Here is a 56200-nt window from a genome sequence, read left to right on the forward strand (position 1 = left end):
GATCAGGATGTCGCCTTCGGTGGCGTGGTAGTAGCCCATGATGCATTTGACGAGCGTCGACTTGCCCGCGCCGTTCTCGCCGAGCAGCGCGTGGAAGGAGCCGGGACGCACCTTAAGCTCCACCTTGTCCAGCGCCAGGAAATCGCCGAAGCGCATAGTCATGGCGAGGGCATCGACGCCGAAGGCGCCGCTAGGCGGAGGTATTTCGCCGATGATCACGAGATCACCCCGATGAAGGCGTCAGATGTCGCGACCGCGCCGAACACGCCGCCCTGCATCTTGATCATCTTCAGCGCATGGTCATGGTTGCCCTTGTCGGTCGCGCCGCAGCAATCGTGCAGCAGCACGCATTCGAAACCGCGGTCGTTGGCCTCGCGCATGGTGGTGTGGACGCAGACGTCGGTGGTGATGCCCGTCAGCACGATGTTGTCGATGCCGCGCACGCGCAGGACCAGCTCGAGATCGGTGGCACAGAACGAGCCCTTGCCGGGCTTGTCGATGATGGGCTCACCCGCCATCGGCGCCAGCTCGGGGATAATCTCCCAGCCGGGCTCGCCACGCACGAGGATACGGCCGCATGGGCCGGGGTCGCCGATCCCGGCGCCGATCTGCCGCGAGCGCCAGCGCTTGTTGGCGGGCAGATCAGAGAGATCGGGCCGATGGCCTTCACGGGTATGTATGACGTGGAATCCCTGCTTGCGCATCACTGCGAGCAGCTTCTTGAGCGGCTCGATCGGCGCTCGCGTCAGCGACAGGTCGTAGCCCATCTTGTCGACATAGCCGCCGACGCCGCAGAAATCGGTCTGCATGTCGATGATGATCAGCGCCGTGTTCTCGGGGCGCAGATCGCCGTTATAGGGCCAGGCGTAGGGCTCGGACTTGATGTGACGCTCGGGCATGAGTTCGCTTCCTAGCGGGTAATCGATAGTTCAGCCGGCGCGCCCGTCAGCGTGCGCTTCGGCGAGCAGGTGATGATCATGATCGCCAGCGTCAGGATGTAGGGCGCGGCGTTGAAGAGGTGATAGCCGGAGGTGACGCCGACCGATTGCAGCGCGGGGCCGAGCGCCGCGGCGCCGCCGAAGGCGAGCGAGGCCCACAGGCACAGCATCGGATCCCAGCGCGCGAAGATCACGAGCGCAACCGCCGTGATGCCTTGGCCGGAGGAGAGGCCCTCGTTCCAGCTTCCGGGATAGAACAGCGACAGGAACGAGCCGCCGATGCCGGCGAGGAAGCCGCCGACCATGGTGGCGCGCAGCCGGATCAGGAGCACGGAATGGCCCATCGCGCGCGCCGCATCCGAGCTTTCGCCGGCGGTGCGGATGAGGAGGCCCCAGCGCGTGGTGCGGAAGGCCCAGTAGAGGATCGGCGCAAGCGCGACGCCGATCAGGAACATGACGTTGATGCGCAGTGCCGCGCGCACCTGAGGGATGTCGCTCCACCAGCCGAAGTCGATTGCGGGCAGCCGCGGCGCGGTCGGCTCGATCAGCGGCTTGCCGAGATAGAAGGCGAGGCCGGTACCGAACAGCATCAGCGCAATGCCGACCGCAATGTCGTTGACGCGCGGCAGCGAGCAGATGCCGGCATGCAGTGCGCCAAGCAATGCGCCGGTGACGCCGGCTGCAAGGACGCCGAGCCACGGCGAGCCGGAGAGATAGGAAATGCCATAGGCGCTCATCGCGCCCATGACCAGCGTGCCTTCGAGGCCGAGGTTGATGCGGCCGGAACGCTCGGTGATGCATTCGCCCAGGCTCACGAACAGGAAGGGAGTGGAGACGCGAATGGCGCCGCCGAACACGGCGAGCGGCACGGTCCAGAGTCCGATCGAGGCATCTGCCATCTCAGGACTTCTCCTTGAGAAAACCGATGCGGCCGTAAAGCGCATCGCTTGCCAGCACGAAAACGAAAATGATGCCTTGCAACACCAGCACGGACGCATCGGGCAGCCCCAGGCGGCGTTGCAACAACCCGCCGCTGGCGCTGATGCCGCCGAGCAGGATCGCCACTGGAATGATCGCAAGCGGATTTTGCCGCGCGAGGAAGGCGACCAGTATGCCGGTGAAGCCATAGCCCGCGGCGAGATTGGCGTTGGCGCGGCCCTGCACGGCCGCGACCTCGACCATGCCGGCGAGCCCCGCCGCGCCGCCGGCGAGGAAGCAGATTATGAGGATGAGCTTGTTGACGCCGAGTCCAACGATCTTTGCGGCCCGGATGTTGCCGCCGGCAACTCGCGCGGCGAAGCCGAACACGGTGTGGTAGATCAGGATGTAAGCGGCGATTGCGGCAGCCAGGCCGAAGACAAGGCCCCAATGCACGTCGGTGCCGGGGATGCTGCCGATCATGTTGACAGCGCCGATCTCACGCGTCGACGGCTTGTTGAGGCTTGCGGGATCCCGCATCACGCCTTCGACGAGATGGTTGAGGATGGCGAGTGCGATATAGACGAGCAACAGGCTCGAGATCGTCTCGTTGACGCCGCGATATTGCCGCAGCGCGCCGGACAGCATGATCCACAGTCCGCCGCCGATCACGCCGGCGCAGACCATCGCAATCTGGACCACGAGCGGCGGTAGGCCTTGCAACGCCAGTGCCGCGCTGGTTGCCGAGAGCGCGCCGATCAGCAGCGCCCCCTCGCCGCCGATGATGACCATGCCGAGCTGCGCGGGCAGCGCTGTGCAGAGCGCGGTGAGGATGAGCGGTGCTGCGCGTGTCAGCGTGTTCTGCCAGGAGAACCAGGTGCCGAACGCGCCCTGGTACATGTAGAAATAGAGGTCGAGCGGGTTCTTGCCGAACAGCGCGACGAAAATGCCGAACACCGCGAGCGCGCCGACCAGCGCCGCGCCTGGGATCAAGATGTACTCAATGCTCGCGCCGTGGCGCTGGAGGAAGCCCGCGTCAGCGACCGGGGCGACGGCCCCGACCGCACCGACGGGATCCGCCGCTTCCGTTGTCACGAAGTCGCTCCGATCACGCCTTCGACGAGGTAGTCCATCTTCTCGAGTTCGGGATCCTTCTGGCCGCGCTCGGTGCCGGCGGCAATTACTGTCTTGCCCTTGTTGTCGAGCAAGCCGCCCTTGAAGATGGCAAACCCGTCCGCAGACAGGAATTTGGCCTTGGCCTCCTCGGCCGCTTTGCGTGCCTCGGCCGACACCGCTTCGCCATAGGCAGATACCTTCACGATCTCTTCTTTCAGACCGCCGCGGTAGAAGTTCGGGATCTCTTCGCCGGCGGCGATCATCTTGACGAACTTCGGATAGAGCGCCTCCCAATTCCACTCGGCGCCGGTGAGATACGCCTTCGGCGCCAGCGCCGACTGGTTGCAGTGATAGCCGCAGACCATTGCGCCGCGGCGCGCGGCGTTCTCGACCATGGTCTTGGGACCGTCGACGTGACAGGTCAGGACGTCGACGCCCTGGTCGATCAGGCTGTTGGTGGCCTCGGCCTCCTTGACCGGCATCGACCAGTCGCCGGTGAAGATCACCTGCGTGGTGGCCTTCGCATTGACGGACCTGGCGCCAAGCGTGAAGGCGTTGATGTTGCGCAGCACCTGGGGGATTGGCTTGGCTGCGACGAAGCCGAGCTTGCTACTCTTCGAAGTCAAGCCAGCGACGATACCGGAAATGTATTGGGCTTCGTCGATATAACCAAAATAACTACCGGCGTTCTTCGGATCCTTGTCGGTCCAGAGGCCGCCGCAGTGCTCGAAGCGCAGCTTCGGGTACTTGGTCGCCATCTTGATCATGTGCGGGCTGTAGTAACCGAACGAGGTCGGGAAGAGCAGGGTAGCGCCATCGAGATTGATCATGGACTCGATGGTCTTCTCGACCGCATCGGTCTCCGGTACCTTCTCTTCCTCGACCACCTTCAGGCCCGGTATCTTCTTCAGCGCCGCCGCGCCCTGCGCGTGCGCCTGGTTGTAGCCATAGTCGTCGCGCGAGCCGACATAGATGAAGCCGATCGTCGTCTCGGCCGCGAAAGCCGGGCGGACACCGACTGCCGCTCCCAAGGAGAGCGCCGCGCCACCCTGCAACAAATGCCGTCGTGAAATCCTGCCAAGATCCATTGGATGCTCCCTTTGGCGGTGGTCCGCCCCTCTCTCGCGGCCACCGCCAGTCGGGGGCAGCCGGAATACGATGTCGCAAGCTTCGTGCCAGAGGTTATTGAGCAAGCAGGAGCGATTAACCCGTTATAAAATAAAGGCTTTGTTCCGGGGTCGAATCTTGGGCAGATGCCTTGGAGGCTAAATTATAGGCAGTATCACGACATTGTATGCAATGTAGTTAAGCAGTCTTAACTGACTTCCCTTCGACTATCCGTCTGCCGGATGGCGCTGTCGGCGCTGCATTCATGCTAACCAATCCGCGAGTCGGGCCATGCGCGCGAGGCGCGCTCCGGCACCGAACTTGTATCGATGGTCGTCGGGCCTCGCTTGAGAGGTTGCGGCCCGGAGGATGGAAAGTTTGAGCGAGATGGCTCCTGGTATCGCCGTTCAAAATGGCTCGCTCGGCGAAGGGATCGTGCGTCGCATCAACGAGCTCGGGGTCATCTCGGAGGACGCGGACAAGCTCACGCGGATCTATCTCACCAAGGAATTGCGCACCGCTACCGATCTCATCCTCGGCTGGATGCGCGAGGCTGGCATGCGCGCGCATCTCGATGCGATCGGCAATGTCTGCGGTCGCTACGAAGGCGAACGGCCGGGTTTGCCATGCCTGATGCTGGGCTCGCATTACGACACTGTGCGCGATGCCGGCAAATGGGACGGTCCCCTGGGTGTGATCACCGCGATTGCCTGCGTGGCGGAGCTGAACCGGCGCGGCAAACGCCTGCCGTTCGCGATCGAGGTCATCGGCTTTGCCGACGAGGAGGGCGTGCGGTTTGCGTCGACGCTGCTCGGCAGCCGCGCGGTCGCCGGCACGTTCGATGAGAGCGTGTTGAACACGCGCGACCGCGACGGCGTCTCGATGCGCGATGCGCTCGTGCAGTTCGGTCTCGATCCCGACCACATCGGCGCGGCCGCGCGGACGCGGCGGGAGCTGCTGGGCTATTTCGAGCTGCACATCGAGCAGGGACCGGTGCTGGAAGCACAAAATCTCCCAGTCGGCGTCGTCACCGCGATCGCCGGCGCGACGCGGCTCGCCGCGCGGCTGACCGGCATGGCCGGCCACGCCGGCACCGTGCCGATGGCGCTTCGCCGCGACGCGCTGACCGGGGCGGCCGAATGCATCGCCGCGATCGAGCAGTTCTGCCGCACCGATGAGGGCGGGCTCGTCGGCACCGTCGGCTACATCCACGCAAAACCCGGCGCGACCAACGTCATTCCCGGCGAAGTTTCGTTCACCATCGACATGCGCGCGCCGACCGACATGCACCGCAAGCGCGCGGTCGCCGACGTCGTCCGCCAGATCGAGGCGATCGCCAAGCGCCGGCAGCTTGCGCTCCAGCTCGACGTCACTCATGAGAACCGCACCGCGCCCTGCGCGCCCTGGCTGAAGGACCAGATCGCGCAGGCGATCGCAGCGGAAGGTTTTGGTGTGTTCGAGCTGCCGAGTGGAGCAGGACACGACGGTATGGCGATGATCGACATTGCCGACGTCGGCATGATCTTCGTCCGCTGCCGCGGCGGCGTCAGCCACCATCCGGACGAGCATGTCGAACTTGCCGATGCTGATGCCGGCGCGCGGGTGCTACTCAGGGTGATCGAGAATTTTCGGCCGCGGGAGGGGTAGGCCCGCTCCCGCAAGTCACCGGATGGAGACACGAATCAGACAGGGCTAGAATAATGGCCGCCCCCACCGGGATCACGAGACATCATTCGACAACGCATATGAATAGCGACATCTCTTTTCCATCCCATCGCGCAAACCGCTTTTATCAGGGACTGACCGCGACCGTTGTCGCCAACGCTCTTCAGGCGATGAATTTTCTCGGTGACCGCTTCCTGAGGAAGTCGCATCATTCGTTGTCGGCCATCGAGGATCTTTACCGGCACTCGATGGACAGTGCCTTTTCGGTGACGGAGTCCTTTCTTGTCACTGGCGCGCCGCACGCATCCGCTTACTACCCGCGTGACTTCGCCTGGTTCTATCCCGACGTCCTCGATCCCGAGACCATCATGGATGCGCAGGACGCGGTCCGGCGGGCACGGTTGCTCGAAAAGAGCGTCCGTCTCTTGCTGGAGGCGGTTCGCGCCGACGTCGTCACGACGACCATCGTTCCTGCGGGGCGTGCGCGGTATCTCGGCGTGAACTATTTCTCGCGGCCCTCGGACACGCTGCTCGGCATTCTTGCGGGTCTTCAGCAGATGCTCTCTGCCGAGGAGAGGGCGTCGTCTTATCTGGCAATGTCCCAATGCGCTCATGCCGGCCGTCTGTTGCTGGCCGAATATGGCGCCGACCTGAAACGGGCGATCTTGCACCTCGCAAGCGAGCTTGAGCCGTTCAACGATGACGGAGCCGGTCATTTGCTGTGCGACGTCGGCGCCCCTCGTTCCGCGGCAACGGACACGCGCGCCGAACGCAGGCGTTTCGTCACCAACGCCTGCGTCTATACGACCTTCGTGTGGGGCGTGCAGCTCGGCGTCGTCGACGAGAGCGAACTGAAGGCGCTGCTCGGACGTGAGCTCGCACAGTACAAGAAGGAGCTGCTCAGCCTGTTCGGCAAAGACGGTTATATCAGGCACTCCCTGGACGACCCGGCGGGCTCGCCGGCGTCCTCCGTCGCGCTGGATTTCGTCAGTGTGCATCGCGGATTCTGGGACCTGAGCGAGGCGAGCGAACGTGTGCTGTTTGCGGCCACGACGGATCTGGTTATTGCCGAACCTCGCTTTCGCATCCCGAGCACGTTCCACTTCCTGGTGTCTGCGGATAATCCGCGCAACAAGATGATCCACAAGATTGCGGCGCCCGCCTACCAGGGACGTTCCTCGTGGCCAACATTCAATGTCGAATTTGCCGATCGCATGCTGGACTACGATCAGCACGCGGGGAGCGATACTTATCGGTCCTACGCCCAGGGGATATTGAAGGACATTCGCACTGCGACCGAGCTCCATGGCGGTTATCAGGAATTGATCTCGGAATCAGGGCTGAAATACCGTACCTGGGCCTACAAGGGAGCCGTAGCGCACTCTTGGTTTCCCCGCTTCCTGTCCGTCTGGAGCAGGGCGTTCGGAACGCCCTTGCTGCATTGGGGCGACTGACCGGCGCTCGCGCGCCGATGGAACGTCGCGGGAAATCGCCGACAAGTCGTTGATCGCAATCCACAAGCCCCCCGCGCACGTCGCGCCGGTTGCGACAATTGGCCTCTGCACGTCGTCACAATCCCGTAACGGAAGTGATATGTCCGCGCAGCACGTCTGACAACTGCGCACCTTAGCCTGACATGTGTTGAAACAATTCTCTGCATTCAGGAAACGAACAGAGGGGCGTGCAATGCTTTCGAAAATGACACGACGACTACGCGATCGCACCGTGGTCACGGCTGGGATCCTGGCGCTGATGGGATGTGACGTCTATGCGATGGACAACAACGCTCTCGGTGGCAACAACAAGAATGGCGAGCGAACCGAGACGCCGATCAAGCATGTCATTGTAATCCTTGGCGAGAACCGCACTTTCGACCACGTGTTCGCCACCTATGAGCCGCGCCCGGGCGAGCGGGTCGACAATCTTCTTTCCAAGGGCATTATCACCAAGGACGGAATCCCCGGTCCGAACTACGCCAAGGCGTCGCAGTCCTCCGCCGTCGTCAACAACACCTTCTCCATCAACCCCGGCCAGAAGACGCCATACAACCACACGACCAACAAGGTGCAGGCGCCGGGAACCTCTTACGCGCCGCAATCCTGCTACACTTCAGTCGATCAAGCCGCGCTCAACGGTCCGGGCTGCCTCACCACGCTGCAACTCGCGGCCCAGGCCGACTATGGTTTGAGGAAACAGGACCTGCCGCTGCTGACCACCGGTGCGACGGGGCTCCCCGGCAGTTCGCCGGACTCGCGCATCGTGGATTTCGACAATCTGCCCAACGGCCCCTACCCATTGGTCACCCTCCCGCAAGGTGACGAAATTCCGGTAAGCCTCTACAAGACCTACGGCGGCAGCCCGGTGCACCGTTTCTACCAGATGTGGCAGCAGCTCGACTGCGATGTCAGCAAAGCCACTCACCACAATCCAAGTGGATGCCAGTCCGACCTGTTCACCTGGGTCGAAGAGACGGTCTCTTCGGGCAGCAACGGCAATCCCACGCCGAAGCCGCTCAAGGAAGGTGATATCGCGCTCGGCTTCTACAACGTCGCCCGGGGTGATGCGCCCTATTTGACGGAGCTTGCCCGCAAGTACACGCTCAGCGACAATTTCCATCAGGCCGTGATGGGCGGCACCTTCGCCAATCACATGGCGCTCGGCTATGCCGACGCGCTCTACTACGCCGACGACAAGGGCGATCCCGCGAAGCCGGATCACGTCCTGGTCCCCGGCTCCAATCCGCCGCAATATGTCAACGAGATCGAGAACCCGAACCCCGCGCCGGGCACCAACAACTGGTATCTCAATGACGGCTATGGCGGCGGCAGCTATTCGAACTGCTCCGATCCGAACCAGCCGGGCGTCGGTCCGATCGTGACCTACCTCAACGCGATTCACGTGTCGCCGCGCTGCGCGCCGAACGCCTACTATCTCCTGAACAACTATGTTCCGTCCTATATCGGCAGCGGCGCCACCGATCCGATCAACAACGGACCGTTCACGCTGCCGCCAGTGATCAAGCAACGGCACATCGGCGATGCGCTGACGCAGGCGGACGTCTCCTGGGCCTATTTCGGCGAGCGCTGGAACGACTTCAAGACCGCGCCGGGCGAAGGCACCAATTTCGGCGCACTTGATCCGGTCGCCTATCTCTATTGCAATATCTGCAACCCCTTCCTCTATTCGTCCTCCGTCATGACCAACAAGACAGCGCGCGATGCGCATCTGAAGGATACGCTCGATCTGTACGATGCGATCGCCAACGGCAATTTGCCGGCCGTGTCCATCGTCAAGCCGAGCACCTTCAACGACGGTCATCCGTCGTCGTCCCGGCTCGACCTCTTCGAGTCCTTCACCAAGAAGATCGTCGACCAGGTGAAGTCCAACAAGGAGCTGTGGAAGTCGACCGCTATCGTCATCACCATGGACGAGGGGGGCGGCTACTACGACTCCGGCTACGTGCAGCCGGTCGACTTCTTCGGCGACGGCACGCGCATCCCGCTTTGGGTGGTCTCGAAATATTCCCGCGGCGGGCACGTCTCGCATGAATACGGCGATCACGTCTCGATCACCAAGTTCATCGAGCGCAACTGGCACTTGAAGCCGCTGGGGCCGAAGACGCGCGATACGCTGCCCAATCCAGTGGCATCGGACGACAATCCCTACGTTCCGACCAACCGGCCGGCGATCGGCGATCTCTTCGGCAACTTCAACTTCGCCGATCGACACGACGACGATCGCGACGATGATTGATCTCGGCCGATAGCCTTCATCCGTATGACCCGGCGGCCGCCCGGCCGCCGGGTCAATCTCGTTTTGCTCATGCAGCATGGAGTCATCCGCGTGAACGGCATGCTACCGCCCAGCGCGAGCACCGCTTCGATCGACGCCGCGCGCCGCGCCTTCGCCGGCGGCGATCTGGCGGCGACCGAGCGGATATGCGCGCAGCTCCTGGCAGGCAATTCGTCGGACTGGCGTATCTGGGCGCTCCTGACCGAGACCGCGTTCTCGCGCGGCCGGCAGGATGCGGCGATCGTCAGTGCGGATCGCGCCGTTGCGCTGGCGCCAGCCAATCCGATCGCGCTGGCGTTGCGCGCCAAATGTCTGTTCGTGAGCGGGCAGACGCGCCAAGCCTGCGAAGTAACAGAGGCCGCGGCCAAACATCTTGGCGATGCACCGGACGCGCTCGATGCGGTCGGCGCGATGTTCGGGCTGCTCGGGCTTCAGCAACGGGCGAGGGAGCTCTTCCGCCGCGCGCTCGAGCGGCAGCCCGGCGTGCCGCAATATCTGTTCAATCTCGCTGCGGCCGAGCGGATGATCGGTGCGCTCGATGATGCCGAAATGCATTGCGACGCGGCGATCGCCGGCGACCGTCACTACGGCCTTGCCCATTACCTGCGCTCGGACCTTCGCATCCAGACCGCAGACCGCAACCATGTCGACGAGATGGAGGCGCTGATCCGCGAGGGGCGGTTGTCGCCGCCGGCCGAGATCATGCTGCACTTTGCGCTCGGCAAGGAATACGAGGATCTCGAGCTCTGGGGCAACGCGTTCGATCACGTCGAGGCCGGCTGCCACTTGCAGCATCGATCGCTGCCGCGCGCCCCCGCGGCCGAGATTGGTGAGGTCGATGCGATCATCCAGGCGCACACGCGTCGCTGGATCGAGGCAGCGCCGCGCGGGCACGCCGAGGCCGCGCCCGTTTTCGTCACCGGCCTGCCGCGCACCGGTACCACGCTGGTAGAACGGATCATCGCCAGCCATTCCACCATGCATTCGGTTGGCGAGACCAGTGCGTTCACGGCCGAGATGCGCCGTGCGATGGTGGCGCGTCCGGGCGGCCGGGACCTCGAAGGCATCGGCAGACGCTATCTCGACACGGCCGCGGCGCTGCGCGTTCCGGACAACGTCCGCTTCATCGACAAGACGCTGGAGAATTATCTCTATTGCGGCCTGATTCACGCGGCGCTGCCGTCGGCGAAGATCATCCTGGTGCAGCGGCATCCGATGGATTCGTGCTGGGCGATCTACAAGGCACACTTTCGCGGCAAATTCTCGTTCTCCTATCACCAGATCGAGCTCGCCGAGTATTATCTGGCCTATCGCCGGCTGTCGCAGCATTGGCGGAGCGTGCTGCCGCCGGATGCTATGATGGAGATCAAATACGAGGATATCGTGCGGGACCAGGCGGCGGCGAGCCGAGAGATCATCCGCTTCCTGGGGCTTGCCTGGGAGGACGAGGTGATGCGGTTTCACGAAAGCCCGGCGCCCTCGGCGACCGCCAGTGCCGTCCAGGTGCGCCGCCCGGTCTACGCATCCTCGGTTGGCAAATGGCGTCACCATGCCGAACGGCTGGCGCCGCTGCGCGAACGCCTTGCGCGGGAGATTCCGGAGGCGGAGCTGGTATGACGATGCGGCGTGTTGCCCTGCTGATCATGACTGCATCGGTCATCCTCTTGGCCGGCGATTGTGCGGCAACGGCGGAGGTGCAAGTCGATGGCAGGCCGGATGCCGTGCATATCGAGGCCCGCGACGCCACCCTCCGCGACGTCCTGGCGGCGCTGCACGACCGCTTCAATCTGCGCTATCGCGCGAGCGACACGCTCGAAACGCAAACGACCGGCGTGTTCGACGGGCCGCTATCGCGCGTGGCAGCCAGGCTCCTCGATGGCTACGACTATGCGATGCGGATTACGCCGGATGGCGTCGACCTGCTCGTGCTGGGACGGCAGCAATCGAGCGCCGCCGTCGTGGTTGCGGTGACGCCGGCAAGTGCGGCGAGGCCGCCGCTCACGGCGGCGGAGCGCAGGCACTATGAGCATGGGCACCTCCGCTAGCGCCCGACGGCGGCTTAACCTGCCGTCACGTCCACCGTCTCGCCGCCCTCCAGCACCTGCGCCGCCTTGGTGCGGTCGAGATCACCTTCCCAGGCGGCGACCACGACGGTGGCGACGCAGTTGCCGATGAGGTTGCCGACGGCGCGCGGCATGCCGATGAACCAGTCGACCGAGAGCACCAGCACGAGGCCGATCGCTGGAATGCTCGGCACCGCGTTGAGCGTCGCTGCCAGGATCACGATGGCCGAGCCCGGTACGCCGTGGGCGCCCTTCGACGTGATCAGGGACACGCCCAGCACCAGCAGGAGATCGCCGAAGGACAACGGCGTGTTGGTTGCCTGCGCAATGAAGACTACTGCAAGCGTCAGATAGATCGAGAACGCATCGAGGTTGAAGGAATAGCCGGTGGGAATCACGAGACCGACCACGGAATCCTTCACGCCCATCCGTTCGAGCTTCTTCATGATCTGCGGCAGCACCGCATCGGAGGAGGCGGTCGCCAACACGATGGTCAGCTCCTCGCGCAGGTAGGCGAGAAATTTGAGGATGTTGATTCCGGCGAGCGCCATCACGCCGCCGAGCACGCCGAGCACGAAGATGCCGACCGAGACGTAAAACAGCATCACCAGCGAGACGAGCTGCTTCAGCGAACCGGCGCCGTATTTACCGACGGTGTAGGCGACGGCGCCGAGCACACCGAGCGGTGCGACCCGCACGATTAGCCCCATGACGCGGAACAGCACGGTGGAGGCCGCATCGATCATGGTGGTGACGAGCTTGCCCTTCTCGCCGCCGACCAGCGCAAGGCCGACGCCGAACAGGACGGCGAAGAACAGCACCTGGAGCACGTCGTTGCGCGACAGCGCATCGAATGAGGTGCTTGGGATCACGTTGAGCAGAAAGGCTCCGATGCCCGCGCCCTGCAGCTTGTGGGCGTTGTCGGCGTAGGTGTTGAGTGCCTTGGCGTCCAGCGTCGAGGGATCGATGTTCATGCCGTGGCCGGGGCCGAAGGCATAGGCGAGGACGAGGCCGACCACGAGCGCTACCGTCGTCATCGCCTCGAAATAGACCAGCGCCTTGACGCCGACCCGGCCGACCTTCTTGAGATCGCCGGCACCGGCAATGCCGTGCACGACTACGCAGAACACGATCGGCGCCACGATCATCGAGATCAACTTCAGGAAGGCGTCGCTCAGGATCTTGAGGCTGATGGCGAAGTCCGGGACGGTCACGCCCAGGATGATGCCGAGCACCAGCGCCGCCAGGACCTGGACGAACAGCGAGGTGTAAAGCGGCTTCGGCTCGGCGGCCGGCGCCGCAGTGATGGTCGACATGGTGAACTCCCCCGGTTTGACGCGTCTTGGACGCCAAAAAGGAGCAACAAGCGTGCCAGATTGTCACGGTCTGGCTGGGAATCTGCTCTTTTTTCGATTTTCTCCAGCGCCTCCCTTCAAACCGAGGGGATGATGGCCCCTTCGAGGGATGCCTCGCCGGCCTGTTCGGTCGGGCCGTCCGAGTGCCGCCTCAGGATCAGCGGCAGCAGCCCGCCGACACGCAGGGTCTCACATTCCAGATTGGTTTCCACCGCCGCGATGGCAACAAAGCGGTAGATCTCGGCACCGTCCCGCAGGATGCGAACGTTCACCGCGGCGCGCGGCTTGAGCGCTTCGACGGGTGCGTCGATCTCCAGTCTGTCGTCCGGCCTGAGGCCCAGCGTTTGCGGCCGGCGATCGGCCGGCAGGCGGAGCGGCAGAATGCCCATGCCGATCAGGTTGGAGCGGTGGATGCGCTCGAAGCTCAGCGCCAGCACGGCACGCGCGCCGAGAAGCGCGACGCCCTTCGCCGCCCAGTCGCGCGACGAGCCCATGCCGTAGCGCTCGCCAGCCACGATGACCACCGCGCGCTGTTGCTTCTCATAGTGCTCGGCGGCAAGCCGGAGCGATAACCGTTCACCGGAGCCTGCAAGGATCGTCTGACCCGGCGGCAGATCGGGGGCGAGCAAATTGCGCACGCTTTTGTTGGTGAAGAGCCCGCGCAGCATCACTTCCCAGTTTCCGCGGCGCGCTGCGAACACGTTGAGATCATGCGGGTTCGCGCCGCGCGCGACGAGATAACGAGCCGCCTCGCCGTCCGCCGCGATCGCGCCCGCCGGCGAGATGTGGTCGGTCGTGATGTCGTCGCCGAGCACCAGAAGCGGCGTCGCCGCGTAATGTCCAAGGCGTGTGCCGTGGCCGAAGCCGGCAAATGGCGGCCGCCGGATATAGGTGGATGTGTCATTCCATGGAAACAGAGCCGTGCGAGGCGCCTCGAATGCCTTCCAATCGGCGCTTGCTTCCGCGGCGTCATAGGCGAGGCTGTAATCGCCCGACTTTCGCGCCAACGCCAGTGCTGTATCGATCTCGCGGCCAGTCGGCCAGAGATCCGCAAGGCGCACTTCGGTGCCAGCCGCATCGCGCATGATGGGATCATGCAGGATGTCGCGCGCGACGTCGCCGGCCAGAGCAAAAGCTACGACCAGCGGTGGCGATGCAAGAAATCCGAGCTCGATCTGCGAATGCACACGGCCGGGGAAATTGCGGTTGCCCGACAGCACGGCGACCGGCGCCATTTGCTTCTCCTCCATCGCGCGTGTCATGCGTGGTGCCAGCGGCCCTGAGTTGCCGATGCAGGTCGTGCAGCCATAGCCGACGATGCCGAAGCCGAGCGCCTCGAGATCGTCGAGCAGGCCTGAGCGTCGCAAATAGCGCTCCGCGGTCGGCGATCCCGGCGCAAGCGAGGTCTTCACCCAGGCGGGAGGCATGAGCCCGAGCCGCCGCGCCTTGCGCGCGAGCAGACCGGCGGCGATCAGGAGCCTTGGGTCCGAGGTGTTGGTGCAACTCGTGATCGCGGCGATCGCGATCGCGCCATTGACCGGCGGATCGGCCCGCTCCACGTCGGTGGTTGCAGCGGAACGTGCTAGCGACAGCGCCGCGGCGGTCTTGCCGGCTGCGATACGGTCCTGCGGGCGGCGAGGGCCGGCGAGGCTGACCTCGATCTCGTCGAGATCGATGCTGATCGTCTCGGTGTAGCGCGGCGAGGCTTCGGGATCGAACCAGAGTTTTTGGCGCCGCGCATAGGTTTCCACCAGCGTGACCTGCTCGCGCGACCGTCCGGTCTGTTCGAGATAGTCGAGCGTCCGGGCGTCGATCGGGAAGTAGCCGGAATTGGCGCCGAACTCCGGCGTCATGTTGGCGACGACAGCCCGATCGCCGGCGGAGAGCGCGGAGACACCTGGCCCAAAGAACTCGACGAACCGGTCCGCAAGGTCGATCTGTCGCAGGCGCTCGGTGACGGTTAGTGCAAGGTCGGTCGCGAGCACGCCTTCGCGCAGCCGCCCGGTCAGGCGGACGCCGACGACATCAGGCACACGCATCGTCACGGGCATGCCGAACATCACGCTTTCGGCTTCCAACCCACCGACGCCCCAGGCGAGCACGCCGATCCCGTTGATCATGGGCGTGTGGCTGTCCGTGCCGATCAGCGTATCGGGCGCGGCCCACGTTGCGCCGTCGCGGTGCAGCGTCGTCACGACGCTGGCGAGCCGCTCCAGGTTCAGCGTGTGCATGATTCCGGTGCCAGGCGGATGCACGCGCACGCCGTCGAGGCCCTGGCTGGCCCATTTCATGAAGCGGTAGCGCTCGCCGTTGCGCGTGAGCTCTTGCGCCATGTTCCGCGCCATCGCATCCGGCCGTGCGAACACATCGACGCCGAGCGAGTGGTCGGTCGAAACGTCGATCGGGAGGACCGGATTGAGGCGCTTTGGATCGCCACCTGCCTCCGCCAGCGAGGCGCGCAGCCCCGCAATGTCGACCAGCGCCGGACCGCAGGTCGTGTCGTGCATGAGAATGCGCGAGGGCTGGAACGCGATCTCGCTCTCGCTGCGTCCATCGGCGAGCCAATCGAGAATGGCGGCAACTGACGCATCTTGATCCGTACCGCCGGTGCGCAGCACGTTTTCAAGCAGGATGCGGTGGATCACGGGCAGGCGAGGGAGGTCCTCACCTGCCACGGCCGCGATGTCGGCGATGCGATAGGTCTGCGATCCGCAGCGAAGCGTTCCGAAATCAGTCATCTCTCGATCCTGCCTATGCGATCAGGCGTGTTGCTCGGCAGCCTGCGTCTGCGCTTCGTCCGTGTTCTCCATTCGGGCGAACCAGGTCATCAGGAACGACACGAACAATAATCCGCTGAGGAACAGGAGCCCGCCATAGGTACTGCCGGTGGCGTCCTTGATGGTGCCGATCGCATAGGGTCCGGCGAAGCCGCCGAGATTGCCGATGGAGTTGATCGCCGCGATCGACACGGCTGCGGTCGAGCGCGTCAGGAACAGGCCGGGCAGCGACCAGAACGGCGACTTGAAGGCGTAGATGCCGGCAAGCGACAGCGAGATCAGCGTCATCGCGACGGCGGGTTGTGCGACGAGCCCGGTGAGCGCCAGCGCGACGGCGCCCCACAACAACGGAATGGCCGAATGCTTTTGCCGCTCGCCGGTGCGGTCGGAGTTGCGCGACCACAGCACCATCACGATCGTCGCAAAGGCATAGGGCAGCATGGCGACGAGGCCGATCTCGAAATTCGTCAGCGACGACGAGAGGCCCTTGATGATCTGCGGCATCCAGAGACCGATGCCGAGATTGCCGACCTGGTAGATGAAATAGATCACCGACAGGAATAGTACTTTTGGGTTGGTGATCGCGGCGACGATGCCGAGGTGCTGAACATTACGGCGGCCGGCTTGGTCCTTGCGCAGCTCCTCGGTGAGCCAGTCGCGTTCCTGCGGCGTGAGCCATTTGGCCTGCTCGGGGCGATCGGTCATGATGAAGTAGTTGACGATGCCGGCGACGATGGCGGGGCCGCCTTCGAGCAGCAGCATCCAGCGCCAGCCGCTGAGGCCGAAGCCTCCGACGTGGTCCATGATCCAGGTGCTTAGGGGTGCGCCGATCAGATAGGACACCGGAATCGCCGCGGTGAACAGCGCGATCGTGGTCGCCTGCTCCTTGGCGCGGAACCAGTAGGTCAGATAGATGATGATGCCAGGAAAGAAACCGGCCTCGGCGACGCCGAGCAGGAAGCGCAGGGTGTAGAGCTGCATCGCGCTCTGCACGAAGGCGCTCGCGGTCGCGACGATGCCCCAGCTGATGAGGATGCGCGAGATCCAGATCCGCGCGCCGTATTTGTTGAGCGCGATGTTGCTCGGCACCTCGAACAGGAAATAGCCGATGAAGAAGATGCCGGCGGCAAAGCCGAAGGCCTCGCTCGACAGCGCGAGCTCCTTGTTCATCTGAAGCGCCGCATAACCGATATTGGCGCGGTCGAGATAGGAGATGACGTAGAGGCCGAAGCAATAGGGCACGATGCGCCAGGACACCTTGCGCATGGTGGATTGCTCGATGGTCGCTGTGGCGGCGGACATTGATGGCGTTCCTTGCTGCGTTTCGTCGGGGGCTTGTCGGCAACGCCACAACCTTCCCCGCAGGCGGGCGCCTTGCGGAGATGTATGCATTTTATAATATAAAATGCAATACGGTCGAAGTCAGACCTTCGGGACCTTAATCAGGCCGGCGCCCTCGATGTGCACACGAAGGAAGTCCGACGCCTCCTGACGCAGGCCTTTTTCGAGCAATGTCAGGATGTTGATGTGCTCACGGCACTGGATGGGAAGGCGGCTGCGGTCCACCGTGATGCGGTATTCCACCAGCCGGCGCAGCCGGTTCACGCGCTTCACCGCATCGAGAAAGAACGGATTGCGCGCGCAACCGACCAGCATCTCGTGGAACTCGGCGTTGGCGGCAAAGATCTCCGAACGCGAGGCGCGCTTGTAACCGCCGTCGAGCAGCCATTGCTGCTGCTCGCGTGCGGCCGCAAACGCCGCGCGATCGATCTCGAAGCTCGGCAGCAGCAGGGCCTGTGGCTCCAGCGCGACGCGCAGTTGATAGCCCTGCTGATAGCTCTCGCGCGAGGTGAGGAGCAGGCCGAACGCCCAGCCATTACCGGGCAGGCGCTCGATCCAGCCTTCATCGGCGATCTTGGTAAGGATTTTCAGGAGGCGCGTGCGGGAGAGACCATAGCGGCGCATCAGCTCGTTCTCGCTGACTTTGTCCGGAAGCTTTCCCGCCAGCCGGTCCTCGGCGATGGCGAAGTACCACTCGTCTTCGCGTTCCGGCTCGGCGTCCTCCACATCCGGCAGGTCGGGAAGCTCGGCGGCACTTTTGACCAGGAAGAAGCCGCGATTGGGCTCGGACCGGACCACCTTCATGTCTTCGAGGATTTGCAGTGCTGCGTTGATCGGCGCGCGCGACACCCGCAGTGCATCCGCCAGCGTCTGGCTCGGCAGATGCTGTTCGGCCTGCAAGCCGTTGGCGCGGATGTAGTCGAGGATCCGCGCGGTCATCTGGGTCGCGAGATTGGGGCGTGGCATGGGGCGACTCGGTTGATCCTCTCTCAAGAAGATGTCGCTTACCTGCGCGGACTGCACAAGCGGGACGCCAGAGCAGTTCTTGCGTCTCATAAAGAATTGTGTTTTAAAAAATAAAAAGCAATATGGGGAAACGTGACGTCCAAGAATTCTGTCCCTGCTCCGCTCCGCGCTGACGGCGCCCCGCTGTCGCGGCGCTTGTTCGCGAGCCTCGTCGCCGCCGGTGCGGTGACCGCTGCATGGCCCGGTGCATCCGCGTTATCTCAGACACAGTCCCATCCGGAGGACAACATGCTCGAAGGCTCTCGCTCATTCGTTTATGTCGGTGCGCGCACCACCAAGGAACGCAACGCCCGCGGCGACGGCCTCAACGTCTATGCAATGGACAACGCGACCGGTGCCTGGCGCCATGTCCAGCTCCTCGGCGATCTCGTCAACCCGTCGTTTCTCGCCTTCGATCGCACGCGACGCTTCCTCTACACGGTGCATGGCGATCTCAGCGACATCACGGCGATGGCGATCGATCCTGCGAGCGGCAGGCTTGCCGTGATCAACCGGCAGAGCACGGAAGGAAAGAACCCCGTCCATCTCGCGATAGATCCCACCAACCGCTTCGTGGTGGTGGCCAACCACATCACGTCCACGCTGGCGCTGCTGCCACGGCAGGACGACGGTTCGCTCGGTGCTGTCATCGATCTCGTCAAGCTGGAGGGCAAGATCGGCCCGCATCGCGTCGAGCAGCCCTTCGCCAAGCCGCATCAGGTCGAGTTCGATCCGTCAGGCGCGTTCATCGTGGTGCCGGACAAGGGCCTCGACCTCGTCTTCACCTACAGGATCGATGCCGAGAGGGCAAAGCTCGTGCTGGCCGGCAAGCCCGTGCAGGCGCGTGAAGGTGCCGGCCCGCGCCACGTCGCGTTTCACCCCCAAGGACGGCTCGCCTACGTCGTCAACGAGCTTGACTCGACCGTCACGGCCTACCGCTTCGATCCCGCAACCGGTGCGCTCAACCCGTTCCAGATCGCCTCCGCGGTGCCCGATGCCTACACAGGCAACAGCCGCGCGGCCGAGATCGCGGTATCGTCCGATGGACGCTTCGTCTACGCCTCCAATCGCGGGGATGACAGCATCGCGACGTTTGCAATCGATCAGGTGACCGGCCGCCTCTCGTCCGTCGGCTGGACGCCGAGCGGCGGCAAGACACCGCGATTCTTCGCGCTGGCGTCGTCGGACACTTTGCTGTTCGCGGCGAATGAGGACACCGACACGGTCAAGCTTTTCAAGCGCGATACCACTAGCGGCCGCCTCATTGCGACCGACCAGGTGGTTCACATCGGCAGCCCGGTTTGCATCCTCTTCAAGACACTTTGATGCGCCAGGCGTGCGCTCGGGTTGGTGAGAAGGCTTGAGCACTGGGCGGCTGTAGTAGAACGGCGCCCATTGCTGCGGCGCGGCTTGCCGCAAATCTCGGCTTGCCTGCCAAATCGCCAAATGTCAGACTTATGACATGAATACAGCCAAACGACGCGAATCGAACCTTCGCGACGAATACGCCGAGATGACGCGGCAGCGCATCGTGGCAGCCTTTGTCGAGACTTTAGAGGACGAGGCGGCCGACGACATCTCGATGGCAGCGGTGGCCAAGCGCGCCAAAGTTGCCGAGCGGACCATCTATCGCCACTTCAAGACCCGCGCGGAGCTCTTTGCGGCTGCCGGAGAGTGGATCGAGAACAACGTCTTCAGTTACATTCCCTTCGCCTCGCCTGATGAGCTGCCCGATATTTTCCGCAAGCTCTGCAAGCGCTTCGATCGTCATCCGCATCTGGCGCGGGCCATTGCGATGACGCGGGCAGGTCGCCGAGTGCGCGCGGGCTTCCGGCGCCACCTGATCGAGCAGCATCGCAAGGCAATGGCGCCGCTGGTGCGGCATCTTCCTGCGAAGGAGGTCCGCCAGGCAGAGGCGCTCGCGTCCTATCTCAACAACGTGCTGGCCTGGAACGCGATGCGCGAAGACTTCGGCATGTCCAGCACTGATGTCGCCGATGCGATCGAGTGGGCGCTCACGACTCTTTTGAAAGATGTCCGTCAGCGCGATGCCGCCGCGGCGCGCAACGGCAAAGCCGGCAAATCGCCGCAAAAGCGAACCACGGCCGCGAAAGAGCCGGCGTAGAACGAGGCATGCCATGAATGCGATACCCGACGATCTCCTGATCAACGCGCCCGACGAGGTCCGCATTCGCCAGGACCTCGTGCTGACGGCGCTCGGCCGTCGCCCGGCTGATCGCAGTCTGCGGGTCGGAAGATTGCTCGACGTCCATAGCCGTACCTGGAGCGAGGATCAGGAGATCGTCTTTAGGGGACGGCGCATCGCGTGGGTGGGGCCGGCGGGAAGCTATCCAGGCGAGGTCCGCGAGCGGGTGCACCGGCCTGATCTCGCCGCCGTGCCCGGCTTCGGCGAGGTGCACAAGCATATCGAAAGTTCGCATCTGACGCCGGAATGGGAGGCCGCGTTGGTGCTGCCGCATGGCAATACCTGGACCTGCGAGGCGAGCCACGAATTCTCCAACGTCAACGGCGCGAAGAATCTCGAATTCTGGTTCGAGGCACGCCGCCGCGGCTCGCCGCTCAAAATCTTTCCGCAGCCCGGTTCGGCCGTGCCACCGACGGCTTACGAATGGGGTGGCGGCTGGTATGGGCGCGAGGAGCAAGCGCGCTTCATGGGCGAGAGCCTGATGGTCACCGGGCTTGACGAAGTCATGGACTGGCCGGCGGTGTGGAACCCTGACAACCCTTCCTACAAGAGGCTCTGGGGTATGATCGAGGCAACGTTCGCGGCGCGCGGCGTCGTCGAAGGCCATGCCTCGGGCCTGCGCGATCTGCCCTCCATCAATGCCTTTGCCGCGGCGGGGCTCGCCTCCGATCACGAGGTGCAGACGCCGGAAGAGACCTGGGACAAGCTCACGCGCGGCCTGTTCGTCGAGCTGCGTGTCTACGCGATGGACGAGATCGTCAAATGGCTGCTTGCCAAGGGCTTGCAGGATTGGTCGCAGATCGCGTTCACTACCGATGACCGCAGCGCCAGCCACACGCTCGAGCTGGGCGCCAGCGATCACAACGCGCGGGTCGCGATCGAAGCCGGCCTCCCACCGGAGATCGCAATCCAATGTCTCACCATCAACCCGGCGCGGCACATGCGCCTCACGCCGTTCGTCGGCAGCCTCGCCCCGGGGCGCTTCGGCGATGTCGTGTTGCTCTCGGACGTATCCAAGCTCACCATCGCTGAGGTGTGGGCCGATGGCGTGCAGGTCTCCAATGGCAAGCGCTACCTCGGTGATGTCCCCAGGATCGAATGGCCGAAATGGGCGACCAGGACGATCAATATCAAGCGCACGATCAAGCCGGAAGATTTCGCGCTGCCGGCCGACCCAGGCCGCACCACGATGAAGGCGGCCGTGATCCGCCCCTTCCACTGGCATCCCGAGTTCTACACGCTCGAATTGCCAGTGCGGGACGGCGCCGTGCAGCGCGACGAAAGCGAGGCCATCACCAAGTTCGCCATCGTCGACCGTTTCTCTGGCGAGGGACGGGTTGCAAAGATGTTCTGGCGCGGCTGCGGACCTCGGACGCCGGAGACGGCGCTGGCCTGCTCGGTCGCGCATGACAAGCATAACATCTGGGTGGTCGGCTCGTCTGACGCAGCGATGGCCAAGGCGGTGAACGCGCTGATCGAGCTTCAGGGCGGATGGGCACTGGTGCGCGAGGGCGAGCTCGTTGCGACCGTGCGCTTCGAGGTCGGTGGGCTGATGAGCTGCCGCTCGGCACAGGCGCTCGATGCCGAGATGCAGGCGCTCTACGCCGAGGGCCGCAAGGTCGACTGGATGTATGAGCCGACCTTCCGGCCGCGCTGGTATCCAGGATTCCCTGAACGACTGATGTTCGCAACGCTGACCTGCGCGCCCTGGAGCTGGGTGCTGGTAGCGCCGTGTGAGCAGGCGCCGCTCGGGTTCATCAATGTGCAGACCGGTGAAGCGCACCCGGTAGTTTGGTAGGGGAGTGACGGGGATGAACGAGATGACGCCACCGCAAGCCGCTTCCGCAGAACCGGCGCCGCGCGCCGCCGTGGGCCCGCTCGATCGCATCTTTGGCCTCACCGAGCGCGGCACCAGCGTCGGCCGCGAGGTGATGGCCGGCGCGACCACCTTCGCGGCGATGGCCTATATCGTCGCGGTGAATCCGGCAATCATGTCAAACGCCGGAATGGACCGCGCCGATCTCGTCAGCGCCACGGCACTCGCCGCGATCTTCGGCTCGGTGCTGATGGGCCTTTGGGCCAACCTGCCGCTCGCCGTTGCGCCGGCGATGGGCTCGAATGTCATCTTCACCTATGTCATCGTCAAGCAGATGGGCATGCCGTGGCAGGGCGCGCTTGCCATGGTCGCCTTCACGGGCGTGCTGTTCTTGATCCTCAGCCTGTCGAAGCTGCGCGAGAAGGTTGCGAAGGATGTGCCGGAAGCGCTGAAGATCGGCATCCAGGCTGCCGTCGGCACGCTCATCGTCTTTATCGCACTACGCGGCGCTGGCTTCGTTGTGCAGAACCCCTCGACCTACATCGCGATGGGATCGCTGCGCAGCCCGCCCGTGCTGCTGACGCTGTTCGGTCTCCTGCTGACGCCGGTGCTGGTGGCGCGCCGGGTGCCCGCGGCGCTGATCCTGTCGATCGCGGTGCTGACCCTGATCGGCTTTTTCGTTCCAGGTGGGAACGGCAAGATGGTGACGTCGGTGCCATCAGCGATCATGTCGTGGCCGCGCTGGCCGACCAGCACCTTCATGGCGCTCGACGTCGGCTATCTCTTCAGCCATTTCGTCGTGGCGCTGCCGCTGCTGTTCTACTTCCTGTGCGCCGAATTCTTCTCGACGCTGGGCACGCTGATCGGCGTCACGGGTGCTGCCAATCTACGCAGGGCAGACGGTTCGATCCCGAATGCTACTGCGGCGTTTGCAACCGACGCGACGGCATCCATCGTCGGCCCGCTGCTCGGTACCTCCGTTGTCACGGCCTACATCGAGTCCATCACGGGCGTGCAGGCCGGCGGGCGCACCGGCCTGACCTCGCTGACTGTTGCGGGGTTCTTCTTCCTCGCGTTGTTCTTCTGGCCGATCTTCGTCATCATCCCGCCGCAAGCCACAGCGCCCGCGTTGGTGCTCGTCGGCGTCTTGATGATGCAGGGTCTCGCGCGCATCGACATGACCGATCTCGTCAATGCGGTGCCAATTGTGCTCACCCTGCTGGTGACCGTGCTGACCAACAACCTCATCAACGGCATGGCGCTGGGGACGCTGAGCTACATTGCGCTGGAGGTGACCATGGGGCGCCGCGGGCAGATTCCCGCAATGGTCTGGGGGCTGGGTGTCGTGTTCATCGCCTACGCGATCGTGACCGCGCAGATATTCTGAAGACAGGGCTACGCCGCCAGATCCAGCAGCCGGCACGATCCGCGCACCAGCACCTTGCGGCCGGATGAAGTCATGACGGGCACGCCGTCGCTGATCGCGACGAGGCCGAGTTTGACGAGGTCTTCGACCGCATGGGCCTTCGAAAAACGATGGAGCGCCGGGCAGCGCAATGCTTTCAGCATTTCCCACTGGTCCGGAGAAAGATTGAAGTCGAAATCGTCGTTCATGTTGCCTCGAAATACCTGACCGTTCGTGCACCGATTAGCGGCGCAGCATGAAAACCATGCGACGACATTGAGTCGGGAATTCGATTGGCTGTTTAGAACATCCCTTCACAAATTGCCGCAGGTTATTGCGCCACAATAGTTAAGATCGCGAGCACGAGAGTATCGTCCCGATCTTCGATCACCTCTTGATGATCGATAGTTGATGCTGCATCGCGAACTACCGCAGTGCACGGGAATAAGAGCTGTCCCATTCCGCGTTGCGATGTGCACAGGAAAATGAGACAAGCCGTTCAAGACTCTGTTACGGTGATTCCTGGGGAATGGCTTCACGCAGCAGGAGTGGAGTGCATGAACAGGCTGGTGGAAATTCGCAGTCAGGAATCCTTTTGCCGGGAACGTGCGGCGCTGGATTCGAGGCGCCGGGTTTTCTGGCTCGCACAGGCCGAAGAGTGGGAGCAGCGCGCGCTCGACGAGATCGCTTATCACTTTCGCGAGTGCAATCTGGCTCACGGGGATTTGCACGCACTCGCCAGCTAGCGGATTATCACCGGTTTACTGATAGCTCGCCACGATATCGGACACGGCGCGCTCGAGCTGTTGCGCGGTAGCGCATTGTCGCACCACGCTGCAAAATGTCGCGTAGCGCGGCATCTCGGAATCACCAAAGCCCCAGACCATGCGGCCCTCCGGATTGAGCCAGACCAGCCGCTTCGACCGCTCCGAGATGCGCCGCAGGATGTCGGCGCGCGGATCGAGATTGTTGCTGCGGGCGTCGCCCAGCACGATGACAGTGGTCTGCGGCGTTAGCGTGCTCATGAACTCATGCTCGAAGTCGTCGAGCGACGAGCCATAGTCGGATGAGCCGAAACCCACTTTGGACATGATCTCGGCCATTGCCGCCTCGGGCGAGTTCGATTCCAGAATGTCACTGACCTCGATCAGATGCGAGGAAAAGGCGAAGGAGCGGACGTCGTCGACCACCTCGTGCAGCGAGTGGATCAGCAGCAGGAAGAAATCGGAGACGCGGGCAACCGAACCTGAGACGTCGCACAATGCCACGATCTTCGGCCGATCGCGGTGCTTGCGCTTCCAGGCCGTGAGGAACGGCACGCTGCCCCAGGCGGCGTTGCGGCGCAGCGTGCGGCGGACGTCGAGATGGCCGCGCCGCTGGCGCTTGCGCGGCTTGGAGTAGCGCTCGCGCAGGCGGCGCGCGATCTTGCGGATCAGCGCGCGCATCTCATCAACCTGGCGCGGCTCGATTCGGGCCAGCGGCGCATTGCGCAGGATGTCGTTGCGCAGGTTTTCGGCCTCCTCGCGCGCATAGAGCGCGAGCCCCTGCGAGACCGTATCGCGGACGGCTTCGCGCAAGCCATCGAGCGCCGCGCGCAGACGCTCGGCAAGCGACGGATTGGTCGCGGTCAGTTCGTCGAGATCGTCGCGCAGCCGCTGGAGACCCATCGCGTCGAGGATGCGGCTGGAAAAGATCCCGCGCTGGGTGGAGTAGCGGATGTTGGACAGCGACGCCGCGCTGGCGGCGCCGGCGATCGCGGCGGCGATCGCGTTGCGGTCCTGCGACAAGAGCATTTGCGCCAGCGAGCCCAGGCCTTCGGTAGGTTGACCGCCTCCCGCGTCATTGGCCGCGTCGGGGGAGGGCGGCTGACTGCCCTCCGGAGGCGTATCGTTGTCGTTGGTCTCGGGTTGCTCCTGGCGCGGCTCCGGTTGGCTAAAAAACAGATCAAAGCAGTCGCCGAGCGCAAGCTTCTCGTCCTGCGACTTTGCCAGCGTCAGCAGCAGCGCGTCGCGCAAGATGTTGCGGTCGGAAAAGCCGACCTGCGCGACCGCGCGCATGGCGTCGATGCTTTCGGCGGGCGAGACGTGGACGCCGGCACCACGTGCCGCACGAAAGAAGCGATGGAGGTTCTCCCGCATCGGTATCAACCGAAGACGTTCGACCGCGCCGCCTTGGCAATGAACGTCGTGACGTGGGGCGCCGCCGCCTCGATGTCGGTCTCGTATTTCAGGAGCACGTTGAGCGTGTCCCTGACGGTCTCTGTATCGAGCTCGCCGGCCTGCAACAGCACCAGCACGCGCGCCCAGTCGATAGTCTCGCTGACCGAGGGCAGCTTTTTCAGGTCCAGCGTGCGGATCTCGTGGATGAAGCCGACCATCTGCCGGCGCAGCGTCTGCGAGATGCCGGGCACGCGGCTCTCGACGATGCGCTCCTCCAGCCGCTGCTCGGGGAAGCCGATGTGCAGATGCAGGCAGCGCCGCTTCAAGGCGTCGCCGAGATCGCGCTCGCTGTTGGAGGTGAGGATCACCGTCGGCGGCGTGATCGCCGAAACGGTGCCGAGCTCGGGAATGGTGACCTGGAAATCGGACAGGATCTCCAGCAGCAGCGATTCAAACTCGGCGTCGGACTTGTCGATTTCGTCGATCAGCAGCACGCAGCCGCCGGGCTGCTCGAGAGCCTGGAGCAGCGGGCGCGGTTCGACGAATTCCTTGGAGAAGAACACGTCGCCGAAATCATGCAACTGGTCGAGCGCGGCGTGCAGAGTCTGCGCTCCGCCGAGGACTTCGCCGAGCTTGTCCTTCAGGATCTGGGTGTAGAGAAGCTGCTTGGCGTATTTCCACTCATAGAGTGCCTTGGCCTCGTCGAGGCCTTCGTAGCATTGCAGGCGGATCATCTTCATGCCGCGCCAGGCGGCGATCGCCTTGGCAAGCTCGGTCTTGCCGACGCCGGCGGGACCCTCGACCAGGATCGGCTTCTCGATCTGTTGCGACAGATAGACTGCGGTCGCGATCTGCCGGCTCGCGATATAGCCTTGCGCGGCGAGGCCGCTCTCCACTGCCTCGATCGAGGTCGAGGGCTTCTGATCAGCCACGAATGGGCGCTCCCGATAGTCTACTTGAGGCTTGTTCTGCCCCCCTTCCGGACAAAGGACAAGCCTCGATTATCGGGGAACACGTTGCACTGACGGCATTTTTCCGCTCAGCGCAAATACCCGAGCGCAGGGCTCGGCGTCTTTATCAGTGACGCAGCAGCTCAGGTTTTTGAATGGTCTGCCGCAGTTCGCCGCCGCAATCGGCGCATTCGTAGACGAAGTCGATCTTGGCAAGGCTCCAATGCGGCTCAACCTCCCGCACATACATTGGCAGGAACCCCATGCAGCACGGGCAAATCACAGGCGCGATCTCGATGTCCTGATGATGCTGTACATAGGCTGGCATCTCGGCTCTCCTTCGCAGGCGACCATCAAACCCCGCGCAGAATCTACTGCCGGCGGCGTAAGCGCCGTCATCAACTCTTTCGAACAGAGGCGGAACGGCCGGCATTTGTCCACCGCTGTGACATTCTTGTAACGTCTCTGTACTGTAACGGGCGGACTAAATGCCTATTTCAGAGACCGATCAGCTTTCTTCCGACGAGCACTCCAACAATAAGGGAGCAAACACCCATGACCCATGCCATTCGTTTTCACAGAACCGGAGGTCCGGAAGTCCTGGTTTGGGAGCAGGTTGAGGTCGGCAAACCCGGTCCGGGCGAGGCGCGCATCCGTCACACCGCGGTCGGTCTCAATTTCGTCGACATCTATAACCGCTCGGGTCTCTATCCCGCGCAACTGCCGAGCGGGCTCGGCAGCGAGGCGGCCGGCGTGGTCGAGGAGGTCGGACCCGGTGTGACGGATTTGAAGCCGGGTGATCGCGTTGCCTACGGCGCCTCGCCGCTCGGCGCCTATTCCGAGGCGCGGCTGATCCCGGCCGACCGGTTGTTGAAGCTGCCCGATGGCGTCGACGACAAGACCGCGGCGGCGATGATGCTGAAAGGGCTCACGACGCAGTACCTGATCCGGCAGACCTATCGCGTGAAGGCGGGCGACACCATCCTGCTGCATGCGGCAGCGGGCGGGGTCGGCTTGATCCTGAGCCAGTGGGCGAAGCATCTCGGCGCAACAGTGATCGGCACGGTGAGCAACGACGAGAAGGCCAAGCTCGCGAAAGCTCATGGCTGCGACCACGTCATCATCTATACACGTGAGGATTTCGTGAAGCGCGTCGACGAGATCACCGGCGGCAAGAGGGTTCCGGTCGTCTATGATTCCGTCGGCAAGGATACTTTCCTGAAGTCACTGGACTGCCTGGCGCCGCTCGGTGTCGTCGCACTGTTCGGCCAATCCTCCGGCGCGGTCGAGCCGCTCAATCTCGGTCTGCTCGCACAGAAGGGCTCGCTCTTCGTTACCCGTCCGACGCTCTTCACTTACGCGGCGAAGCGCGAGAACCTGGTGGCGATGGCAGGCGAGCTGTTCGACGTCGTGAAGTCCGGTGCGGTGAAGATCGAAGTCCACCAGACCTATCCGCTAAAGGACGCGGCGAAGGCGCATGCCGATCTCGCGGCCCGCAAGACCACGGGATCGACCGTGCTGCTGGTGTGATACCGGGTCAGATGGTGATGCGGGCCGCTCGCGGCCTGCATCACGACCGTTCGTGCTTGCGCAGGTCCCGGGCGTGATCGAAGCGGGTCACCTGGAGGTCGACCTCGCCAGGCGCAATCTCAGGCGGCGCGGCCTGCGTGAGGATGTCCTCGGTCACGTCCTCGACCGCGGACCCGCTGATTTCGTGGATGAAGCAGATGTTTCCGTATTCACCGGAGGCGACGCGCGAAACGACCTCGCGCCGGGTGACTTCGGGATCGACAACCGCTTCGCGGCCGCGGCGACCATAATCGATCATCACGACGAAATACTGCATCAAAAATCCTTGCCCGCCTCGAGGCCACCTGCAGTATTTCTGAAAATAAGAACATAGTCAAGCCTCGATTTCCAAAAATCGGAAATCGAGGCTTTGCGGTCTCCGGCAGGCCACGTGTTACTTGCTCTTGCCCTTGCGCGCGCGGGCGGACTTGGCGCGCAGACGCTCGAGCTGGCCCTTGGGCATCGTGAGGCAGATCTCGCCGACCCACTCCAGCTTCACGCCGACGATCGGCTTGACGTTGAAGCTGGCGAGATTGACGACGGAGGGGGTCTTGCCGCGTTCGATGGTTTTCAAATAGCGCTCCCCCGTTTTCAGCCGGACCACGGCCTCCTCGCCATAGAAGCTCGATAGCGGGAAGCGCTGCTCCTTGTAGACCACGATCACGTCGCCGTTCTCGTACTTGGGCAGCATCGAATCGCCCATGACCTCGAACGCCACGGTCTCCTCCATGATCGGGAAGGGCAGCACGATGTCGCCAAGTCCTTCCGGCGGGACCTGCTCATACTCCGGCTCGATGACGGCGCCGGCGCCGACCCGGCCCATGATCGGCGAGAGATTGAGCTCAAGGTATTCCATGATCGGCAGGATTTCCGAGGCCTTGACTAGGCGCTCGCCGCCGAGGATTTCGGAGACAGCGCCGGGGCGGACGCCCATGGCCTGGGCCAGCCCGCCCTTGCTCTTGCCTGACCGCTTCAGGCCCCGTTCGATCATTGTCGCGTCCATCATGGTGATTTCCTCGCTTGTCGAGCTTTCGTGACTATCTTAACCCGAAATTCGGAATTATCTATTACGAATATCAGAATTCTGGCTTGACTTTGTTCTTCGGAATATCGGAATGTGTGGCTCGCCTCCGGAGTGTCGTTCGGACCAGATGAGGCGCATCACAGGGCAAGACAGTATGGAACCGGGCAACTGGGCGTCGGAGCATTCCGACGCGCTGCGCGACTATTTTCTCAAGGGAATGTCTTTCGCGGAGATCGGGAAGGAGATTAACGCAAGATTTGGAACGAATTACAGCCGCAACGCGGTGATCGGGCGGGCCAAGCGGATGGGGCTTGCCGCGCCCAAGCAGATGCAGGCTCCGCCGATCGCGCCGCATCTGCCGAATGGACTGCAGTGCTGGCCGACCCCTGCGGGGAGAGGCGAGACGTCCAAGCCGCCCCTGGTGCCGGCCGAACCGGTCAAGCTGCGCTGCGTCGGGATACGGCCGCGGCTGGTCTCGCTGCTCGCGCTCGAACCCGGCGACTGCCGCTATCCGTATGGCGGGGACAAGGACGGGGAGTCGATCGCCTTCTGCGGTCATCCCCGGCGCCCGGGCTCCAGTTATTGCACGCCGCATTTTCACCTGACCTCCGGTCCCGAGACGGCGCGAACGACCGGCCCGGTCATCCTGCGGCTCGTCGCGGCTGCCTGAACCTGGCCGCCCCGTGCTGGGAATCCGATTTCCATCGTTTTGTGTCAAGGAGTATCCAAGTCGCACGTGCCAAACGCAGCAAAACCTTTAGCCTCGGAGGGATCTACGACCGCAGGTCACGCGACTTGGCGCTCCACGCCGAAGTGGCGGAAATCGAGGTCGACGATCCCTTGGGCCTTGATCCCGGCGAGAAAATCATCGCGTTGCGCTCGATTCGCAACGATCCGCTGGGCCGGCTCCACGCCCATCACCAGATCGACGAAGCGCAGTATCGCGGCGGCCGTGCGTTCCAGAACGACTGGGAGAAGGCGGAGCGGGGTCCGCAGGCGGTCGACCCCAGCCGGGAATATGTCGACGGCACCCTCGGCCGGGAGCCCGTCACCGAGAGCCAGCGCAAGGCGGTGCTGCGGCTGAACCGGGTCGAACGCGAGCTCGGCACGGACGGCGCTGCGCTCGTGCACGATGTCCTCGTGCTCGGACTGACGATGGAGCAGGTCGGCGAACGCCGCGCGGTACGCAGCCAGCGCTGGAACGACTATTTCTCCAAAAGGTTGCAGGAGTGCCTGGATCGGTTGGCACAGGTCTACGGCTTTGCAACCGACGGCGGCGCGACGAGCCCGCCCAGCTCCAAAGCGCGATGAGATCGTCGTCGCGCTTCAGGTTATTGTTCGAGCGTGATCACGCATGTCACGGATGCGGCATGATCTGGTACGGTGTCGTGTAGGGTTCGACGCGGAGCGAGGCGTTGGCCAGTAGTCCGATCTTGGCGGTCGGCGCCTGCTGCATCTCGCCGTTCTGGCCGCGGTGGACGTTGTATTGCCACACGGTGAGATCGCCCTTCTGCGCCAGCGCATGTGCCACGGCGCTGGCGTCGGTGCCGCCGAGCGCCTGGAGTTCTTCGGCGTTCAGTCCGATGACGATTTCATCCTTGACGGTAACGATCTTGAACAGGTTCATCTTGGCCTCCTGCGCCCATGCGCCGTGCGATGCGAAAGTGAAAAGCGCAACGGCCGCGCCTTTGATGAGATTGCCGCGAGAAAGCATGCCGTCTTCCTTTGCTGGACGCGCGCCCGAATCGTTAGTCCAGAAGTCAGCCATGGCGCCCGTGACGTGCGTGGCCGTATCGCACTGGGCTCTTGGTCGTCCGCTTGCGAATGGCGGTTCATGCCTTTGAAAAATATCGTAAGACGGTGAACCGCGATGGGGCGCGCCGTGTCCAAGTACGAGACTAAAAAGGGGACCTCAGATGAAATTCGCCGGCATCGTCTGCTTTCTCGCTTCTCTGGCTGGGGCCGGCGCCGCTCACGCAACCGACCCCTCCTACGTCGGAAGCTGGAAATTCACGAGCGCGGTGGTGGCGCCTTGGGCGGATCCGCAGCACAAACCCGACAGCACCGAGCAGGCGCGGTTGATGGGCAAGATAGTCGTCGTCGCGGCCAAGGAAATCTCCGGACCGCGCCCCTTTGCCTGCGCCAAGCCGCAGTACAAGCTCACCGACTACGGCGCCGACATGATCTTCCAGGGCGCCTTCGACGAGTTGCAGCACTCCAGCAAGAAGGCCGATCCGAAGGCGCTCGCCGCCTCTCTCGGCTTCACCGGCGCCAAGATCAAGACGCTCGAGACGGGGTGCGAGATCGATTTCCACTTCGTGGATGATGGGACCATGGAAGCGGGCCTCAATGATTACGTCTACACGCTGAAGAAGCAGTAGCCCGATCGCTGCTGCAGTAGCGGCTATCCTTCGAGACGCCCGCCTTTGTAAGGCCCCTCAGGATGAGGTCTGATTTCGTGGGGACGTATTAGATCCTCATGGCGAGGGGCCCGCAGAGCTGGCGTTTCGAACCGTGAGGCCCCCGGGCACGTTCATAGCTTTCCACCGGGGGCCACCCCTCAAATCGAATTAATATGTGAGTATCGTCCCCGCCCGTTCCAGGTTCATATTGGGAAACAAAATACGCCGGTTGTCGCATTGACGCAGATCAAGCCAAGGTGCAGCTATGACCTGCTGAATCCTGTCGCGGACGGGGGTGGACCGGGTCCGTTATCCGGAATTGCCGAGGTGCGATGACGACGAAGCAACCCTCTCCCAGCAGTTTGGCTTGCCGGAAGGGTTGTTCCTTGTCATAGTTGCAACCTCGTCGGGTTCGCCCGAGCCGTTGGGGTCATTCGGTTTGGCGGTCCGCCCGGGGTCGCCCGGCCGAAAGCCGTTCATGTCCGAGGTTGGTTCTCGAACGACGTCTGCCCTCTCACGAAGGCCGTTCCTTTCATAGGTGCGAGATGAAAAACCTCAATTTCGCGACTGAACTGCACCTGAAGCTGGGGGCGCCCGCGAGTCAAACCGTCGAGAGCCTGCGACTGCTGCGCGCATTTCTCAAGCTCGCGCCGCGCCAGCGTTTCGAGGTCATCAAGCTGGTGGAAGACCTCACCACCGAAGAGATTCCCGAACATCCGCTTTCGTGAGGGGGTGTCGCCGGACGAAGTCCCAACCAGAGCCGACCGCCCCAGGGATCCCTGACGCCAGCCGAGCCGCTGGAATGCGATCCGATAAGTGTGATAAATCAGTCAGGGACAAGGGGAGGACGGCGACATGATCGAACCGAAGCTCGAAGTTCCGGCCGAATTGCGCGACCTGGCCGAGAAGACCATTGATCAGGCGGAAAAAGCCTTCGGCCTGTTTTTCGATGCTGCCACCAAGTCGATGTCATCAGTGCCTGGAACCGGTACAGAGGTTTCCAAGCAAGCGCTTGTTTTCACCGAACAAAACATGAAGGCGGCGTTCGAGCACGCGCGCAAGCTGGTTCACGCAACCGATCTCCAGGAAGCAATGCGCATCCAGTCCGAATTCCTGAGAAGTCAATTCACCAACGCCGGTGAGCATATGCGACAGATCACCGGCAACCTGATGCAGCCCGGCAAAGGCAAGTCCTGAACCACGGGCGGCGCGCGTGCTCACGAATTGATCTTGCGTGAGAGCGTCGCGCGGAATTCAATTGCAGGGCAGGTCCATGATGGCCCACCGGATGAGCATATCATCCGCCGTCCGTCATCCTTTCTGCTGATCCCTGTCGGCTCAACCGGCAGGGATTTGCCTTTGAGGAGCGGGTGGTTGTTTGAGCGTGCTCTCCGCACAAACGCGTTCCGCGGTTGTCGCGAGGGAAAGCCGCTTCGCACCTTGCGCGAACGCGACCCTCCGGGTCTGGATCATGCTCTCGCCCGCTACTGGCGTAGCGAGCCGATATAGGCGGCAATGTCGCCGGCCTCGATTCGGCTCAATGGAAAGTTTGGCATCTTCGGATGCGGATCGAGCAGGAAGAAGGCCAGCTTCTCCGGCGTGAAGTCGGGTCTGCGCGCGATGGCGGCAAAGGCGGGGACGTCGGCGCTCGCCTGTTTCTGTTCACTCGTCACGACGTGGCAGCTCGCGCACCAGCGCTTGGCAAGGTCGGCGCCGTGATCGGCATCGGCGGCGAAAGCCGTCGATCCGGACAGGCCGCTTGCGATGATCAGAGTGGAAAGCCGTCTGACAGGCGCGCGCATGAGGCGTCCTTGAACTATTTGTCCGGTGTTCGTGCTCAACCGCAGCACGATCCGGGGAATTGCGAGAGATCGATGCGGACGATGATCGACCGGATCAGCCTGCGGGTGGAGCGGAAGAGGCGGCGAAGGAAGGCCGGCGCAGCCGCCGCGGGCAGCCTTAGACTTTCTGTGGAGTGCGACATCTGGGCTTCCTCGACGCTCAAGGTTCGCCTTGTCGCGTATTCGGGGGCGTACCGCCTTGATCTGCCGCAAGCCGGCTTGGCCGGGGTGTGGCCGTCGACTGACGAGCGGGCCTAGTAGTCGCCGGGGTTCATGATCATCGGGCTCGTCGTATCGGCCGGCGCGAGCTCGCTGCTGGAACTGCTGCGCAGGAACTGATCCAGCGTAGCCTGGATCTTCTCCTTCACCGAATCCGGGCCGCGGTCGCTCAGCTCGGTATGCTGCGCGCCGGTATTGATGATGTCGATGCCGCGCAATTTCGCCTGCTCGGGCGTTGGCAGAACGCCGGGATCGGTGACGAACTTCGGGTCCTTGGAGCGGAATGACAGGATCTTGAGGTGATCGTTGAGCACGAAGGGCACCCGCAGATTGTCGAGCGTGATCACCTTGGCCACCAGCTCAGGATGCTGATGGGCGACATACATGGAGACGTCGCCGCCGTTGGAATGACCGACGAGCGTGATGTGATCGTATTCCGCGTTCTCCTGCTGCTTCTTCAGTTCGTTCAGGACGAACAGGATGTTGGCCTCGCAGCGCATGTAAACGCCCTTTCGACCGACATAGGGCTGACCGACCTTGGTCATCAGGGGCGGATCGGTCGGCAGATCCTGCTGGATGCTGGCCACGAGATATCCGCGCGCAGCGAGCACGTTGGCGAGGAACGAGTACTCGGTCGCCTTGACCGTGTTGCCGTTGCTGATGACTGCGAGTGGAAGCTTCCAGAGGCCGAGATTGGCCTTGGTCTCGTAGTCGCGACGCACGGCGACGTCGACCGAGACCGGCCGCTGGCGCGCGGCGTCGAACAGATTGAGCGTCTCGTGGCGGATCGCGAGCTTGCTCACGGCGAAATACTCGCCCGCAGCAAGAACGCAAAGGAACGCCAGAATCGCAAAAGCCCTTTTCATCGTTTCATCCCGATCACTTTTCGCAGAGGTAGTGATGGGGAACTCACGGATCGATCGATTGTGAGGGCGGGACGGGATTAAATTTAGGCAAGCTTGACCGCACGCAAACGAAGGCGGGGAACTATAGGCAGTTTGCCTTGCCCCGCTCCGGGCAGAGTCTGAAGGCGTTCGATAGCGTGAACAGGAACCGCGCGTTCCGCCGCTCATTGTCGGGCGCGCGGTAGCTGAGCGGAACAGCGACGGCAAGATCAGCCCGCAAATCCTCCGACAGGAACAGACGTATGCCGGCGCCGGCGGATGTCAGCGACAGCCCCTCGCTCGGCTGATAGCCGTCGTTCCACACCACGCCGGCATCGGCAAAGCCATAGATCTGGTAGCCGGTCCAGTAGCGGAAGTTGACCGTCTGGTCGAAGCGGAGCTCGAACGATCCGGCAAGCCCGTTGTCGCCGCTGATTTCGGCGGCGCCATAGCCACGGCCGAAGGCGGCGCCGCCGAGATAGAATTGCTGCGACGTGAACAGCGGCCGGGATGCGGTCTGGCTCGCGCCTGAAAGCTTGATTGACCACGCGTCGGTGAGAGTCTGATAGCGCGTGAACCAGGCGTTCAACACCGAGAAGTTCGCCGAGGCGCCGTCGCGCGACAGCAGGTCGTCGCTCCAGTGCGAGGCGCCGAAGATGTCGAGCCCCTGGCGATAGGTCAGCGTCAGATAGTTGGTGCCGCCGAAGCGGTCCTGCAGCCGGTAATCCGAGGTCAGGCTCGCGGTCCTAATATGGTCATTGTACCACGGCCCAAACATATCGTGTTCCGATACGTTGCTGAAGGTAAAGGCCGAGGTGAGGGTGAGCGAAGATGCCTGCGACTGAAGCGGGACGACGCTTGCCCGTAGTTCGAAGGCTTCCGTCGTCGTGATGTCGCTGTCGAGGCGACGGGCATCGCCCGGCCGCACCGCGCTGTACAGGATAGAGGCGCCGAGCCGCACGCCGTCGACACCAACCGGCGCGTCATAGGACAATCGCCCGAAGCCAAGTTGACGCGGATCGTTTGCGATCGTCGACAGGTTGACCGCCAACGTGTCGCCGGGCGCGAGGTAAGAGTTGAAGGCTCCGGTCGCATAGGTCTGCCACGGTCCGACCGATGCCGATCCAAGATTGTCCAGGCCGAACGATGTGAAGATGTGCCAGGTCTTCAGGAAGACGGTGAGGCGGAAACGGCCGCTCGCGGTACCGATCTCCTCGAGCGCAGTATCGGCGATCCGCACGCCCGGCCATCCGTTGATCAGATAAAGCTGGCGTTCAAGCGTGGCGAGGCGCGAAGGATGTTCGGCGAGGACCGGATCCAGCATCGGACGGACGCCGAACTGCTCGGCGCCATCGCCTTTCAAGTCGGTCTCGACGATGGAGCCTTCGATCACCTGAATCCGGACGCGTCCATCCTGGATGTCCTGCGGTGGGATGATAGCCCGGCTCAGATGGAAACCGTTGGAGCGATAGAGATCGCTGATCGCGCCAGCGATCGCCGCGAGGTCCGCCTGCGAGATCTGCTTTCCAAGATACGGTTGCCAGGTGCTGGCGATGCGGTCACGCTGAATGCTGTCCTCGCCAACGATGCTGACGCCGCGAAGCACGAATTGCGGCCGGGCATCGGCGCCGAGGTCGGGTCGGCCGAGACTCGGTAGTCTTACGGGGGTGCGGCCGCGGGAGTCCTGATCGGATTGTCTGTCGAAATATTTTTCGGTCTGTCGAGGATCGAAGCCCGGCTGGTTCGCCTGCTGCGCGAGAGCTTGCGGAATTGCCGCAAAAGTCGGCACAAGCAGGCCCATTGCGGTAACAAAATGTCTCCACCGGCCTCTCCATCGGGACCGATCTCCGTAGTTCAACTGAGTCGTTCCCCGGGCATGGTAAGAGATCGTTAGGCGCATGATTTTTCATAGTTTTTTATGGTCAACGATTGGTTAACGGGGCCATGGATCTTGCCGCGACTCCGGCTAATCCTATCTTGAGACATCTCCGATAAACCTCAGGCCGGCTCTTAGGCGGACTGAGGACTCATATGCTCGGCAAAGATGGAATGCGGCGCACCCTCCTGGCTGCGTTCGTACTGGGATTTGCTTCCAACGCCTTTGCCGCGGATGGCGGTGTCTGGTCGGTCAGCAAGGCGTCGGGCGAGGTCTGGATCGCGACCGACGGCGTCCAGCAGGTCTCGCTCAAGCAGGAAGAGACGCTGAAGCCTGGCGATACCATTCGGACCGGGCGTAATGGTCGCGTGCTTCTGGTGCGCGGCGAAGAGACAATCCTGATCTCACCGAATTCCGTCGTCGCTCTGCCGACGGAGCAGAAGGACGGACTTTCGACCACCATCGTGCAGCAGGCGGGCTCGATCCTGCTCGAAGTCGAAAAGCGCAACGTCAAGCATTTCGAAGTCGAGACGCCCTATCTCGCCGCCGTGGTCAAGGGCACGCAGTTCAGCGTCACGGTGAACGCCGACAGCACCAAGGTCGGCGTCGTCCGCGGGCAGGTCGAGGTCTCCGATTTCCGCACCGGTCAAATCGCCCGGGTGATGCCAGGCCAGGCTGCGACGGCCTTCGAGCATGACAAGCCTGGCCTCAACCTGAGCGGCTCCGGCACCTTCAATCCGATCGAGCAGGGCAAGCCGCGCGCTTCGACCATCGAGCGAGTGCCGGTGCCGAAATCGGGCCTGCCGGCCCCGCGCAACGCCGCGAACGGCCACACCTTCCACGCTCTCGCGCACATCGAGAGGGGCAAGGCAGCCGGAGCGGCTTCCAAACCCCAGAATTCGGCGAGCGGGTCTTATGTCAAGTCGGGCGTGGTCCGCATCTCAGGCGCGCTTGGCGAGGTGAAGCTGAATTTCAGCAAGGTGACGCACGGGCTCGCGCGCGGATCGGTTACAACTGCCGCCGTCAGAAGTGCGTCAAGCTCCAGCACCGACACCGTCTGGAGTGACAGCAGGACGAGCACGACGACGGTCTCCAACAGCGCCGGCCAGACGGCGGTGACGACAAGCAGCAGCGGCGCGAGCAGCAGCACGAGCTCCTCGAGCACGACCACGACCACGACGACGACCGCGACAACCGCAGGTTCGTCGAGTGATAACTCCAGCAGTGGAAACTCCGGTAACGGGAACGGAAATTCCGGCAACGGCAATTCCGGCAATGGTAACGGAAACAGCGGTGCCACCGGAAACGGTAAAGGCAACAACGGCAACGGCAACGGGAATGGCGGGGGCAACGGCAGTAACGGCAATGCCAACGGCCACAAGCACTGAGGCCATTCCGTAGGGGATCAAGGGGGCGCATCCGGATCGAGCCGGATGCGGGGGACTAAGTGAAACGCTATCGACCGCATATTCTGGTTGTGGCTGCGCTTGCTGTCGTGCTGTCCACGGGATGGCACGGCGCGCTGCGCAGTGCGCTCACCGATTTGCGCTTCGCCTGGCAATCGCGCGCGGCGAGCGGCGATATTGTGGTGGTTGCGATCGATTCCGCATCGATCGACCGGATCGGCGTCTGGCCGTGGCCGCGGCAGCTACATGCCGAACTCCTGCGCAAGCTCGAAAGCGCCGGTGTTCGCGACGTCGCCTTCGACGTCGATTTCAGCACACCGTCCGATCCTGCATCCGACCAAGCTTTCGTCGAGCCGCTGAAGGACGTCGGCGGTTCGACGATCCTGCCGTCCTTCAAGCAGCCGGCACCGAACAGCGGCAGCAGTGGGATCCACATCAACCGTCCTCTGACGCCATTCGGCGAACAGTCGTGGCCGGCCGTCGTCAATGTTACCGTGGAGCCCGACGGGCTGGTTCGACGCTATCCTTTCGGCGAGAGGCTCGGCGAAGAGTTCGTGCCCTCGATGGCGGCGGTGTTGGCGGGGCAATATGCCAACCGGAGCTCGCCGTTCCTGATCGATTTCTCGATCCGTGCGGCATCAATTCCGCGCGTCTCCTTTGCCGACGTGCTGCGCGGCGACGCCACGACGCTTGTCAAGCTGAGGGACAAGAAGGTGCTCGTCGGGGCCACCGCCCTCGAGCTTGGCGACCGCTTCAGCGTACCCAACGGCAATGTCGCATCCGGTCCCGTGCTACAGGCGCTGGCGGCGGAATCGATCCTTCAGCATCGCACGCTGCGCTCGACCTCCGATACCGGCATGATCCTGGGCCTCGGTGCCCTGGCCTTGCTCATGATGTTCTCCTGGCGCCGGCTTGGTCCGGGCGTTCGGGTCGTGATCCTCGTTGCGGCGGCGGCGGCAGTCGAGCTCGTCGCTGCCCTCGCGCAGCTGAAATGGCCGCTCGTCATCGACACGTCGCTGTTCCACATCGCGACCATCGCCTATCTCACGGCGATCGCGCTCGACGAGATCGATTTCCGCAGCCTGCTCGGTCGCATCGCCGAGAGCCGCTTCCACCGCATCGCGATGTCGCTTGGCGACGGCCTGATCTGCACCGACGAAAATCACATGATCACGGTGTGGAACCCCGGCGCGAGCGCGATCTTCGGCTACATGCCAGCGGAAATGATCGGCCGCCCCTTCGAGGCGCTCTGCGCAGCGTCGATCGACGGAGCGGGCAAGCGTTTCTCGATGCGAGACGCTGCACGTCAGGCTTTGCTGGTCCCGGGCGGGGCCGTCGTCGTCGAGTTTGAGGGACGGCGCAGGAACGGCGAGGTATTTCCGGTCGAGGCCAGCTTCTCGGGCTGGCAAGGCACAGACGGTTTCCAATATGGCGCGATCCTGCGCGATATCTCGGTCCGCAAGCGCGAGGCCGAACGTGTGAAATATCTCGCCGAGTACGACTCGCTCACCGGCCTTGCCAACCGCAACACCTTGCATGCGGCGCTCGTCGACCTGGTCGCGACGGCGAAACGGCAGTCGCACGAGATCGCGCTCCTGGTGCTGGGGCTCGACGGCTTCCAGCAGATCAACGATGTGTTCGGTCATGCGGCCGGTGATCTCGTGCTCAAGGCAGTCGCCGCGCGGCTGCGGACCGAGGCCGGAGACAATGCGATGGTCGCGCGGCTCAGCGGCGACGAGTTCGCGATCGCGATCGACTGTGTCGAGGCCAATGAGCCGATCGCGGTGTTCACCGAGCGCGTGACACGCGCATTCGAGCTGCCGCTCGTGGCCGGCGCGCGCCAGCACCGCGTCAGGATCAGCGTCGGGGTCGCGGTCTATCCGGACGGCGGGCAGAACGCCGACGACCTCCTGAGCAACGGCCATCTCGCACTCTACCGGGCGAAGACGACCCACCGCGGCGGCTGCGTGATCTTCGAGAGCACCATCAGAGAGGAGCTCGAGAGCAGGCTGACGCTGGAGAGCGAGCTCGCGCAGGCCGCGGACCGCAACGAATTCGAGCTGTTCTACCAGCCTCAGGTTCGTCTGGTCGACGGCGCGCTCCTCGGCGCGGAAGCGCTGATCCGGTGGCGTCATCCGTCGCGCGGCTACGTCTCGCCGGCGGAATTCATGCCTGTCGTCAATACGTCGGCGCTCTCGGAACGGATCGCCAGCTGGGTGATGGAGACGGCCTGCAAACAGGCGCGGGCGTGGGAGCTCGCCGGCAACAACGTCCGTGTCGCGATCAATCTGTCGCCGTCGCAGCTTCATTCCGGCGATCTCGCGCATTCGGTTGGCGAATTGCTCGCCGCCACCGGCCTCTCGCCTTCGCTGCTCGAGCTCGAGGTGACCGAGGATATCCTTCTCCTCGACGAGGCGCGGGTGCTCGACATGTTCAAGCGGATCCAGGAGCTCGGTGTCCGCGTTTTGTTCGACGATTTCGGCACGGGTTACGCGAGCTTGAGCTATCTGAAGAAGTTTCCGCTCGACGGGCTCAAGATCGACCGCTCCTTCGTGCTCGATCTGCTCGCCGATTCCGACGACGCGGCGATCGTCAGCTCGACCGTCGGACTGAGCAAGCAGCTTGGCCTCTCCGTGATCGCCGAAGGCATCGAGAACCGCGCCACGGCCGACTTCCTGGTCAGCATGGGATGCGAGGAAGGGCAGGGCTATTTCTTCGGCCGCCCGATGCCGGCCGAAGCATTTGGGCGTCAGTTTCTGACGGCGCAGCCGATCCAGGAAGCCGTCGGCGCCGCCTGAGTGCGACGCGCGGCGGTACAGACAATCCCGGCAGAATCAGTATCATCAGTCTCGTGCGACATGCCCGTCGTTTCGAGGCTCATCGAGATCGTGACGGATTATCAGCCGGAGCTGGCCAAGGGAGCACTTCTGCACAGACAGAAGGGCCACCGCGATCTGCGATTGGACGTCTGCCGCGGATTGGCGCTGTGGTTCATCTTCATCGATCACATCCCGGACAATTCGCTGGCATGGCTGACGCTGCGCAACTACGGCTTCAGCGACACCACCGAGGTGTTCGTCTTCGTCTCCGGTTACACCTGCATGCTGGCCTATGGCGGCGGCCTGCCGGAGCAGGGGTGGCTCACGGTGATCGTCCGGGCGCTGCGGCGCAGTTTCGAGATCTACTGCGCGTTCCTGCTGCTGTTTGGGGCCTATGTCGCACTGGTGTGGCTCGTCGGCGGTGGCGAGCGCTACGTCGATGAAACCAACACGGGCTTCTTCTTCAAGGACCCCGGCGCGGCGCTCGTGCATGCGGCGATGCTGCAATATACGCCCGTCAATACCGACATCCTGCCGACCTTCGTGCTGCTGCACCTCGCATTTCCGCTACTGCTGTGGCTCCTCATCCGCATCCCCACGACAACGCTGGCCGCTTCGTTCCTCGTGTACCTGATGGTCCAGCTCCGGAGCTGGCACGTGCCGGCCTGGCCGACGGGTGAGCTCTACTTCAATCCGTTCGCATTCCAGCTCCTGTTCGTGTTCGGCGCCTGGTATGCGGGCGGCGGCGGTAACATGATCAGACCGCTGGTGCAGTCGCCGGTAACTCTGGTGCTCGCGCTGTTCTATCTGCTGTTCAGCCTGGTCATCGCCTTGAGCTGGCAGTTCGATGTGCTGACACGACTGATCCCGGACGACGTCTCGGAATGGATCTATCCGATCTACAAGAGCCACTTGGCGCCGGTGCGCCTGTTGCACTTCCTCGCGCTGGCCGTCGTGGTTTCGCGGTTCACGTTGCGGAAGGAACGCCGACCGGTGCCGCCGCTTGCGATCGCGATGATCCGCTGTGGCGAGAACTCGCTTTCGATGTATTGCCTGGGAGTCCTGCTGTCCTTTGTCGGTCAGGTCTTCCTCAGCGATGTTTCCGGCGGTTTGGTCGCGCAACTCTGGGTCAGCGTTGCCGGAATCGCGGTGATGATCGTCGCCGCCACACTGGCGACATGGGAGGCGCAGCTCGATCGGCGCGGACCGAAACTGTTCTGACGTTAGCGCCGGCGCGCAATCGCGACGCCGAACAGGAACGCGACGAAAAGGCTCGCCAGCGGAGCCTCGCGGGTGATCGCGGCAACCGTCGAAAGCGGCTTGCCGGGCCTTCGCGCCTCTTGGATGGCCGCGGTGAGGCGATCGACTGCGGCATGCAGGCCGCCGGCGACCTCGCCGATCGTGCGGGAGACGTCGGTTGCGGCATCGACGGCGCGCTCGGCTAGGCCTGGCTGCGAAACTGGTTCCGGTATGTCCACGCTCAAGGCTTGAGGCCTCCACAGCCGCGAAATGACAGGGACCGGCACCTTTGGCTATCCTCGCGAGCGCTCGTTTTGAACAGCGGGTCCGAAGACCTTTGGCTATCCGCGACTGGCGCCGTCTTGACGGCGGGTGCCGGCCTGCACTGGAAATGCGGTGGGCGAGGTTTGGTTCCAGCGATGTCGGCCCGCGACAGCATCAGCCCCGGGAAACGACGGACGCGAATCTCTGTTAGGCTGACGCCTCAGCGCAGACCTGATCAGGGAGATGGTCGTGACCGATCGCACAACATCGGATCGAACCAGGCGCATTGCGCTGCTCGGCGCTCCCATCGACATGGGGGCTTCGCAGCGCGGGACGCTGATGGGTCCTGCGGCCTTGCGGACCGCCGGCCTTGCGACCTTGCTGGAAAATCTCGACTTCGAGGTGGTCGATCATGGCGACCTTTCGGTCGCCGGCATTCCCGATTCCAGCGACGAGCCGCCCCAGAATGCCAATCACTACCGCGAGATCCAGCGCTGGACACGGGTCGTGAGCCATCGCGCCTACGAGGTCGCGAAGACCGGCGCGATCCCGATCTTTCTCGGCGGCGATCACACGCTGTCGATGGGCTCGGTCAATGCCATGGCGCGTCACTGGCAAGAGCGCGAGCGCAAACTGTTCGTGCTCTGGCTCGACGCGCATGCCGACTACAACACGCCGGCGACGACGATCACGGCGAATATGCATGGCATGTCCGCGGCGTTCTTGTGCGGCGAGCCCGGTCTCGATGGGTTGCTCGGCAAGGAGCCGCGGGCCTCGATCGATCCCGGCCAGCTCGAGCTGTTCGGCACGCGCTCGATCGACAAGCTCGAGAAGGAGTTGATGCGCACGCGGCGCGTCCGCGTCGCCGACATGCGCCAGATCGACGAGTTCGGGGTCGCCGTCCTGATCCGGCGCTTCATCGAGCGGGTGAAGGAGAGCGACGGCGTGCTGCACGTCAGTTTCGACGTCGATTTCCTCGACCCCTGCGTGGCCCCCGGCGTCGGTACCACGGTGCCGGGGGGGGCGACCTACCGCGAGGCGCATCTCATCATGGAGCTGCTGCACGATTCCGGCCTGGTCCGGTCGGTCGACATCGTCGAGCTCAATCCGTTCCTGGACGAGCGCGGGCGCACCGCGCGGACGGCGGTCGAGCTTATCGGGAGCCTGTTCGGTCAGCAGATCGCGGACCGCCCGACGCCGAGCAACGCGATCTCGCCGGGTGAGTAGAGCCGATCAGATCGTTCATGCGCTGCGGCACCGGGAAGGAACTCCTCCGCTCGAGTGTGGATTTAGATCAGCCGTCGCGACGATCGCCTGATTTTGAAACGCACGCGAATTGCCAAGGCGCTCGGAAGGCGATTTCATGCGGTCGACCACGAGGGCCCGCAATGACCAAGACACGAACGACTGCCGGCATCGACGCGGCCACGCGCCGTCGTTTCCTCAGGTCTGGCGGCGCGGCACTCAGTGGAGTCGTTCTCGGCAGCGGGGCCGCCAAAGCGGACAATCTGCCGCCCGACATTCCCGAATGGATGAAGGTGCCAGGCGAGCCGATGGGCAGTCAGCCCTATGGGACGCCGTCGCCGTTCGAGAAGAACGTCGTCAAGAACATCTCGAAAAGCCTCAAACAGTATTTATCCGCGTCGAGCCGGACGCCGCTGCAGGAGCTCGACGGCATCATCACGCCGAGCGGGCTATTCTACGAGCGCCATCATGGCGGCGTGCCGACGATCGATCCGGCGCAGCATCGCTTGATGCTTCATGGCCTGGTGGAACGTCCCCTGATCTTCAGCATGGACGACCTGCGACGCTTTCCGTCGCAATCGCGCATCCACTTCCTGGAATGCTCGGGCAATCCCGGCTACACGAAGCCTTACGGCAAGACCGCCTCTGACCTCGTAGGCCTGGTGAGTTGTGCCGAGTGGACCGGCGTGAACCTGAAACTGGTGCTCGAGGAAGCCGGCCTCAAGCCCGAAGCCAAATGGGTCGTGGCCGAAGGCGCCGACGCCGCCGCGCTGACGCGCAGCATCCCGATCGAGAAATGCCTCGACGACGCCATGCTGGTCTACAGCCAGAACGGCGAGCGGCTGCGGCCGCAGCAAGGCTATCCGCTGCGGCTCTTCCTGCCCGGTTTCGAGGGCAACATGAGCGTGAAATGGCTGCGGCGCCTGCACGTGACGTCGGAGCCCACCTATTCGCGCGAGGAGACCTCGAAATACACCGACCTGCTGCCTGACGGCACCGCGCGCGAGTTCTCCTTCTACATGGAGGCCAAGTCGATCATCACGCGTCCCTCCGGCGGACAGCGCCTCGACGCGCCCGGCTTTCACGAGATCACCGGCATTGCCTGGAGCGGGCATGGCAGGATCACCCGCGTCGAGGTGTCCGTCGATGACGGCAAGAGCTGGCAGTTGGCGCAATTGCAGGAGCCGGTCCTGACGCGCGCGTTGACGCGCTTCCGCTTTCCCTGGCGGTGGGAAGGCAAGGCCGCCGTGATCCAGAGCCGCGCCATCGACGAGACCGGCTACGTCCAGCCGACGCTTGCCGAGCTGCTGGCCGTGCGCGGCGAAAACTATTTCTACCACAACAACGCGATCTGGCCCTGGCGCATCGCAGAGAGCGGCGAGGTGACCAATGCGCTGGCGTGAAGCGCACGGCATCGCCGTCGCGGTCCTGCTATGGGCGTGGACGAGCGACGCCTCTGCGCAAAGTCCTTACGGCATCGGACGGCCGGCATCGCCCGCGGAGATCGCAGGCTGGAACATCGACATCGGACGCGACGGCAGCAATCTGCCGGAGGGGCGCGGCACGGTCAGTCGGGGAGGCGAGGTGTTCGCTCAGCAATGCGCGTCCTGCCATGGCGACAAAGGCGAGGGCGGTTTGGGCGATCGGCTGGTCGGCGGGCAGGGGACGATCGGCACGGCGAGGCCGATCCGTACCGTCGGCAGCTACTGGCCTTACGCAACGACGCTGTTCGACTACATCCGCCGCGCCATGCCGCAGAACGCACCGCAATCTCTCAGCACTGACGACGTGTATGCGGTGTCGGCCTATATCCTCAGCCTGAATGGACTGGTGGCCGCGGATGCGACGCTCGACGCCAAGGCGCTCACCGCGATCAAGATGCCGAACCGCGACAAGTTCGTCGGTGACGCGCGTCCCGACGTGAAGTGAGCTTGCGCGACAATCGCTGGGTTCCGAAGGAACCGCGCCGTTTGAGACGGAACCACGCGCGACCTCATTGAATTAACCCATGAGAGGAAACAGCCCAGAGTGTTCGATGGCAACAAGCTTCACGAACTCCCTTGCTATTGCGCTTCGCCATCCCGGCGTGATCGCGCTGATCGTCGCCGGCGTTACCATTGCCGCGATGCTGCTTGTCGACCATGGCCCGTGGAGCCGGGCCAAGACGCAGTCGGCGCAGGTCGCGATGTATCACACCACGGGTGAAGCCGCGCGTGCCGCGGGCGCCATGGTGCTGCCGACCGATCCGAAATCTCCGATCGAGCCGGTGCGTCCGGGGCCGAAGGCATCCCCGGCCGTCAACCCCATAACGCCGTAGTCCTTCAGCTCTTGCGGCCGTAGCTGAGCAGCCCGCCGTGGGTCTTCGGCGGGTGCGCGGCAAGCGCCTCCTCGTTCGGCTCGGTGCCCCAGCCCGGGCGGTTCGGAATGACGAGATGGCCGTTCGCGATCTCCGGCTCGTGCGTGAAGAGCTCGCGGTCCCACGCCAGGCGGTCGATGTCGATCTCCATGATGCGCAGGTTCGGCATGGCGGCGCAGAAATGCGCGTTCATCATCGAGCAGAGATGGCCGTAGAAATTATGCGGCGCGACGTTGACCTCGAAGGCTTCGGCGACTGAAGCGATCTTCATCGACTGCCAGACGCCGTTCCAGGGGGTGTCGACGATCGCGACGTCCATGGCCTGCTCGCGGAAATAGGGCAAAAATTCGCGCAGCCCCAGGAGCGTTTCGCAGGACGAGATCGGGTGCGGGCTCTGCCTGCGGATATAGCCGAGCGCTTCCGGATTGAAGCTGTCGATCTCGACCCAGAACATGTCGATGTCCGCGATCGCGCGCAGGATCTTCAAATAACCTTCGGTCTTGGCGTTGAAGTTGCAGTCGAGCAGGATCTCGACGTCAGGACCGGCGCCGTCGCGGATCGCCTCCAGATGCATGTGCAGGTCGCGCAGGATTTTGCGATCGACATTGATCTCGGGCAGGAACGGCGAGCCGAAGCCGGGGCGCCAGCCGGTCGGCTTGCCCTCGTCATAGGAGAAGATGTTGGTCTTGAGCGCGGTGAATTTCTTCTCGCGCACCTCGCGGCCCATCGCCTTGACGCCGTCGAGGCTTTCGATCGGCGGCTTGTACCAGGAGGGATGATTGATCCGCCACGTCGCGCAATGCGACCAGTACACGCGGACGCGATCGCGGATCTTGCTGCCGAGGAGCTCGTAGCAGGGCACGCCGAGACATTTGGCCTTGGCGTCGAGCAGCGCGTTCTCGATCGCACCCAGCGCCTGCGCCACGACGCCGCCGGCGGCCGGCCGCGTCGCTGCGAACAGCTCGGCATGGATGCGCTCGTGCTGGAAGACGTTTTGCCCGATGACGCGGCTCGACAGGCGCTGGATCGCGGCGCCCACACCGGGCGAGCCAAAGCCTTCGTCGAACTCGCTCCAGCCGACGATGCCGTCTTCCGTCGTCAGCTTGACGAAATGGTAGTTTCGCCAGCCGGCATCGCAGGCGAGGATTTCGATGGCAGTGGCTTTGGATGATGTCGTCATGTCGCTCCCCGGCGGCTGCTTGATGAGCCTTGTTGATCTCCGCGCAAACGCTTCGCGTTTGTCGCGCTTGATTTGGCGATGCGGCGACCCGGCTTTCGCACGACGCCCGCAGAACCTGTTCGTCTTACCGCGTCATAAGACCCTCATGGTGAGGAGCGCGGAGCGCGTCTCGAACCATGAAGGCCCGGATCTCGCCGCGGCCATCCTTCGAGACGCGCGTTCCGCGCTCCTCAGGATGACGAAAGCAGTGTTTGTCACGCAATAGAATTAGGCTAAGGCGCGAGCCCCGAGAAGCGATGGAGGCGCGCAGGGCTTATGCAGCAGCGTTGTTTTGCAGCGCGAAATGGCTGCCGGAAAGGCTGGGGATAGCCATGATCTTTCCGGAGATCGCCGCGAAATCGCGCCGGCTTCTTTCCGTTTTGGCCACAATCGCACCCCCACCATCAGCCCCATGCAAGCCTTGGCTTTTATCTCGATTCTGGCGCTGCTCACCTTGGGCGGGGCAGCCATTTCCGACCAGATTCTCACGGCCGATCAGCAAATCGTGCAGAGGGTTCAGTAAAGCGTTTTCCAGCGAAGTGGCGACCGGTTCGCGAAAGAAAACGCGTCAAAACTAGAATCTAGAGCTCAGTTCCGATTCAATCGGAACGACACAGTAAGACTAGGGCGCACGGTTTGGAAAGGCGCATTGTCTTGGGGGACGACGCGATGCTTTCGGTAGACCAGTTTCTGAGATTGATCAGCGTGCCGGCCGTGTTCGTGGCCTTCATCATCGCGTCGCAGGTTTCGGCGGCCCTGACCTCGAACTGAGCCGCACGCCCAGAGCGCGATGAGATCAGGGGGAATCGTCATCGCGCCTTGGGTGTCATTTGAGCATGATCTTTTCGGAAAACCGCTTCACACTTTTCCGGATCATGCTCAACCGACGACGGACGAGCCGAGCAGGGCGACGACCGCGAGCGCCATCAGCGCCGTGCCGAGCCAGCCGAGCGCGATCAGCCATGTCCGCGCCCTGAACTGGCCCATGACGCCGGCGTTCGAGACGATCAGCATCATCATCACCATGATGGGGACGGCGACGATGCCGTTGAGCACGGCGCTCCACACCAGCATGTGGATGGAATCGATGCCGGTGAAGCCGAGCGAGAAGCCGATGACGGTCGCGGCCGCGATGATCGTGTAGAAGCCGACGGCTTCATCCGGCTTCGCCTCCAGCGTGGCGCGCCAGCCGAAGATTTCCGCAACGCCATAGGCCGCCGAGCCCGCCAGCACCGGGATCGCCAGCAGGCCCGTGCCGATGATGCCGAGCGCAAACAGCAGGAAGGTGAAATCGCCGGCGAGCGGCCGCAGCGCTTCGGCGGCCTCCGTCGCCGAATTGATTTTGGTCACGCCATTGGCGTGCAGCACGGACGCTGTGGTCAGGATGATGAAGAAGGCGATGCCGTTCGAGAGCAGCATGCCGAGCGTGGTGTCGGCCCTGATGCGCGTCAGCTCGGGATCGCCCGCGCGCGGCGCCTTCGCCAGCGGCTGGCGTTTTTTGTGGTTCATCTCCTCGACCTCCTGGGAGGCCTGCCAGAAGAAGAGATAGGGGCTGATGGTGGTGCCGAGCACGGCGACCACCATCAGGAAATAATCGGCGCTGACATTGGCCTGCGGCCAGACCGCCGCCAGCAGCGCCGTGCTCCAGGGGATGTTCACGGTGAAGGCGGTCGCGACATAGGCGAACAGCGACAGCGTCAGGAATTTCAGCACCGGCGTGTAGCGGCGATAGGGCACGAAGATCTGCAGCAGGGTCGAGGACGCCGCGAAGATCAGCGCGTGCTCGTGGTTCAGCCCGCCGATGACCAGCGAGAGCGCCTCCGCCATCGCGGCGATGTCGGCGGCGATGTTGAACGTGTTCGCGGCAACCAGCATGGCGACCAGCGCCAGCACCAGCCAGCGCGGCACGATCTTCATGACGTTGGCCGCCAGCCCCTTGCCGGTGACCCGGCCGATCCGCGCGCTGACGAGCTGGATCGCGATCATGAACGGCAGGGTGAGAAACACCGTCCAGAGCAGGCCATAGCCGAACTGCGCGCCGGCCTGCGAATAGGTGGCGATGCCCGACGGATCGTCGTCGGCCGCCCCCGTGATCAGACCGGGCCCCAGCCGCTTTAGCACCATCCGGAAGGATTTTGGCGGTGCGGGAAGGATGGGGGCGGTCATGAACGGCGGGGTCTCGCGTCGGCTGGCTTTTTCCCAATTCTCCCGGCTAACTCGGGGCAAGGATCAAAAGTTCCTGCAGGTCAGTCCGGCCCCGCGTTTCGGATTGTCCGCATTTGCAGTTGACACGTCGGGCAAATCACCTGTAAACAGGCATCATCGCAGAAATCGTCGGAGCCCCCGCCGTTCACCGGTCGCGGGCTTTGTTGTTGAGGCGAGGGCGGAGATTGCGGACTAGCGGACGCTGACGAACATTCCCCAGGCGGCCGCGAGACCTGCTCCGGTGAGAACGTAGATCGGATTGTCACAGAACGCGCTGCCATAGGTGCACATGGTGGCGCCGAACGAGCCGATCTCATGATGGCTCGCGGAATAGAACAGGCCCGACAGGCCAAGCAGTGCAGCGGCGACGTAGTACATCGATCTCCTCCTCGATGGATTTCAAACGTCGGGCCGCCGCTCAACGCTTGATCCTTCAGTCACTCGACAAGATTGGAGGCGATAGTGGCGTGAAGAAGTTTCATTCCGCCAAATTCGGTTTCGTGCATTTTAGATAAAGTTTGATAGGTTTGTGATAGGCTTCTGATTAAGCGAAGTTGCACTTGACGCGTCGGGCAAATCACCTCTATAGTGGCATCATCGAAAGAGTTTGCATCAACCCGCGCGGAGCATTCCGCTGCGGGTTTTTTCGTCATGATGCCGCTCACGTCCGACGAGATAGCTCAGAGGGGGAGAGCATCGTTTCGGACACGGCCGACAACAGGATATCGGCGAATAACTTCATCAGGACGGGCTACCGGCTTTATGAGCCGGAGGTGCCTTGGGGGTGGCGCAATACGCTTTACTGGCGAAAATGGCTGAACGGGGTTTAGGGGCCATCATGCTTCCGTGAAGCGGAATGCGCCGCGCAAAGCACGGACGGCAGGCCATCGTTCGCTACGTTGAAACGGCCCGGCAGCTTGACGCTGCCGGGCCGTTTTTGCGTTTTGAGAGACGCCGGCGATCCGCGGCATCATTGCTTTATGATCGCAAGCGGGCAGGGGACTTGCCCGTGCCGTGAGGCGGGCTTTAAGGTTGCTATTCGGCGGGCACAAGCCGATGTAGGGAGCGAGCGCTCATGATCGATCAGCCGCAACTGCCGGAGCGTCCACCGCGCGCCGGGAACGGACCTACGGCACTTGGCGGACTGCTGGTCATCGATTTCACGCGCGTGGTCGCGGGGCCCGCCTGTACGCAGACGCTTGGCGATTTCGGCGCCACCATCATCAAGATCGAGAATCCCGACGGCGGCGACGATACGCGGGCCTATGAGCACGCCGAGATCGGAGGCGAGAGCGCCGCCTTCCTCAGCCTCAATCGCAACAAGCGTGGCATCGCGCTGGATCTTGCGGTGCCGGCCGCGCGCGACGTGGCGCGCGAGCTGATCCGCAAGGCGGACGTGGTCGTCGAGAATTTCTCGGGCGGCGTCATGAAGAAGTTCGGCCTCGATTATGAATCGGTCGCGCCGACCAACCCGCGGCTGGTTTATTGCTCGATCTCTGCCTATGGCCGCACCGGGCCGTTTGCTTCGCGGCCCGGCTTTGATCCTATCACCCAGGCCGAGAGTGGCTTCATGTCGCTGAACGGCTTCCCTGATGGCCCGCCGGTTCGGACTGGTCCGCCGATCGTCGACATGGCGACAGGGATGGCCGCCGGCAACGCTATCCTCCTTGCGCTGCTGGCCCGGGAGAAGCTGGGCCGCGGGCAGCACGTTGAAGTCGCGCTGTTTGATATTGCGATGGCCATGACCGGCTTCTATGGCATGGCTTATCTCATCAACGGCCACAATCCCGGACGATTCGGCAATTCGCCGAGCGGTTCTCCCACCGTCGGAGTCTACGAGGCGTCTGACGGACCGCTCTATATGGCTTGCGCCAATGACAGGCTTTACCGGCGTCTTGTCGTCGAGGTGCTTGATCGACCTGAGCTGATCACCGATCCCCGCTTTGCCACGCGGAAAGCACGCTCCGAAAACAAGGAGAGGCTGCGCGCCGCCATTGCCGAGGTGTTTGCAGGCGATCGCCTCGAGAACTGGATGATGAAGATGAAACAGGCCAATATCCCGGTTGGCTATCTTCGCACTGTCGAGGAAGGCTTCAATGCACCCGAGGCGCGAGAGCGGCAACGGCTGAATAAGATCCCGCACCCCACGGCGGGCTGGGTGCCTAACATCGAATCACCGGTGTCCATGAATCTCACGCCCGCCGTTGAGCCCGTCGCGGCGCCGCTGTTGGGTGAGCACACCAGGGACGTCTTGCGCGAGACGCTTGGCTATGACGAGCGATGGCTCGCCGAGCTTGCGGAGAGCGGAGCCTTCGGAGCCGGCCGGCGACCGGGGGTACCCGTTCCCTGAACCTTGCCTAGGGCCGGAAGCGTTGGCGAATGGAAGGGAGTGACGATGAACATCGAACTCTACGGTTTCTGGCGATCGATCGCGTCCTTTCGCGTGCGGGTGGCGCTGAAGCTCAAGGCTTTGCCGTTCAGGGAAATCCCCATCGACATCATGTCGGGCGAGCAGTTCACGCCTGACTATGATGCCGTGAACACGGAGCGTGTCGTGCCGACTTTGGTGCACGACGGATACCGGGTGTTTCAATCGCTCGCGATCATCGAGTATCTCGACGATGTCAGTCACGGGCCGAGGTTGTTGCCAACCGATCCGGCCGATCGCGCATATGCGCGGTCGCTGGCTCTGGTGACGGTCGCGGACGCCCATCCGCTGGTGACGCCGCGTGTGCGCAATCACCTCGTAAAGGCATTCGGGGCAGATGGTGACGCGGTCACAGGATGGGCCGAGCATTGGGCGCGCGAGGCGTTGGCGACCTATGAGCGGCTCCTGGCAAGACGATCGCCGGCTCCGTTCGCCTTAGGCGCCACGCCCGGGATAGCTGATATCTGCATTGCGGGGCAGGTTGTGGGGGCCCATTTCCTCAAATTGAATATGGCGCCGTTTCCGACCGTGACCCGGCTCGCGGAGCGCTGTTTCGCGTTGCCGGCGTTTGCAATATCTCATCCGTTCGAGCAACCCGGGTACAAAACCGAATCCGGTCGCTGACATTGCATCGTCTTGATTTGGCGGGCTTCCGGCCGCATAACAGTTGCGGAAACGAAGGATACGAATGGTGGCCGGCAATCCCATCTCAGGTGCGGCCCAGCCGGAGGCTGAGACCGGTGAGCGTGCCTATGCCGCGATGATCGCGCGCGCGAGGGCGCTCGTTCCACAATTGCGCCAGCGCGCGGCGCGGACGGAGGAGCTTCGACGCCTTCCGCCCGAGACCGAACAGGACCTTCATGACGCCGGCCTATTCAGGATTCTTCAGCCCAGGCGTTTCGGCGGATCGGAGCTCGATTACGTTGCGCTGATCGATTGTGCCGACCTGTTGGGGCAGGCAGACGCTTCAGTGGCCTGGAATTTTGCCAATCTGGCGAGCCACCATTGGATGCTCGGCATGTTCGAAGAGAAGGCCCAGACTTTGGTCTGGGGCCGCGATGCCAATACCCTGATCGCTTCGTCGTTCATTTTCCCGGCCGGTCGTGCCCGGAAGACCGATGGCGGTTATCGGTTGCACGGAAGCTGGCCATTCTCGTCGGGCGTGGCGTCCTGCGAATGGAACATGCTTGCGAGCGTGGTCTACTCCGATGATGAGGCCGATGGCATCGAATATCGCATCTTCTTGCTTCCCAGGCAGGACTACAAGATCCTCGACACGTGGAACGCGGCGGGACTGCGGGGCACCGGTTCGAGTGACGTGGAAGTCAGGGATGCCTTTGTTCCCGACTACATGACGGTCGCCGTCGGCAATCTGGCCGGAGGTCCGACGCCCGGGAGCGCGGTCAATCCCAATCAGCTCTATGCGCTTCCGGTATTTTCCTTGTTTCCGTACGTTCTGTCCGGCGTCGCGCTCGGAAATGCTCAGGCGTGCCTGGACGACTACGTCGAGGTCGTTCGCCACCGCATATCGACCTACAACCGCGCCAAGCTGAGCGATTTCCAGAGCACGCAGATCAAGATTGCCGATGCCTCGGCGAAGGTCGACGCCGCGCGCTTGATCATGCGCTCTGCCTGTGCGCTTGCCATGGATGATGCGCGGCGTTGCCATGTTCCGAGCATGGCAGCCAAGACCAAGTACCGACGCGACGGCGCATTCTCGGTCAATCTGTGTACCGAGGCGGTGTCGATGCTGTTTGCCGCCAGCGGTGCGCGGGGATTGTTCACGAGCGGCGTCTTGCAGCGGCAATTCCGCGATGCTCATGCCATAAACTCGCACCTTGCGTTCAATTTCGATGCAGCCGGGACCAACTACGGCCGTGTCGCGCTCGGCCTGCCGTCCGAGAACTTGACGCTGTGAGGCCGGCTGATGACTGATTTGCCCAAGCAGCCGCCGGCCGCAGACCCAGCGAACGAACTGGCGAGCGACAACTCGCCGATCGATCCGCGCGATTTTCGCGCTGCCCTTGGCACCTATGCGACGGGGGTGACCATCATTACCGCCGCGGGTCCGGACGGCAAACCCTACGGTCTGACGTGCAATTCATTCGCTTCGGTATCTCTCAATCCGCCGCTCGTGCTCTGGAGTCTCGTGGTCTATTCGTCGAGCCTGACCGTGTTTCAGAATGCCAGCCATTTCGCAGTCAACGTGCTCGGCGCCTCACAGCAGGCACTTGCGAACACGTTCGCAAAATCCTCGGACGACAAGTTCACCGGCGTTGACTGGAGTCCCGGGCTCGGGAATGCGCCGGTGCTTGCCGAAGGTGTTGCCAACTTTCAATGCCGATCGGTCAATCGATATTATGGCGGCGACCACGTGATCTTTCTTGGAGCCGTCGAGGCCTATTCCTACAATCGAAACGAGCCGCTGCTTTTTGCGCGCGGGAGCTACGGGCATTTTTTGGCGGACGATGATCGCCAGAAGCCGTCGTAAGACGGACCGGTTCGGCGTTTCCGCGTTCAAGCCGATTCAGCCTTTCGGTGCGGAGAGCTGGTAGATCTCCAGCGCATCGGCATCCGCCCCGCGGCTCGCGCTGGCAAGTCTGAACAGCTGCCCCGCGAGCGAAGCCATCGGAACGGGCGTCGAGGTGGCGTGGGCGACATCGGCGACGGTGTCGAGATCCTTCAGCATAGTCGCGATGTGGCCGAGCGGCGGGGAATGAATGCCCCGAACCATCCGTGGGACGAAGAGCTGGAGGGGAATGGAATCGGCAAAGCCTCCGGCGAGCGCTTCCGGAAGTCGTCCTGCGTCGATCCCTGCATTCACCGCAAGACGCGTTGCTTCGGCAAGGACGGCCATCGCGCAGCCAACGATCACCTGGTTGCAGAGCTTGGTCGTCTGGCCGGCGCCGATCGGGCCCATGTGTGTGAGTCTGCGCGCCATTGCAAGGACGTACGGCCGCACCCTCTCGACGTCGGCGGGATCTCCGCCAGCCATGACCGCTAGCGTGCCTTCCTCTGCTCCTTTTGTGCCGCCCGAGACCGGCGCGTCAATCCAGCCCGTGCCGTTTGCCGCCTTGAGCCGCGCGGCAATGTCGCGCGCGGCATCCGGATGGATGGATGAGAAGTCGACGACGAGCTTTCCCGCGCCTGGAACCGTGAAAAGTCCTTCAGGGCCGAAGATCACTTCCTCGACTGCCGCGGCATCCGTCAGGCACATGAAAACGACGCTGGCACTGGTCAAAACGTCGCGGGGGCTGGTTGAGCGCTTCGCGCCGGCTTCGACGAGGGCCGCCGCCTTCGCGGCCGAACGGTTCCAAATCGCTACCTCGTAACCAGCCGCGAGCAGTCGCCGGGTCATGGGGGCACCCATCAATCCGAGGCCCAGATAGCCGAGCTTCTCGGCGGTGTGCGGCGTCGCGCCGGGGGATTCGGCCATGGGTCGCTTCCTTCTGAGCAATGCTGGTTGAATGTGGCCCTAGCATACACGGGAGCCGATCGGGAAATCGCGTCGGTGCGCATGGCTTGCCTGACTGTTTGAACCATGAAACATTTGGCTCCTGGTCGGGTTGGGTGGCGCCGGTCGGCGTCGAAGCAGCGGAGCGGCATGATGCGGACGGTTTCAAAGTGGGTCCTGGCATTTGGGACGGTGGCGGCGATCGCCGCGAGCACGGGCTCATCGCGGGCGCAGCAGACGATCCGCGTCGGCTGGACCATTCCGGCTGAGGAATCCAAATATTGGATGATGCGGCGGCCGGCGGAATTTCCCGATCTCGGCAAGACCTATAATATCGAGTGGACGCAATTCCAGGGCACCGCGCCCATGACGCAGGCACTGGCCGCCGGCGCGCTCGACTGCGCCACGCAGGCGCCCTTGTCGCTGTCCAACGGCGTGGTCGGCGGCAATCTCAAGGCCTACATCGTCGCTCAGCACGTGTTCGAGAAGCCGGGCGGATTTTCGGTCTATTGGGCGGTGATGGACGACTCGCCGATCAAGACGATCGCCGATCTCAAGGGCAAGACGGTCGGCATTTCGGTGATCGGCGGTGGCACGCAGGGACCGTTCAACATGCTGCTCAAGCAGAATGGCATCGATCCCGCAAAGGACATCAAGCTCGTCGAGGTCGGCTTTGCGGTCTCCGAAGACGCATTGCGGCAGGGCCGGGTCGACGCCGTCAACATGAACCAGCCATTTGCCGCGCGTGCGGAAGCAAAGGGTGGCACGCGCAAGCTGTTTTCGCTGTCGCAGGCCATGCCGAACATCGTGCATATCCTTGAAGCCTGCCGCGCCGATTTCGTCGACAAGAACCCGGAACTGGTGAAGGCCTATGTGCGCGACATCACCTCCGGCATGAAGAAAGCGCTGGCGAACCGCGAAGAAACGCTGAAGGTGGTATCTGAAGTACTCAAGGCGCCGATCCCGGTTCTCGACACCTACTTGTTGAAGGACAATGATTTCGGGCGAGATCCGGGCGCTGCACCGAACTTCCCGGCGATCCAGAAGATGCTGGATATCTACGCCGAAACCGGAATGCTGCCGAAACTGGATGTCGCGCAGTTCAAGCATCCGACCATCGTTGCGCCATTGCAATAA

At 63.3% G+C, this 56200-nt stretch carries 55 protein-coding genes and 1 pseudogene; 31 read left to right on the forward strand and 25 right to left on the reverse strand.

Annotation, left to right across the window (positions count from 1 at the left end):
* The 5 genes from SO180_RS27900 to SO180_RS27920 form a co-directional block, all read right to left on the reverse strand.
* On the reverse strand, positions 1–219 hold a 219-nt coding region (locus tag SO180_RS27900), incomplete at its 3' end, for an ATP-binding cassette domain-containing protein (protein WP_449382042.1).
* The gene (gene biuH, locus SO180_RS27905) at positions 216–899 is read right to left on the reverse strand and encodes a biuret amidohydrolase (protein WP_449382043.1); all 684 of its coding nucleotides are present in this window, start codon (positions 897–899) and stop codon (positions 216–218) included. The genes biuH and SO180_RS27900, both read right to left, overlap by 4 nt.
* 11 nt (positions 900–910) lie before the next feature.
* Complete coding sequence (locus SO180_RS27910) at positions 911–1837, reverse strand: ABC transporter permease (protein WP_449382044.1); 927 nt, start codon at positions 1835–1837, stop codon at positions 911–913.
* Between the two features lies 1 nt (position 1838).
* Positions 1839–2951, reverse strand: coding sequence for an ABC transporter permease (locus SO180_RS27915; protein ID WP_449382045.1), 1113 nt, complete (start codon positions 2949–2951; stop codon positions 1839–1841).
* Positions 2948–4060 (reverse strand): BMP family ABC transporter substrate-binding protein, encoded by a 1113-nt coding sequence (locus tag SO180_RS27920; protein ID WP_449382046.1) that lies wholly within the window; start codon positions 4058–4060, stop codon positions 2948–2950. Before SO180_RS27920 ends, SO180_RS27915 begins: the two co-directional genes overlap by 4 nt.
* A gap of 406 nt (positions 4061–4466) precedes the next feature.
* Between SO180_RS27920 and SO180_RS27925 the strand changes: the two genes are divergently transcribed.
* The 5 genes from SO180_RS27925 (at position 4467) to SO180_RS27945 (ending at position 11581) form a co-directional block, all read left to right on the forward strand.
* Positions 4467–5726 (forward strand): allantoate amidohydrolase, encoded by a 1260-nt coding sequence (locus SO180_RS27925; protein WP_449382093.1) that lies wholly within the window; start codon positions 4467–4469, stop codon positions 5724–5726.
* 98 nt (positions 5727–5824) lie between these two features.
* A complete protein-coding gene (locus SO180_RS27930; RefSeq protein ID WP_449382047.1) occupies positions 5825–7198 on the forward strand; it encodes a hypothetical protein in 1374 nt (457 codons plus the stop codon).
* A gap of 232 nt (positions 7199–7430) precedes the next feature.
* On the forward strand, positions 7431–9497 hold the full coding sequence (locus tag SO180_RS27935; RefSeq protein ID WP_449382048.1) for an alkaline phosphatase family protein: 2067 nt from the start codon (positions 7431–7433) through the stop codon (positions 9495–9497).
* A 99-nt stretch (positions 9498–9596) separates the two neighbouring features.
* On the forward strand, positions 9597–11153 hold the full coding sequence (locus SO180_RS27940; RefSeq protein WP_449382094.1) for a sulfotransferase family protein: 1557 nt from the start codon (positions 9597–9599) through the stop codon (positions 11151–11153).
* Complete coding sequence (locus SO180_RS27945; RefSeq protein WP_449382049.1) at positions 11150–11581, forward strand: hypothetical protein; 432 nt, start codon at positions 11150–11152, stop codon at positions 11579–11581. Before SO180_RS27940 ends, SO180_RS27945 begins: the two co-directional genes overlap by 4 nt.
* 14 nt (positions 11582–11595) lie before the next feature.
* On the opposite strand, the gene SO180_RS27950 is transcribed toward SO180_RS27945, so the two are convergent.
* The 4 genes from SO180_RS27950 to SO180_RS27965 form a co-directional block, all read right to left on the reverse strand.
* Entirely contained in the window at positions 11596–12915 is a 1320-nt protein-coding gene (locus tag SO180_RS27950; protein ID WP_449382050.1) for a dicarboxylate/amino acid:cation symporter, read from the reverse strand.
* 116 nt (positions 12916–13031) lie between these two features.
* Entirely contained in the window at positions 13032–15692 is a 2661-nt protein-coding gene (gene acnA / locus SO180_RS27955; protein WP_449382051.1) for an aconitate hydratase AcnA, read from the reverse strand.
* 21 nt (positions 15693–15713) lie between these two features.
* The gene (locus SO180_RS27960; protein WP_449382052.1) at positions 15714–17033 is read right to left on the reverse strand and encodes an MFS transporter; all 1320 of its coding nucleotides are present in this window, start codon (positions 17031–17033) and stop codon (positions 15714–15716) included.
* Positions 17034–17153: 120 nt separating this feature from the next.
* A complete protein-coding gene (locus SO180_RS27965) occupies positions 17154–18038 on the reverse strand; it encodes a GntR family transcriptional regulator (RefSeq protein ID WP_449382053.1) in 885 nt (294 codons plus the stop codon).
* A gap of 288 nt (positions 18039–18326) precedes the next feature.
* Between SO180_RS27965 and SO180_RS27970 the strand changes: the two genes are divergently transcribed.
* The 4 genes from SO180_RS27970 to SO180_RS27985 all read left to right on the forward strand — a co-directional run bounded on the left by SO180_RS27970 (position 18327) and on the right by SO180_RS27985 (position 23486).
* Positions 18327–19403: a lactonase family protein gene (locus tag SO180_RS27970; protein ID WP_449382054.1), complete on the forward strand. Its 1077-nt coding sequence runs from the start codon at positions 18327–18329 to the stop codon at positions 19401–19403.
* A 136-nt stretch (positions 19404–19539) separates the two neighbouring features.
* Positions 19540–20202 (forward strand): TetR/AcrR family transcriptional regulator, encoded by a 663-nt coding sequence (locus SO180_RS27975; RefSeq protein WP_449382055.1) that lies wholly within the window; start codon positions 19540–19542, stop codon positions 20200–20202.
* A gap of 13 nt (positions 20203–20215) precedes the next feature.
* On the forward strand, positions 20216–22081 hold the full coding sequence (locus tag SO180_RS27980) for an adenine deaminase (RefSeq protein WP_449382056.1): 1866 nt from the start codon (positions 20216–20218) through the stop codon (positions 22079–22081).
* A gap of 13 nt (positions 22082–22094) precedes the next feature.
* Positions 22095–23486, forward strand: coding sequence for an NCS2 family permease (locus SO180_RS27985; RefSeq protein WP_449382057.1), 1392 nt, complete (start codon positions 22095–22097; stop codon positions 23484–23486).
* Positions 23487–23494: 8 nt separating this feature from the next.
* Here the strand turns inward: SO180_RS27985 and SO180_RS27990 are convergent, their stop codons facing one another.
* Positions 23495–23713 (reverse strand): hypothetical protein, encoded by a 219-nt coding sequence (locus SO180_RS27990; protein ID WP_449382058.1) that lies wholly within the window; start codon positions 23711–23713, stop codon positions 23495–23497.
* 348 nt (positions 23714–24061) lie between these two features.
* On the opposite strand from SO180_RS27990, the gene SO180_RS27995 reads away from it, so the two are divergent.
* Complete coding sequence (locus SO180_RS27995) at positions 24062–24250, forward strand: hypothetical protein (RefSeq protein ID WP_449382059.1); 189 nt, start codon at positions 24062–24064, stop codon at positions 24248–24250.
* 15 nt (positions 24251–24265) lie between these two features.
* Here the strand turns inward: SO180_RS27995 and SO180_RS28000 are convergent, their stop codons facing one another.
* From SO180_RS28000 to SO180_RS28010, 3 genes are all read right to left on the reverse strand, one after another.
* A complete protein-coding gene (locus SO180_RS28000) occupies positions 24266–25642 on the reverse strand; it encodes a vWA domain-containing protein (protein WP_449382060.1) in 1377 nt (458 codons plus the stop codon).
* Positions 25643–25647: 5 nt separating this feature from the next.
* On the reverse strand, positions 25648–26595 hold the full coding sequence (locus SO180_RS28005) for an AAA family ATPase (protein WP_449382061.1): 948 nt from the start codon (positions 26593–26595) through the stop codon (positions 25648–25650).
* A 145-nt stretch (positions 26596–26740) separates the two neighbouring features.
* Positions 26741–26941, reverse strand: a complete 201-nt coding sequence (locus SO180_RS28010; protein WP_449382062.1) for a hypothetical protein — start codon at positions 26939–26941, stop codon at positions 26741–26743.
* A 227-nt stretch (positions 26942–27168) separates the two neighbouring features.
* Between SO180_RS28010 and SO180_RS28015 the strand changes: the two genes are divergently transcribed.
* Positions 27169–28143 (forward strand): quinone oxidoreductase family protein, encoded by a 975-nt coding sequence (locus SO180_RS28015; protein WP_449382063.1) that lies wholly within the window; start codon positions 27169–27171, stop codon positions 28141–28143.
* Positions 28144–28183: 40 nt separating this feature from the next.
* On the opposite strand, the gene SO180_RS28020 is transcribed toward SO180_RS28015, so the two are convergent.
* The gene (locus SO180_RS28020) at positions 28184–28459 is read right to left on the reverse strand and encodes a hypothetical protein (RefSeq protein WP_449382064.1); all 276 of its coding nucleotides are present in this window, start codon (positions 28457–28459) and stop codon (positions 28184–28186) included.
* 117 nt (positions 28460–28576) lie between these two features.
* A complete protein-coding gene (locus tag SO180_RS28025; RefSeq protein WP_449382065.1) occupies positions 28577–29188 on the reverse strand; it encodes a S24 family peptidase in 612 nt (203 codons plus the stop codon).
* Between the two features lie 172 nt (positions 29189–29360).
* Here SO180_RS28025 and SO180_RS28030 point away from each other — a divergent pair, with 172 nt between their 5' ends.
* Together SO180_RS28030 and SO180_RS28035 are read left to right on the forward strand one after the other, a co-directional pair.
* The gene (locus tag SO180_RS28030) at positions 29361–29876 is read left to right on the forward strand and encodes a GcrA family cell cycle regulator (RefSeq protein WP_449382066.1); all 516 of its coding nucleotides are present in this window, start codon (positions 29361–29363) and stop codon (positions 29874–29876) included.
* Positions 29877–29929: 53 nt separating this feature from the next.
* Positions 29930–30517 (forward strand): hypothetical protein, encoded by a 588-nt coding sequence (locus SO180_RS28035; protein ID WP_449382095.1) that lies wholly within the window; start codon positions 29930–29932, stop codon positions 30515–30517.
* A 46-nt stretch (positions 30518–30563) separates the two neighbouring features.
* Here the strand turns inward: SO180_RS28035 and SO180_RS28040 are convergent, their stop codons facing one another.
* Positions 30564–30920: a hypothetical protein gene (locus tag SO180_RS28040; protein WP_449382067.1), complete on the reverse strand. Its 357-nt coding sequence runs from the start codon at positions 30918–30920 to the stop codon at positions 30564–30566.
* 202 nt (positions 30921–31122) lie between these two features.
* Here SO180_RS28040 and SO180_RS28045 point away from each other — a divergent pair, with 202 nt between their 5' ends.
* From SO180_RS28045 to SO180_RS28055, 3 genes are all read left to right on the forward strand, one after another.
* Entirely contained in the window at positions 31123–31587 is a 465-nt protein-coding gene (locus tag SO180_RS28045; RefSeq protein ID WP_449382068.1) for a hypothetical protein, read from the forward strand.
* Positions 31588–32153: 566 nt separating this feature from the next.
* The gene (locus SO180_RS28050; protein WP_027528419.1) at positions 32154–32336 is read left to right on the forward strand and encodes a hypothetical protein; all 183 of its coding nucleotides are present in this window, start codon (positions 32154–32156) and stop codon (positions 32334–32336) included.
* Between the two features lie 127 nt (positions 32337–32463).
* Complete coding sequence (locus tag SO180_RS28055; protein WP_449382069.1) at positions 32464–32805, forward strand: phasin; 342 nt, start codon at positions 32464–32466, stop codon at positions 32803–32805.
* Positions 32806–33092: 287 nt separating this feature from the next.
* Here the strand turns inward: SO180_RS28055 and SO180_RS28060 are convergent, their stop codons facing one another.
* Complete coding sequence (locus SO180_RS28060; RefSeq protein ID WP_449382070.1) at positions 33093–33410, reverse strand: c-type cytochrome; 318 nt, start codon at positions 33408–33410, stop codon at positions 33093–33095.
* A 72-nt stretch (positions 33411–33482) separates the two neighbouring features.
* On the opposite strand from SO180_RS28060, the gene SO180_RS28065 reads away from it, so the two are divergent.
* Positions 33483–33707, forward strand: a complete 225-nt coding sequence (locus tag SO180_RS28065; RefSeq protein ID WP_449382071.1) for a hypothetical protein — start codon at positions 33483–33485, stop codon at positions 33705–33707.
* On the opposite strand, the gene SO180_RS28070 is transcribed toward SO180_RS28065, so the two are convergent.
* On the reverse strand, positions 33704–34534 hold the full coding sequence (locus tag SO180_RS28070; RefSeq protein WP_449382072.1) for an alpha/beta fold hydrolase: 831 nt from the start codon (positions 34532–34534) through the stop codon (positions 33704–33706). The two genes, SO180_RS28065 and SO180_RS28070, sit on opposite strands and share 4 nt — an antisense overlap.
* Before the next feature lie 121 nt (positions 34535–34655).
* Complete coding sequence (locus tag SO180_RS28075) at positions 34656–36452, reverse strand: ShlB/FhaC/HecB family hemolysin secretion/activation protein (RefSeq protein WP_449382073.1); 1797 nt, start codon at positions 36450–36452, stop codon at positions 34656–34658.
* Between the two features lie 131 nt (positions 36453–36583).
* Between SO180_RS28075 and SO180_RS28080 the strand changes: the two genes are divergently transcribed.
* From SO180_RS28080 to SO180_RS28090, 3 genes are read left to right on the forward strand one after another with little or no spacing between them, the layout of a single operon-like run.
* On the forward strand, positions 36584–37816 hold the full coding sequence (locus SO180_RS28080; protein WP_449382074.1) for a FecR family protein: 1233 nt from the start codon (positions 36584–36586) through the stop codon (positions 37814–37816).
* A gap of 59 nt (positions 37817–37875) precedes the next feature.
* Positions 37876–40632 carry an EAL domain-containing protein gene (locus SO180_RS28085; RefSeq protein ID WP_449382075.1) on the forward strand — a complete coding sequence of 919 codons (2757 nt, stop codon included), beginning with the start codon at positions 37876–37878 and terminating at the stop codon, positions 40630–40632.
* A gap of 60 nt (positions 40633–40692) precedes the next feature.
* On the forward strand, positions 40693–41874 hold the full coding sequence (locus tag SO180_RS28090; RefSeq protein WP_449382076.1) for an OpgC domain-containing protein: 1182 nt from the start codon (positions 40693–40695) through the stop codon (positions 41872–41874).
* A gap of 2 nt (positions 41875–41876) precedes the next feature.
* On the opposite strand, the gene SO180_RS28095 is transcribed toward SO180_RS28090, so the two are convergent.
* On the reverse strand, positions 41877–42137 hold the full coding sequence (locus SO180_RS28095; protein WP_449382077.1) for a hypothetical protein: 261 nt from the start codon (positions 42135–42137) through the stop codon (positions 41877–41879).
* A gap of 268 nt (positions 42138–42405) precedes the next feature.
* Here SO180_RS28095 and rocF point away from each other — a divergent pair, with 268 nt between their 5' ends.
* From rocF to SO180_RS28115, 4 genes are all read left to right on the forward strand, one after another.
* A complete protein-coding gene (gene rocF, locus SO180_RS28100; RefSeq protein ID WP_449382078.1) occupies positions 42406–43383 on the forward strand; it encodes an arginase in 978 nt (325 codons plus the stop codon).
* 161 nt (positions 43384–43544) lie between these two features.
* Positions 43545–44804 carry a sulfite dehydrogenase gene (soxC, locus tag SO180_RS28105; RefSeq protein ID WP_449382079.1) on the forward strand — a complete coding sequence of 420 codons (1260 nt, stop codon included), beginning with the start codon at positions 43545–43547 and terminating at the stop codon, positions 44802–44804.
* A complete protein-coding gene (locus SO180_RS28110; RefSeq protein WP_449382080.1) occupies positions 44791–45330 on the forward strand; it encodes a c-type cytochrome in 540 nt (179 codons plus the stop codon). Before soxC ends, SO180_RS28110 begins: the two co-directional genes overlap by 14 nt.
* A 106-nt stretch (positions 45331–45436) precedes the next feature.
* Positions 45437–45718, forward strand: coding sequence for a hypothetical protein (locus SO180_RS28115; protein WP_449382081.1), 282 nt, complete (start codon positions 45437–45439; stop codon positions 45716–45718).
* A gap of 4 nt (positions 45719–45722) precedes the next feature.
* Here SO180_RS28115 and SO180_RS28120 read toward each other — a convergent pair whose 3' ends face one another.
* Positions 45723–46937: a mandelate racemase/muconate lactonizing enzyme family protein gene (locus SO180_RS28120; protein WP_449382082.1), complete on the reverse strand. Its 1215-nt coding sequence runs from the start codon at positions 46935–46937 to the stop codon at positions 45723–45725.
* A 343-nt stretch (positions 46938–47280) separates the two neighbouring features.
* Here SO180_RS28120 and SO180_RS28125 point away from each other — a divergent pair, with 343 nt between their 5' ends.
* The gene (locus SO180_RS28125) at positions 47281–47499 is read left to right on the forward strand and encodes a hypothetical protein (RefSeq protein WP_449382083.1); all 219 of its coding nucleotides are present in this window, start codon (positions 47281–47283) and stop codon (positions 47497–47499) included.
* Positions 47500–47855: 356 nt separating this feature from the next.
* Here the strand turns inward: SO180_RS28125 and SO180_RS28130 are convergent, their stop codons facing one another.
* The 3 genes from SO180_RS28130 to SO180_RS28140 all read right to left on the reverse strand — a co-directional run bounded on the left by SO180_RS28130 (position 47856) and on the right by SO180_RS28140 (position 49834).
* Positions 47856–49142, reverse strand: coding sequence for an NRAMP family divalent metal transporter (locus SO180_RS28130; RefSeq protein ID WP_449382084.1), 1287 nt, complete (start codon positions 49140–49142; stop codon positions 47856–47858).
* Between the two features lie 231 nt (positions 49143–49373).
* Positions 49374–49559, reverse strand: coding sequence for a hypothetical protein (locus SO180_RS28135; RefSeq protein WP_449382085.1), 186 nt, complete (start codon positions 49557–49559; stop codon positions 49374–49376).
* Between the two features lie 59 nt (positions 49560–49618).
* Complete coding sequence (locus SO180_RS28140; protein ID WP_449382096.1) at positions 49619–49834, reverse strand: hypothetical protein; 216 nt, start codon at positions 49832–49834, stop codon at positions 49619–49621.
* Between the two features lie 36 nt (positions 49835–49870).
* Between SO180_RS28140 and SO180_RS28145 the strand changes: the two are divergent.
* From SO180_RS28145 to SO180_RS28165, 5 genes and pseudogenes are all read left to right on the forward strand, one after another.
* Positions 49871–50011: pseudogene (locus SO180_RS28145) on the forward strand (GNAT family N-acetyltransferase); the annotation flags it as partial.
* Between the two features lie 245 nt (positions 50012–50256).
* Positions 50257–51531, forward strand: coding sequence for a CaiB/BaiF CoA transferase family protein (locus SO180_RS28150; protein ID WP_449382086.1), 1275 nt, complete (start codon positions 50257–50259; stop codon positions 51529–51531).
* Positions 51532–51576: 45 nt separating this feature from the next.
* Complete coding sequence (maiA, locus tag SO180_RS28155) at positions 51577–52233, forward strand: maleylacetoacetate isomerase (RefSeq protein ID WP_449382087.1); 657 nt, start codon at positions 51577–51579, stop codon at positions 52231–52233.
* Between the two features lie 64 nt (positions 52234–52297).
* Complete coding sequence (locus SO180_RS28160; RefSeq protein ID WP_449382088.1) at positions 52298–53527, forward strand: acyl-CoA dehydrogenase family protein; 1230 nt, start codon at positions 52298–52300, stop codon at positions 53525–53527.
* 9 nt (positions 53528–53536) lie between these two features.
* Positions 53537–54100 (forward strand): flavin reductase family protein, encoded by a 564-nt coding sequence (locus tag SO180_RS28165; RefSeq protein ID WP_449382089.1) that lies wholly within the window; start codon positions 53537–53539, stop codon positions 54098–54100.
* 36 nt (positions 54101–54136) lie between these two features.
* Here the strand turns inward: SO180_RS28165 and SO180_RS28170 are convergent, their stop codons facing one another.
* The gene (locus SO180_RS28170; RefSeq protein WP_449382090.1) at positions 54137–55045 is read right to left on the reverse strand and encodes an NAD(P)-dependent oxidoreductase; all 909 of its coding nucleotides are present in this window, start codon (positions 55043–55045) and stop codon (positions 54137–54139) included.
* A gap of 171 nt (positions 55046–55216) precedes the next feature.
* Here SO180_RS28170 and SO180_RS28175 point away from each other — a divergent pair, with 171 nt between their 5' ends.
* Positions 55217–56200: an ABC transporter substrate-binding protein gene (locus SO180_RS28175; protein ID WP_449382091.1), complete on the forward strand. Its 984-nt coding sequence runs from the start codon at positions 55217–55219 to the stop codon at positions 56198–56200.

It is taken from the genome of Bradyrhizobium sp. UFLA05-112 (assembly GCF_053572325.1).

What these genes read in the sequence shown, in the direction of transcription:
- biuH (WP_449382043.1), bottom strand. Translation starts at nt 899, where the DNA reads ATGCCCGAGCGTCACATCAAGTCCGAGCCCTACGCCTGGCCCTATAAC.
- SO180_RS27910 (WP_449382044.1), bottom strand. Translation starts at nt 1,837, where the DNA reads ATGGCAGATGCCTCGATCGGACTCTGGACCGTGCCGCTCGCCGTGTTC.
- SO180_RS27920 (WP_449382046.1), bottom strand. Translation starts at nt 4,060, where the DNA reads ATGGATCTTGGCAGGATTTCACGACGGCATTTGTTGCAGGGTGGCGCG.
- SO180_RS27925 (WP_449382093.1), top strand. Translation starts at nt 4,467, where the DNA reads ATGGCTCCTGGTATCGCCGTTCAAAATGGCTCGCTCGGCGAAGGGATC.
- SO180_RS27930 (WP_449382047.1), top strand. Translation starts at nt 5,825, where the DNA reads ATGAATAGCGACATCTCTTTTCCATCCCATCGCGCAAACCGCTTTTAT.
- SO180_RS27935 (WP_449382048.1), top strand. Translation starts at nt 7,431, where the DNA reads ATGCTTTCGAAAATGACACGACGACTACGCGATCGCACCGTGGTCACG.
- SO180_RS27940 (WP_449382094.1), top strand. Translation starts at nt 9,597, where the DNA reads ATGCTACCGCCCAGCGCGAGCACCGCTTCGATCGACGCCGCGCGCCGC.
- SO180_RS27945 (WP_449382049.1), top strand. Translation starts at nt 11,150, where the DNA reads ATGACGATGCGGCGTGTTGCCCTGCTGATCATGACTGCATCGGTCATC.
- SO180_RS27950 (WP_449382050.1), bottom strand. Translation starts at nt 12,915, where the DNA reads ATGTCGACCATCACTGCGGCGCCGGCCGCCGAGCCGAAGCCGCTTTAC.
- acnA (WP_449382051.1), bottom strand. Translation starts at nt 15,692, where the DNA reads ATGACTGATTTCGGAACGCTTCGCTGCGGATCGCAGACCTATCGCATC.
- SO180_RS27960 (WP_449382052.1), bottom strand. Translation starts at nt 17,033, where the DNA reads ATGTCCGCCGCCACAGCGACCATCGAGCAATCCACCATGCGCAAGGTG.
- SO180_RS27965 (WP_449382053.1), bottom strand. Translation starts at nt 18,038, where the DNA reads ATGCCACGCCCCAATCTCGCGACCCAGATGACCGCGCGGATCCTCGAC.
- SO180_RS27970 (WP_449382054.1), top strand. Translation starts at nt 18,327, where the DNA reads ATGCTCGAAGGCTCTCGCTCATTCGTTTATGTCGGTGCGCGCACCACC.
- SO180_RS27975 (WP_449382055.1), top strand. Translation starts at nt 19,540, where the DNA reads ATGAATACAGCCAAACGACGCGAATCGAACCTTCGCGACGAATACGCC.
- SO180_RS27980 (WP_449382056.1), top strand. Translation starts at nt 20,216, where the DNA reads ATGAATGCGATACCCGACGATCTCCTGATCAACGCGCCCGACGAGGTC.
- SO180_RS27985 (WP_449382057.1), top strand. Translation starts at nt 22,095, where the DNA reads ATGAACGAGATGACGCCACCGCAAGCCGCTTCCGCAGAACCGGCGCCG.
- SO180_RS27990 (WP_449382058.1), bottom strand. Translation starts at nt 23,713, where the DNA reads ATGAACGACGATTTCGACTTCAATCTTTCTCCGGACCAGTGGGAAATG.
- SO180_RS27995 (WP_449382059.1), top strand. Translation starts at nt 24,062, where the DNA reads ATGAACAGGCTGGTGGAAATTCGCAGTCAGGAATCCTTTTGCCGGGAA.
- SO180_RS28000 (WP_449382060.1), bottom strand. Translation starts at nt 25,642, where the DNA reads ATGCGGGAGAACCTCCATCGCTTCTTTCGTGCGGCACGTGGTGCCGGC.
- SO180_RS28010 (WP_449382062.1), bottom strand. Translation starts at nt 26,941, where the DNA reads ATGCCAGCCTATGTACAGCATCATCAGGACATCGAGATCGCGCCTGTG.
- SO180_RS28015 (WP_449382063.1), top strand. Translation starts at nt 27,169, where the DNA reads ATGACCCATGCCATTCGTTTTCACAGAACCGGAGGTCCGGAAGTCCTG.
- SO180_RS28020 (WP_449382064.1), bottom strand. Translation starts at nt 28,459, where the DNA reads ATGCAGTATTTCGTCGTGATGATCGATTATGGTCGCCGCGGCCGCGAA.
- SO180_RS28025 (WP_449382065.1), bottom strand. Translation starts at nt 29,188, where the DNA reads ATGATGGACGCGACAATGATCGAACGGGGCCTGAAGCGGTCAGGCAAG.
- SO180_RS28030 (WP_449382066.1), top strand. Translation starts at nt 29,361, where the DNA reads ATGGAACCGGGCAACTGGGCGTCGGAGCATTCCGACGCGCTGCGCGAC.
- SO180_RS28040 (WP_449382067.1), bottom strand. Translation starts at nt 30,920, where the DNA reads ATGCTTTCTCGCGGCAATCTCATCAAAGGCGCGGCCGTTGCGCTTTTC.
- SO180_RS28045 (WP_449382068.1), top strand. Translation starts at nt 31,123, where the DNA reads ATGAAATTCGCCGGCATCGTCTGCTTTCTCGCTTCTCTGGCTGGGGCC.
- SO180_RS28050 (WP_027528419.1), top strand. Translation starts at nt 32,154, where the DNA reads ATGAAAAACCTCAATTTCGCGACTGAACTGCACCTGAAGCTGGGGGCG.
- SO180_RS28055 (WP_449382069.1), top strand. Translation starts at nt 32,464, where the DNA reads ATGATCGAACCGAAGCTCGAAGTTCCGGCCGAATTGCGCGACCTGGCC.
- SO180_RS28060 (WP_449382070.1), bottom strand. Translation starts at nt 33,410, where the DNA reads ATGCGCGCGCCTGTCAGACGGCTTTCCACTCTGATCATCGCAAGCGGC.
- SO180_RS28065 (WP_449382071.1), top strand. Translation starts at nt 33,483, where the DNA reads ATGCGGACGATGATCGACCGGATCAGCCTGCGGGTGGAGCGGAAGAGG.
- SO180_RS28070 (WP_449382072.1), bottom strand. Translation starts at nt 34,534, where the DNA reads ATGAAAAGGGCTTTTGCGATTCTGGCGTTCCTTTGCGTTCTTGCTGCG.
- SO180_RS28075 (WP_449382073.1), bottom strand. Translation starts at nt 36,452, where the DNA reads ATGCGCCTAACGATCTCTTACCATGCCCGGGGAACGACTCAGTTGAAC.
- SO180_RS28080 (WP_449382074.1), top strand. Translation starts at nt 36,584, where the DNA reads ATGCTCGGCAAAGATGGAATGCGGCGCACCCTCCTGGCTGCGTTCGTA.
- SO180_RS28090 (WP_449382076.1), top strand. Translation starts at nt 40,693, where the DNA reads ATGCCCGTCGTTTCGAGGCTCATCGAGATCGTGACGGATTATCAGCCG.
- soxC (WP_449382079.1), top strand. Translation starts at nt 43,545, where the DNA reads ATGACCAAGACACGAACGACTGCCGGCATCGACGCGGCCACGCGCCGT.
- SO180_RS28110 (WP_449382080.1), top strand. Translation starts at nt 44,791, where the DNA reads ATGCGCTGGCGTGAAGCGCACGGCATCGCCGTCGCGGTCCTGCTATGG.
- SO180_RS28115 (WP_449382081.1), top strand. Translation starts at nt 45,437, where the DNA reads ATGGCAACAAGCTTCACGAACTCCCTTGCTATTGCGCTTCGCCATCCC.
- SO180_RS28120 (WP_449382082.1), bottom strand. Translation starts at nt 46,937, where the DNA reads ATGACGACATCATCCAAAGCCACTGCCATCGAAATCCTCGCCTGCGAT.
- SO180_RS28125 (WP_449382083.1), top strand. Translation starts at nt 47,281, where the DNA reads ATGGCTGCCGGAAAGGCTGGGGATAGCCATGATCTTTCCGGAGATCGC.
- SO180_RS28130 (WP_449382084.1), bottom strand. Translation starts at nt 49,142, where the DNA reads ATGACCGCCCCCATCCTTCCCGCACCGCCAAAATCCTTCCGGATGGTG.
- SO180_RS28135 (WP_449382085.1), bottom strand. Translation starts at nt 49,559, where the DNA reads ATGTACTACGTCGCCGCTGCACTGCTTGGCCTGTCGGGCCTGTTCTAT.
- SO180_RS28140 (WP_449382096.1), bottom strand. Translation starts at nt 49,834, where the DNA reads ATGACGAAAAAACCCGCAGCGGAATGCTCCGCGCGGGTTGATGCAAAC.
- SO180_RS28150 (WP_449382086.1), top strand. Translation starts at nt 50,257, where the DNA reads ATGATCGATCAGCCGCAACTGCCGGAGCGTCCACCGCGCGCCGGGAAC.
- maiA (WP_449382087.1), top strand. Translation starts at nt 51,577, where the DNA reads ATGAACATCGAACTCTACGGTTTCTGGCGATCGATCGCGTCCTTTCGC.
- SO180_RS28160 (WP_449382088.1), top strand. Translation starts at nt 52,298, where the DNA reads ATGGTGGCCGGCAATCCCATCTCAGGTGCGGCCCAGCCGGAGGCTGAG.
- SO180_RS28165 (WP_449382089.1), top strand. Translation starts at nt 53,537, where the DNA reads ATGACTGATTTGCCCAAGCAGCCGCCGGCCGCAGACCCAGCGAACGAA.
- SO180_RS28170 (WP_449382090.1), bottom strand. Translation starts at nt 55,045, where the DNA reads ATGGCCGAATCCCCCGGCGCGACGCCGCACACCGCCGAGAAGCTCGGC.
- SO180_RS28175 (WP_449382091.1), top strand. Translation starts at nt 55,217, where the DNA reads ATGCGGACGGTTTCAAAGTGGGTCCTGGCATTTGGGACGGTGGCGGCG.